Annotated in this window: 71 protein-coding genes, 1 pseudogene and 2 other annotated features (1 of these 74 only partly in view); of the genes and pseudogenes, 2 read left to right on the top strand and 70 right to left on the bottom strand. The window is 39.1% G+C overall.

Annotated elements, in window-relative coordinates:
- Window positions 1-266: 266 nt before the first annotated feature.
- Complete coding sequence (locus tag ACX5JI_RS24815; protein ID WP_459503651.1) at window positions 267-485, bottom strand: hypothetical protein; 219 nt, start codon at window positions 483-485, stop codon at window positions 267-269.
- Between the two features lie 164 nt (window positions 486-649).
- Here ACX5JI_RS24815 and pdaB point away from each other — a divergent pair, with 164 nt between their 5' ends.
- Window positions 650-1,414, top strand: a complete 765-nt coding sequence (gene pdaB / locus ACX5JI_RS24820; RefSeq protein WP_459503652.1) for a polysaccharide deacetylase family sporulation protein PdaB — start codon at window positions 650-652, stop codon at window positions 1,412-1,414.
- 118 nt (window positions 1,415-1,532) lie between these two features.
- Here the strand turns inward: pdaB and ACX5JI_RS24825 are convergent, their stop codons facing one another.
- Window positions 1,533-2,147 carry a KinB-signaling pathway activation protein gene (locus ACX5JI_RS24825; RefSeq protein WP_459503653.1) on the bottom strand — a complete coding sequence of 205 codons (615 nt, stop codon included), beginning with the start codon at window positions 2,145-2,147 and terminating at the stop codon, window positions 1,533-1,535.
- A gap of 138 nt (window positions 2,148-2,285) precedes the next feature.
- On the opposite strand from ACX5JI_RS24825, the gene gerD reads away from it, so the two are divergent.
- Window positions 2,286-2,912 (top strand): spore germination lipoprotein GerD, encoded by a 627-nt coding sequence (gerD, locus tag ACX5JI_RS24830; RefSeq protein ID WP_459503654.1) that lies wholly within the window; start codon window positions 2,286-2,288, stop codon window positions 2,910-2,912.
- A gap of 73 nt (window positions 2,913-2,985) precedes the next feature.
- On the opposite strand, the gene salA is transcribed toward gerD, so the two are convergent.
- From salA to clpC, 68 genes and pseudogenes are all read right to left on the bottom strand, one after another.
- Window positions 2,986-4,053 carry an iron-sulfur carrier protein/transcriptional regulator SalA gene (salA, locus tag ACX5JI_RS24835; protein ID WP_459503655.1) on the bottom strand — a complete coding sequence of 356 codons (1,068 nt, stop codon included), beginning with the start codon at window positions 4,051-4,053 and terminating at the stop codon, window positions 2,986-2,988.
- 141 nt (window positions 4,054-4,194) lie between these two features.
- A complete protein-coding gene (cwlD, locus tag ACX5JI_RS24840) occupies window positions 4,195-4,908 on the bottom strand; it encodes an N-acetylmuramoyl-L-alanine amidase CwlD (RefSeq protein ID WP_459503656.1) in 714 nt (237 codons plus the stop codon).
- Between the two features lie 69 nt (window positions 4,909-4,977).
- On the bottom strand, window positions 4,978-5,406 hold the full coding sequence (locus ACX5JI_RS24845; RefSeq protein WP_459503657.1) for a DUF2521 family protein: 429 nt from the start codon (window positions 5,404-5,406) through the stop codon (window positions 4,978-4,980).
- A 305-nt stretch (window positions 5,407-5,711) separates the two neighbouring features.
- A complete protein-coding gene (rpsI, locus tag ACX5JI_RS24850) occupies window positions 5,712-6,104 on the bottom strand; it encodes a 30S ribosomal protein S9 (protein WP_000079986.1) in 393 nt (130 codons plus the stop codon).
- Window positions 6,105-6,125: 21 nt separating this feature from the next.
- Entirely contained in the window at window positions 6,126-6,563 is a 438-nt protein-coding gene (gene rplM / locus ACX5JI_RS24855) for a 50S ribosomal protein L13 (RefSeq protein WP_001260793.1), read from the bottom strand.
- Window positions 6,564-6,715: 152 nt separating this feature from the next.
- Window positions 6,716-7,459, bottom strand: a complete 744-nt coding sequence (truA, locus tag ACX5JI_RS24860; RefSeq protein WP_459503658.1) for a tRNA pseudouridine(38-40) synthase TruA — start codon at window positions 7,457-7,459, stop codon at window positions 6,716-6,718.
- Between the two features lie 14 nt (window positions 7,460-7,473).
- The gene (locus ACX5JI_RS24865; protein WP_459503659.1) at window positions 7,474-8,268 is read right to left on the bottom strand and encodes an energy-coupling factor transporter transmembrane component T family protein; all 795 of its coding nucleotides are present in this window, start codon (window positions 8,266-8,268) and stop codon (window positions 7,474-7,476) included.
- On the bottom strand, window positions 8,256-9,137 hold the full coding sequence (locus ACX5JI_RS24870) for an energy-coupling factor ABC transporter ATP-binding protein (protein ID WP_459503660.1): 882 nt from the start codon (window positions 9,135-9,137) through the stop codon (window positions 8,256-8,258). Before ACX5JI_RS24870 ends, ACX5JI_RS24865 begins: the two co-directional genes overlap by 13 nt.
- A complete protein-coding gene (locus ACX5JI_RS24875) occupies window positions 9,113-9,955 on the bottom strand; it encodes an energy-coupling factor ABC transporter ATP-binding protein (RefSeq protein WP_459503661.1) in 843 nt (280 codons plus the stop codon). The genes ACX5JI_RS24870 and ACX5JI_RS24875 overlap by 25 nt, the downstream gene beginning before the upstream one ends.
- Before the next feature lie 111 nt (window positions 9,956-10,066).
- Complete coding sequence (rplQ, locus tag ACX5JI_RS24880) at window positions 10,067-10,429, bottom strand: 50S ribosomal protein L17 (protein ID WP_459503662.1); 363 nt, start codon at window positions 10,427-10,429, stop codon at window positions 10,067-10,069.
- A gap of 35 nt (window positions 10,430-10,464) precedes the next feature.
- Window positions 10,465-11,409: a DNA-directed RNA polymerase subunit alpha gene (locus ACX5JI_RS24885; protein ID WP_000569645.1), complete on the bottom strand. Its 945-nt coding sequence runs from the start codon at window positions 11,407-11,409 to the stop codon at window positions 10,465-10,467.
- Between the two features lie 181 nt (window positions 11,410-11,590).
- Window positions 11,591-11,980: a 30S ribosomal protein S11 gene (gene rpsK / locus ACX5JI_RS24890; protein ID WP_000101801.1), complete on the bottom strand. Its 390-nt coding sequence runs from the start codon at window positions 11,978-11,980 to the stop codon at window positions 11,591-11,593.
- A 24-nt stretch (window positions 11,981-12,004) separates the two neighbouring features.
- A complete protein-coding gene (gene rpsM, locus ACX5JI_RS24895; RefSeq protein ID WP_000090789.1) occupies window positions 12,005-12,370 on the bottom strand; it encodes a 30S ribosomal protein S13 in 366 nt (121 codons plus the stop codon).
- Window positions 12,371-12,391: 21 nt separating this feature from the next.
- Window positions 12,392-12,505, bottom strand: coding sequence for a 50S ribosomal protein L36 (gene rpmJ / locus ACX5JI_RS24900; protein ID WP_000868344.1), 114 nt, complete (start codon window positions 12,503-12,505; stop codon window positions 12,392-12,394).
- 35 nt (window positions 12,506-12,540) lie between these two features.
- Complete coding sequence (gene infA / locus ACX5JI_RS24905) at window positions 12,541-12,759, bottom strand: translation initiation factor IF-1 (protein WP_001029884.1); 219 nt, start codon at window positions 12,757-12,759, stop codon at window positions 12,541-12,543.
- A gap of 68 nt (window positions 12,760-12,827) precedes the next feature.
- Window positions 12,828-13,574, bottom strand: a complete 747-nt coding sequence (map, locus tag ACX5JI_RS24910) for a type I methionyl aminopeptidase (RefSeq protein ID WP_459503664.1) — start codon at window positions 13,572-13,574, stop codon at window positions 12,828-12,830.
- Entirely contained in the window at window positions 13,574-14,224 is a 651-nt protein-coding gene (locus ACX5JI_RS24915) for an adenylate kinase (protein WP_459503665.1), read from the bottom strand. Before ACX5JI_RS24915 ends, map begins: the two co-directional genes overlap by 1 nt.
- Window positions 14,225-14,276: 52 nt before the next feature.
- Entirely contained in the window at window positions 14,277-15,578 is a 1,302-nt protein-coding gene (gene secY, locus ACX5JI_RS24920) for a preprotein translocase subunit SecY (RefSeq protein WP_459503666.1), read from the bottom strand.
- Window positions 15,578-16,018, bottom strand: coding sequence for a 50S ribosomal protein L15 (gene rplO, locus ACX5JI_RS24925; RefSeq protein ID WP_459503667.1), 441 nt, complete (start codon window positions 16,016-16,018; stop codon window positions 15,578-15,580). Before rplO ends, secY begins: the two co-directional genes overlap by 1 nt.
- Before the next feature lie 33 nt (window positions 16,019-16,051).
- Window positions 16,052-16,234, bottom strand: coding sequence for a 50S ribosomal protein L30 (rpmD, locus tag ACX5JI_RS24930; RefSeq protein WP_001085234.1), 183 nt, complete (start codon window positions 16,232-16,234; stop codon window positions 16,052-16,054).
- A gap of 16 nt (window positions 16,235-16,250) precedes the next feature.
- Window positions 16,251-16,751: a 30S ribosomal protein S5 gene (gene rpsE / locus ACX5JI_RS24935; RefSeq protein WP_459503668.1), complete on the bottom strand. Its 501-nt coding sequence runs from the start codon at window positions 16,749-16,751 to the stop codon at window positions 16,251-16,253.
- Between the two features lie 21 nt (window positions 16,752-16,772).
- Window positions 16,773-17,135 (bottom strand): 50S ribosomal protein L18, encoded by a 363-nt coding sequence (gene rplR / locus ACX5JI_RS24940; protein WP_000628818.1) that lies wholly within the window; start codon window positions 17,133-17,135, stop codon window positions 16,773-16,775.
- A gap of 31 nt (window positions 17,136-17,166) precedes the next feature.
- Complete coding sequence (gene rplF, locus ACX5JI_RS24945; RefSeq protein ID WP_459503669.1) at window positions 17,167-17,706, bottom strand: 50S ribosomal protein L6; 540 nt, start codon at window positions 17,704-17,706, stop codon at window positions 17,167-17,169.
- Window positions 17,707-17,737: 31 nt separating this feature from the next.
- Entirely contained in the window at window positions 17,738-18,136 is a 399-nt protein-coding gene (rpsH, locus tag ACX5JI_RS24950; RefSeq protein WP_000245511.1) for a 30S ribosomal protein S8, read from the bottom strand.
- A 29-nt stretch (window positions 18,137-18,165) separates the two neighbouring features.
- Window positions 18,166-18,351 carry a 30S ribosomal protein S14 gene (gene rpsN, locus ACX5JI_RS24955; protein ID WP_001085700.1) on the bottom strand — a complete coding sequence of 62 codons (186 nt, stop codon included), beginning with the start codon at window positions 18,349-18,351 and terminating at the stop codon, window positions 18,166-18,168.
- Window positions 18,352-18,384: 33 nt separating this feature from the next.
- Window positions 18,385-18,924: a 50S ribosomal protein L5 gene (gene rplE / locus ACX5JI_RS24960; protein ID WP_001080829.1), complete on the bottom strand. Its 540-nt coding sequence runs from the start codon at window positions 18,922-18,924 to the stop codon at window positions 18,385-18,387.
- 26 nt (window positions 18,925-18,950) lie between these two features.
- Entirely contained in the window at window positions 18,951-19,262 is a 312-nt protein-coding gene (gene rplX, locus ACX5JI_RS24965) for a 50S ribosomal protein L24 (protein WP_033677169.1), read from the bottom strand.
- A gap of 38 nt (window positions 19,263-19,300) precedes the next feature.
- The gene (gene rplN, locus ACX5JI_RS24970; protein WP_033677171.1) at window positions 19,301-19,669 is read right to left on the bottom strand and encodes a 50S ribosomal protein L14; all 369 of its coding nucleotides are present in this window, start codon (window positions 19,667-19,669) and stop codon (window positions 19,301-19,303) included.
- A gap of 43 nt (window positions 19,670-19,712) precedes the next feature.
- Window positions 19,713-19,976, bottom strand: coding sequence for a 30S ribosomal protein S17 (gene rpsQ / locus ACX5JI_RS24975; protein WP_011983253.1), 264 nt, complete (start codon window positions 19,974-19,976; stop codon window positions 19,713-19,715).
- A gap of 20 nt (window positions 19,977-19,996) precedes the next feature.
- Window positions 19,997-20,197, bottom strand: a complete 201-nt coding sequence (gene rpmC, locus ACX5JI_RS24980; protein ID WP_000855718.1) for a 50S ribosomal protein L29 — start codon at window positions 20,195-20,197, stop codon at window positions 19,997-19,999.
- On the bottom strand, window positions 20,187-20,621 hold the full coding sequence (gene rplP, locus ACX5JI_RS24985) for a 50S ribosomal protein L16 (protein ID WP_016116953.1): 435 nt from the start codon (window positions 20,619-20,621) through the stop codon (window positions 20,187-20,189). The genes rpmC and rplP overlap by 11 nt, the downstream gene beginning before the upstream one ends.
- Before the next feature lies 1 nt (window position 20,622).
- On the bottom strand, window positions 20,623-21,282 hold the full coding sequence (rpsC, locus tag ACX5JI_RS24990; protein WP_000529958.1) for a 30S ribosomal protein S3: 660 nt from the start codon (window positions 21,280-21,282) through the stop codon (window positions 20,623-20,625).
- A 3-nt stretch (window positions 21,283-21,285) separates the two neighbouring features.
- Window positions 21,286-21,627, bottom strand: a complete 342-nt coding sequence (rplV, locus tag ACX5JI_RS24995; protein WP_003194358.1) for a 50S ribosomal protein L22 — start codon at window positions 21,625-21,627, stop codon at window positions 21,286-21,288.
- 17 nt (window positions 21,628-21,644) lie between these two features.
- The gene (gene rpsS / locus ACX5JI_RS25000; protein WP_000124454.1) at window positions 21,645-21,923 is read right to left on the bottom strand and encodes a 30S ribosomal protein S19; all 279 of its coding nucleotides are present in this window, start codon (window positions 21,921-21,923) and stop codon (window positions 21,645-21,647) included.
- A 60-nt stretch (window positions 21,924-21,983) separates the two neighbouring features.
- Window positions 21,984-22,814 carry a 50S ribosomal protein L2 gene (gene rplB / locus ACX5JI_RS25005; RefSeq protein WP_459503674.1) on the bottom strand — a complete coding sequence of 277 codons (831 nt, stop codon included), beginning with the start codon at window positions 22,812-22,814 and terminating at the stop codon, window positions 21,984-21,986.
- Between the two features lie 28 nt (window positions 22,815-22,842).
- Window positions 22,843-23,133, bottom strand: a complete 291-nt coding sequence (gene rplW, locus ACX5JI_RS25010; protein WP_459503675.1) for a 50S ribosomal protein L23 — start codon at window positions 23,131-23,133, stop codon at window positions 22,843-22,845.
- Entirely contained in the window at window positions 23,133-23,756 is a 624-nt protein-coding gene (rplD, locus tag ACX5JI_RS25015; RefSeq protein ID WP_003194351.1) for a 50S ribosomal protein L4, read from the bottom strand. The genes rplW and rplD overlap by 1 nt, the downstream gene beginning before the upstream one ends.
- Before the next feature lie 25 nt (window positions 23,757-23,781).
- Window positions 23,782-24,414, bottom strand: coding sequence for a 50S ribosomal protein L3 (gene rplC / locus ACX5JI_RS25020; protein WP_459503677.1), 633 nt, complete (start codon window positions 24,412-24,414; stop codon window positions 23,782-23,784).
- Window positions 24,415-24,448: 34 nt separating this feature from the next.
- Window positions 24,449-24,757, bottom strand: a complete 309-nt coding sequence (rpsJ, locus tag ACX5JI_RS25025) for a 30S ribosomal protein S10 (RefSeq protein ID WP_001040595.1) — start codon at window positions 24,755-24,757, stop codon at window positions 24,449-24,451.
- Between the two features lie 384 nt (window positions 24,758-25,141).
- Window positions 25,142-26,329 carry an elongation factor Tu gene (gene tuf / locus ACX5JI_RS25030; RefSeq protein ID WP_459503678.1) on the bottom strand — a complete coding sequence of 396 codons (1,188 nt, stop codon included), beginning with the start codon at window positions 26,327-26,329 and terminating at the stop codon, window positions 25,142-25,144.
- 117 nt (window positions 26,330-26,446) lie between these two features.
- Window positions 26,447-28,525, bottom strand: coding sequence for an elongation factor G (gene fusA, locus ACX5JI_RS25035; protein WP_459503679.1), 2,079 nt, complete (start codon window positions 28,523-28,525; stop codon window positions 26,447-26,449).
- A 206-nt stretch (window positions 28,526-28,731) separates the two neighbouring features.
- A complete protein-coding gene (gene rpsG / locus ACX5JI_RS25040; RefSeq protein WP_459503680.1) occupies window positions 28,732-29,202 on the bottom strand; it encodes a 30S ribosomal protein S7 in 471 nt (156 codons plus the stop codon).
- A gap of 29 nt (window positions 29,203-29,231) precedes the next feature.
- Complete coding sequence (gene rpsL, locus ACX5JI_RS25045; protein WP_459503681.1) at window positions 29,232-29,654, bottom strand: 30S ribosomal protein S12; 423 nt, start codon at window positions 29,652-29,654, stop codon at window positions 29,232-29,234.
- Between the two features lie 115 nt (window positions 29,655-29,769).
- Entirely contained in the window at window positions 29,770-30,018 is a 249-nt protein-coding gene (locus tag ACX5JI_RS25050) for a ribosomal L7Ae/L30e/S12e/Gadd45 family protein (protein WP_459503682.1), read from the bottom strand.
- A gap of 113 nt (window positions 30,019-30,131) precedes the next feature.
- A complete protein-coding gene (rpoC, locus tag ACX5JI_RS25055) occupies window positions 30,132-33,746 on the bottom strand; it encodes a DNA-directed RNA polymerase subunit beta' (RefSeq protein WP_459503683.1) in 3,615 nt (1,204 codons plus the stop codon).
- A gap of 37 nt (window positions 33,747-33,783) precedes the next feature.
- Complete coding sequence (gene rpoB, locus ACX5JI_RS25060) at window positions 33,784-37,314, bottom strand: DNA-directed RNA polymerase subunit beta (RefSeq protein ID WP_459503684.1); 3,531 nt, start codon at window positions 37,312-37,314, stop codon at window positions 33,784-33,786.
- Between the two features lie 292 nt (window positions 37,315-37,606).
- Window positions 37,607-38,206 (bottom strand): class I SAM-dependent methyltransferase, encoded by a 600-nt coding sequence (locus ACX5JI_RS25065; RefSeq protein WP_459503686.1) that lies wholly within the window; start codon window positions 38,204-38,206, stop codon window positions 37,607-37,609.
- Between the two features lie 76 nt (window positions 38,207-38,282).
- Window positions 38,283-38,642, bottom strand: a complete 360-nt coding sequence (gene rplL / locus ACX5JI_RS25070) for a 50S ribosomal protein L7/L12 (protein WP_000159736.1) — start codon at window positions 38,640-38,642, stop codon at window positions 38,283-38,285.
- Window positions 38,643-38,709: 67 nt separating this feature from the next.
- Entirely contained in the window at window positions 38,710-39,210 is a 501-nt protein-coding gene (gene rplJ / locus ACX5JI_RS25075) for a 50S ribosomal protein L10 (protein WP_459503688.1), read from the bottom strand.
- Window positions 39,211-39,249: 39 nt separating this feature from the next.
- Window positions 39,250-39,393 (bottom strand) — a sequence feature (ribosomal protein L10 leader region).
- A gap of 48 nt (window positions 39,394-39,441) precedes the next feature.
- Window positions 39,442-40,134: a 50S ribosomal protein L1 gene (rplA, locus tag ACX5JI_RS25080; RefSeq protein WP_459503689.1), complete on the bottom strand. Its 693-nt coding sequence runs from the start codon at window positions 40,132-40,134 to the stop codon at window positions 39,442-39,444.
- Window positions 40,135-40,315: 181 nt separating this feature from the next.
- Window positions 40,316-40,741, bottom strand: coding sequence for a 50S ribosomal protein L11 (rplK, locus tag ACX5JI_RS25085; protein ID WP_001085872.1), 426 nt, complete (start codon window positions 40,739-40,741; stop codon window positions 40,316-40,318).
- A 168-nt stretch (window positions 40,742-40,909) separates the two neighbouring features.
- Window positions 40,910-41,443 carry a transcription termination/antitermination protein NusG gene (nusG, locus tag ACX5JI_RS25090; RefSeq protein WP_000415795.1) on the bottom strand — a complete coding sequence of 178 codons (534 nt, stop codon included), beginning with the start codon at window positions 41,441-41,443 and terminating at the stop codon, window positions 40,910-40,912.
- 120 nt (window positions 41,444-41,563) lie between these two features.
- A complete protein-coding gene (secE, locus tag ACX5JI_RS25095) occupies window positions 41,564-41,743 on the bottom strand; it encodes a preprotein translocase subunit SecE (protein WP_026593156.1) in 180 nt (59 codons plus the stop codon).
- A gap of 32 nt (window positions 41,744-41,775) precedes the next feature.
- Entirely contained in the window at window positions 41,776-41,922 is a 147-nt protein-coding gene (rpmG, locus tag ACX5JI_RS25100; RefSeq protein WP_002055487.1) for a 50S ribosomal protein L33, read from the bottom strand.
- 128 nt (window positions 41,923-42,050) lie between these two features.
- Window positions 42,051-42,710, bottom strand: a complete 660-nt coding sequence (locus ACX5JI_RS25105; protein WP_459503691.1) for an RNA polymerase factor sigma-70 — start codon at window positions 42,708-42,710, stop codon at window positions 42,051-42,053.
- Between the two features lie 67 nt (window positions 42,711-42,777).
- Entirely contained in the window at window positions 42,778-43,290 is a 513-nt protein-coding gene (locus tag ACX5JI_RS25110) for an NYN domain-containing protein (protein ID WP_459503693.1), read from the bottom strand.
- Window positions 43,291-43,292: 2 nt separating this feature from the next.
- A complete protein-coding gene (gene rlmB / locus ACX5JI_RS25115; RefSeq protein ID WP_459503694.1) occupies window positions 43,293-44,036 on the bottom strand; it encodes a 23S rRNA (guanosine(2251)-2'-O)-methyltransferase RlmB in 744 nt (247 codons plus the stop codon).
- Window positions 44,033-44,440, bottom strand: coding sequence for a Mini-ribonuclease 3 (locus ACX5JI_RS25120; protein WP_459503695.1), 408 nt, complete (start codon window positions 44,438-44,440; stop codon window positions 44,033-44,035). The genes rlmB and ACX5JI_RS25120 overlap by 4 nt, the downstream gene beginning before the upstream one ends.
- A gap of 2 nt (window positions 44,441-44,442) precedes the next feature.
- A partial coding sequence (gene cysS / locus ACX5JI_RS25125; RefSeq protein ID WP_459503697.1) for a cysteine--tRNA ligase occupies window positions 44,443-45,450 on the bottom strand: 1,008 nt, incomplete at its 5' end.
- A gap of 1 nt (window position 45,451) precedes the next feature.
- A pseudogene (locus ACX5JI_RS25130) lies at window positions 45,452-46,058 on the bottom strand (class I tRNA ligase family protein); the annotation flags it as partial.
- Window positions 46,039-46,704 (bottom strand): serine O-acetyltransferase, encoded by a 666-nt coding sequence (gene cysE, locus ACX5JI_RS25135; protein WP_459503698.1) that lies wholly within the window; start codon window positions 46,702-46,704, stop codon window positions 46,039-46,041. The pseudogene ACX5JI_RS25130 and the gene cysE, both read right to left, overlap by 20 nt.
- A gap of 146 nt (window positions 46,705-46,850) precedes the next feature.
- Window positions 46,851-47,097, bottom strand: a binding site (T-box leader).
- Between the two features lie 48 nt (window positions 47,098-47,145).
- Window positions 47,146-48,603, bottom strand: coding sequence for a glutamate--tRNA ligase (gene gltX, locus ACX5JI_RS25140; RefSeq protein ID WP_459503699.1), 1,458 nt, complete (start codon window positions 48,601-48,603; stop codon window positions 47,146-47,148).
- Window positions 48,604-48,692: 89 nt separating this feature from the next.
- Window positions 48,693-49,169, bottom strand: a complete 477-nt coding sequence (gene ispF / locus ACX5JI_RS25145) for a 2-C-methyl-D-erythritol 2,4-cyclodiphosphate synthase (RefSeq protein WP_459503700.1) — start codon at window positions 49,167-49,169, stop codon at window positions 48,693-48,695.
- A 108-nt stretch (window positions 49,170-49,277) separates the two neighbouring features.
- Entirely contained in the window at window positions 49,278-49,961 is a 684-nt protein-coding gene (gene ispD / locus ACX5JI_RS25150; protein ID WP_459503701.1) for a 2-C-methyl-D-erythritol 4-phosphate cytidylyltransferase, read from the bottom strand.
- A 16-nt stretch (window positions 49,962-49,977) separates the two neighbouring features.
- Window positions 49,978-51,096 (bottom strand): PIN/TRAM domain-containing protein, encoded by a 1,119-nt coding sequence (locus ACX5JI_RS25155; protein WP_459503702.1) that lies wholly within the window; start codon window positions 51,094-51,096, stop codon window positions 49,978-49,980.
- 160 nt (window positions 51,097-51,256) lie between these two features.
- Entirely contained in the window at window positions 51,257-52,330 is a 1,074-nt protein-coding gene (gene disA / locus ACX5JI_RS25160) for a DNA integrity scanning diadenylate cyclase DisA (protein ID WP_459503703.1), read from the bottom strand.
- A 3-nt stretch (window positions 52,331-52,333) separates the two neighbouring features.
- Window positions 52,334-53,710 (bottom strand): DNA repair protein RadA, encoded by a 1,377-nt coding sequence (radA, locus tag ACX5JI_RS25165; RefSeq protein ID WP_459503704.1) that lies wholly within the window; start codon window positions 53,708-53,710, stop codon window positions 52,334-52,336.
- A 95-nt stretch (window positions 53,711-53,805) separates the two neighbouring features.
- A protein-coding gene (clpC, locus tag ACX5JI_RS25170) for an ATP-dependent protease ATP-binding subunit ClpC (protein WP_459503705.1) crosses the window boundary here: on the bottom strand, window positions 53,806-55,989 show its 3' portion. The gene runs 252 nt beyond the window's last position; only the last 2,184 of its 2,436 coding nucleotides appear in the window; its start codon lies off the right edge, out of view; the stop codon is at window positions 53,806-53,808.

Below are 55,989 nucleotides of genomic sequence, written 5' to 3' on the forward strand. Positions count from 1 at the left end.
GCCGCCAGCGTTCATCCTGAGCCAGGATCAAACTCTCCAATAAAGTTAGTTTGTCTAGCATCTAAAATAAAAATTGACGTTTCACGTTGTTTGTTTCGTTCAGTTTTCAAAGAACTCGTTTGTCGCTCATTTGCGACTCCCTTATGTTAACATCTTCATTTTTCAATGTCAACTAAGTTTTTAAAATTTGTTTTTTCGCTTTCTGCTAATTCGCATCAGCGACGGTTATTAATTTATCATATATTATCTACCCAGGTCAATACTTTTTAATAAAAAACTCTTTTTCTTACATAACGAATGCATTCTTCTGCATTTGCTATCCTTCGAAACAAACAAAAAAGAATTTTATATCGTTCTTCCATCGTCTTTTTTACCACATCATGTATTCGCTCATCTGCAAAATCAAATAAAAGCTCATCTAACTCCCTCTTCAATATATATTCCATTTCTTTCAGTTCTTCTTTTGTCAGCATAATCCCAAGCAAACTATCACCTCAACAATTACTTCTATATCTATATCAATACAAATTAGAATACACACTATATCATCCATTATATCCATTTCCTGCGATGTTAATCGTTCAGTTCTCTTTTCAACTTTTTTAGCATATAAGTAACTGAAAAGGATTGGACAAAGGGGCGGAGTATTATGTTTTTCTTTTTTACAACAAGTAAACGTAAATTTAAGCACATTAGTTTCATTATTGTACTTTCTTTATTTACAGCATGGCTTCTCTTTTTAAAGACATATTCTCATCAATCTGCTTTTTCAACTGCTACTGGTCCAAAAGTCATTTACAAAGGCGATATAGCAAAAAAACAAGTCGCGTTAACATTCGATATTAGTTGGGGAGATAAAAAGGCAATTCCTATTCTTGATACTTTAAAAGAAAGAGAAATTAAAAATGCGACTTTCTTCCTCTCTGCAGCGTGGGCAGAAAGACACCCCGATATTGTTGAACGAATTATACAGGACGGTCACGAAATCGGAAGTATGGGCTATAACTATAAATCTTATACTTCTTTGGAAGCGAACGAAATTCGAAAAGATCTTTTACGTTCACAAGATGTATTTACAAAGCTTGGCATAAAACAAGTCAAGCTCTTACGCCCTCCTAGCGGGGAATTCAACAAAACAGTTCTCAAAGTAACAGAGTCTCTTGGATATACTGTTGTACACTGGAGTAATAATTCAAATGATTGGAAAAATCCCGGTGTGAATACAATTGTATCCACAGTTTCTAACAATTTACGTGGTGGGGATATCATTTTATTACATGCTTCTGATTCGGCGCTTCAAACAAATAAATCTCTACCCCTGCTCCTACAAAAATTAAAAAGCGATGGTTATGGGCAAGTATCTGTATCACAACTTATTTCTAACACACACGCCAAAAGTAACGATATAAAATAAAGGTTTCTTCTTCTGCTTCCTCTCATTCACCTGAATTTCGAATTAAAGTCTTATTACTTATGCATAGCAAAGGGTACAACACCTTATATAAAAGATGTTGTACCCTTTGCTCTTTTTCTTAACTAACTGACTTACTTCCTCCCCCTATTAAACGATGTAATATAAGTAACTGATATGCATTACACAATAAAAGTGGTATAACCATCAAATATAACCAATCGGTATCATTAATCCGCAGCGCCGGCACCCATTCCAGAATTGTTACGACAACCATAAAAAACAAAGCTGGTATAAAAGCTTTTTTATTCGTTTCTTTACTCTTAATATAAGCTACAATCATCCCAAATAGAAACAATATTCCAGCTACAAGAATATTATTCCCAAACGTAACATCTCCATTTGCAACGAGTACTGATCTTAAATAAACGAAATCAAACAGTACAAATGCAATGAAAAAGAGCTGAACTGCGTTCCAAAGAGAAGAAGACCGGAACATTCCTAGCCCAAAACGATGAACTGTTAAATAAGCAAAAAAGCCCATTTGACTAATTACACTAAAAATAAAACCAACACCCAGTAACCAAAAAGAAATCATTAGAACTTCACCAACGTCGAAATTTTGAAAAAATTTAACGTACTTATCCCACCCAAGAATAAAACCAATAAGGATTGTACTAATCCCCCCAAGCAGCAATGTCGTTAAAAATAGTCGTACCCATTTTCGGCTATTCACAACCCATCCCCCATTATTGATATATTTCTACTTAAATTGTATCAATGACAATTTCAAAAAGCTAGTCATGAACATGTATAATTTCCTCTAAGATATTTATATTAAAAAAGAGAACTGTGTTGAAAGGAGCCCCAGCTAATGAAGCGGATGCTACTCGTTTTAGTTTCTTCACTCCTTTTTACTGCACTTGTCGCATGTGCACAAGAAAAAGAAGCGAAATCCGAATTAGATTACGATCAAACAAAAAAGATGATTGTCGATATTTTAAAAACTGATCAAGGAAAGAAAGCAATCCAAGATGTATTAACAGATGAAAAAATGAAACAGGCACTTATACTAGATGAAGCTGTAGTCAAAAAAACGATTGAAGATGCAATGGTATCCGAAAAGGGGCAACAGCTTTGGGAAAAATTATTTAAAGACCCTGAGTTTTCGGCAAAATTCGCTAAAGGTATTGAAAAAGAACAAACAGCTTTAATGAAAACACTCTTAAAAGACCCGGAATACCAAGCGGGCGTTATAGAAATTATGAAAAACCCTGAAGTAGAAAAAATCATGCTACAAACAATGAAAAGCAAAGAATATCGTCAATATTTACAACAAGTATTAACAGAGACTGTTGAAAGTCCACTCTTCCAAACTAAAATAATTGATATTATTAGCAAAGGTATTGAAAAAGCCGAAAAAAAAGGTGGAGCTGAGAAAAAAGAAAGTGGCAGTGGCGGCGACGGAGGATCACAAAACCAACAACAGGAACAAAAATAAAGCAAATCTCTACACATAATAAATCCCCTGCCTCTAGACGTCTAGAAGTAGGGGAACTATTTACTAGCGAAGTTTATTTTTGTTTAACTGATGTTCGATCAATCACTTGCTCAGCTATCGTTCGATAGATAACGCCTGTTTTATGAGTATCCTCATATACAGATGGTGCAAAGTCTTCTTTATTCCAATCTGGTTGCTGAAGCGGAATTCGGCCTAATACATCTGTTTGTAATTCTGCAGCTAATTTATCTCCTCCACCTTTTCCAAACACATATTCTTTCTCACCGGTTACTTTACTTTCAAAGTAAGCCATATTTTCAACAACGCCAAGAATACTATGTTCCGTGCGAAGTGCCATAGCACCTGCACGAGCTGCTACAAATGCCGCTGTCGGATGAGGCGTTGTTACAATAATTTCTTTACAAGATGGCAACATTGAATGAACATCTAAGGCTACATCTCCTGTCCCTGGTGGTAGGTCTAATACTAAATAGTCTAAATCGCCCCATTCCACCTCTGTGAAAAAGTGATTTAACATTTTACCAAGCATTGGCCCTCTCCAAATAACAGGAGCATTGTCTTCTACAAAGAATCCCATCGAAATTACTTTTACTCCTAAACGCTCTACAGGAATAATTTTATCGCCTCTTACGATTGGGCGTTTTTCAATCCCCATCATATCCGGTACACTAAATCCATATATGTCAGCGTCAATAATACCAACTTTTTTTCCTAAACGAGCTAAAGCAATCGCCAAGTTTACAGAAACAGTTGATTTACCAACTCCACCTTTTCCACTTGCAACTGCTAAAAATGTTGTTTTAGAATGCGGTGATAGTAAAGATTGACTTTCTTGTTCTTCCCTAGGCGGCGCAAACTGCGCTAGCTCGTCCTCTGTAAATTCAGCAAAACGTAAGCCAACCGTTGCTGCTCCAAGTTCTTTCACAAGCTTCACAATAGCAGCCTGTAATTGCATTTGTTCAGCTGTCCCTGCTTTTACAATTGCGATTTTCACACTGACATGCCCTTTCTCAGGCTTTACCGTCACCTCTTTAATGGCATTTGTTTCTTTTAACGTTTTATGTAGAAATGGATCAACAATCCCTTCAAGCGCCTCCACTACTTGCTCCTTCGTTACCATAATCAGCCCAGCCCCCTGTATGAAAAATAAAGTAATGCTAAATAAATTGGGTTTGTTTATTTTCAAAATAAATGCGTTTACATTTCCAGTATAACATATTTTCCGAAAACTTCGGTAACGAGAGGAATTCAAAAAACCCCCTTATTCAGGAGGGTTCCCTTTTTCCGTAAAATAACGAAGTATTCCGCGGTATATTGCTGCGGCCACCTTTTGCTGATATTTCTCCGAATTCAACATATATCGTTCATTTACATTCGATAAAAATCCAGCTTCAATTAAAGCACCCGGTGTTTTCGCATACTTAAGTAAATAAACATGAGGGATTGTTTTAGCGGAACGGTTTGTATTTTCTAGACTCGTTCGTAATTCAGCCTGTATAAACTTCGCCGCCCGTTCATTTTCAATTAAAGAACGATAGTAAAATGTTTGCGCACCTTTTGATCCGCTACTCGGCAAAGCATTTAAATGAATACTCACAAAAAAGTCCACATCAGGCTTATTAATAATTTCTACACGCTTTTTGAGATCCTCAGCTTTGCGCCTACTATATGACTTTGTATCTTTGTCTGCTAAATCATAGTCCCCTTCTCGCGTTAAAATAACTAACGCACCTTGCTCTTGTAAATAATCCTGTACCATTTTAGTAATTTCAAGTGTAATGTCCTTTTCTACAATATCTTTCCCACCAACCGCTCCTCCATCTGGTCCACCATGCCCCGCATCTAATACAATCACTTTCCCAGATAAGGGTAAGTTCCAAGCCCGCCACGACTTCGTAATTTGAAATTCTTGTTTCACCAAGAAAAACAGTACAACTGCAGCGAGCATAAAAGAGATAATTCGAATTCTCTTCATACCTTTCCTCCTCTAGCTAGTCCCTCTAATTACTTATATGGGACAAGAGGAAAGTTTATGCTTCTCTTCTTAATGAAGCTTTAAACGATATCTTCTTTCACCTTTTTCATACCCCTCACGCCACCATGAACTAATAAACTGTTCACATGATGTGTACAACAAATCCTCATCGCTCGGTTCTATCTCCCGCATGGTCATACTTGTTAAAAATTGAAACAACATTTCCGTTAATTGCTGTTCTTCTTCTAAAGCACGATATTTCACATCAAAAAAAGATTCACCATAGTATCCAAATTTACTATATCTTGCTCCTAATAAGTACGACTCAATTCCAAGTTCAATACAATAATCCTCATACTGCCTGTGCAGCTCTTTCATATCGAAAGCATCCCGAATATTAGATCGTAGCGTTTTTAATGATAATTCACGAAGCATCCTCCGTTCATATTTCAACTGCTTTTCTTTTTGTTTTTCTTGTAAGCTAACAATGACATTCATAGTACTTGAACCTCCCTAATACGTATTAGTCTAAACTTCTAAAGATGAAGCATACATAAGAAGGTAGCACTAAAATATTCCAAGACATCATACCTAAAAAAGAACATAAAACCTTTTTAGGTGGAAGCAAGTGAAAACAAAAAGAGCCTACGAATGCAAGCTCACAACAATGACTTATATGTTGAAAAAGCAAAAATAAGTTTATCCTGCAAGCTTACGGTGGATGATGAAAAACTCATTTTATATCTCCAATTAAGCATAATAAAAACCCCAGCCAAAAGACTGGGGTTTGAAGTTCACAAAAATTAACGTTTTGAGAACTGAGGTGCACGACGTGCGCCTTTAAGACCGTATTTTTTACGCTCTTTCATACGTGCGTCACGAGTTAATAGACCTGCACGTTTTAATGTTAGACGGTATTCTGGGTCAGCTTTTAATAAAGCGCGAGAAATACCGTGACGAATAGCACCAGCTTGACCAGTGTATCCACCACCATTTACGTTTACAAGTACATCGTAGTTACCTAAAGTTTCTGTTGCAACTAGAGGTTGTTTCACTACTTCACGTAATGCAGCAAATGGGATATAGTTTTCAAAATCACGACCGTTAATGATAACGCGTCCTTCGCCTGGAACTAGGCGTACGCGCGCTACTGAACTCTTACGACGTCCAGTACCATAGTATTGAACCTGTGCCAAAGTAAGCCCTCCTTTAATTGATTATCCGCGAAGTTCGTAAACTTCTGGTTTTTGTGCTTGGTGTGGATGCTCTGCTCCAGCATACACATTTAATTTTTTAGACACTTGACGTCCTAAACGTCCTTTTGGAAGCATGCCTTTAATTGCAAGCTCTAACATTTGTACAGGGTAGTTTGTACGCATTTCTAGAGCTGTTCTTTGTTTAAGACCACCTGGGTGGTTAGTGTGACGGTAGTAAATTTTATCGTTTAATTTATTACCTGTTAAATGAATTTTCTCAGCGTTAATAATAATTACATGATCACCCGTGTCAACGTGTGGTGTAAATGTTGGTTTGTTTTTACCACGTAAAATGGATGCTACTTCACTAGCAAGGCGACCTAAAGTTTGACCTTCAGCGTCAACCACATACCATTTACGCTCAACTTCGTTAGCTTTTGCCATAAAAGTCGTACGCATGTGTTTCCCTCCTCGTTATCTTTTCCATAGAAAAAATCTATTGTTTATCTTAAACACGATTTCCTTCCGGGGCTAATCGTGGTTTTAGAAACAATACCATATGTTATGATATCCTTTTGAGTTTCTAATGTCAAGCAAATGTTACACCAGGATTAGTTGTTATAGTTTACCTGCCATAAATAAAGTCCATGACCCGGAACCATCTTCCCAGCGAAACGCCGATCTTGTTTTGTTAAAATCTCTGGAATGCTGTCAGGATCCATTTTTCCTTGTCCTATGCTAAGCAGCGTTCCAACAATAATTCGAACCATATTATATAAAAATCCATTTCCTACAAAACGAAAAATTAACTCATCATCTTGTTCTGTTAAATCTATTTCATAAATTGTTCGCACTTTATCCTTTTTATCAGTTTTTGCCGAGCAAAAAGAAGTAAAATCATGCGTTCCAATAAAATGAGGAATCGCCTTTCTTATAGATTCTATCTGAATTGGATATGGATACTGGTATACATAATTTCTACGGAATACATCCGCATTTTTAGATAATAATACACGATAGCGATATTCTTTTTTCTTAACACCGTAACGCGCATGAAAATCTTCTGTTTTTTTCTCTACTTGTCTGACGACTATATCGTCCGGCAGCATTGTATTTAAAGCATTGCTCCATTGCCAGTCTTCAAGAGACAACGATGTGTCAAAATGAATCACCTGTCCTTTGGCATGAACAGTAGAATCTGTTCGTCCTGATGCTTGAACGCGAACAAGCTCTCCCTTATGCAATTTTTGCAGAGCGTTCTCTATTTCTTGTTGAACAGTACGATGCTGCGGTTGGATTTGATAACCGCAAAAATTGATACCATCATATGCAACTGTACATTTTATTCTTTCCATTTCTCTATTCTCCATTACAATCGCAACCAAGCTAGAATACACGCTAAACAAAGTAAACTTACTATTGTTAACGTATCACTTGTTTTCCAGCGTAGCTGCCTAAATTTAGAACGTCCCTCACCGCTTCGGTATCCACGTGCCTCCATTGCAATTGCTAAGTCCTCAGCACGCTTAAACGCGCTAATAAAGAGCGGTACAAGTAAAGAAATAACCGCCTTTAATCGATCTCTTATCGGACCACCAGAAAAATCAATGCCACGGGATGCCTGTGCTTTCATAATTTTACTCGTCTCATCCATTAATGTTGGGATAAAACGAAGAGAAATAGACATCATCAATGCGATTTCATGAACAGGAACCTTTATGCGCTTTAATGGCTTTAACAATGTTTCCATACCATCAGTAATCTCAATGGGTGTTGTCGTCAACGTTAATAACGTCGTCATTAAAATAATAACAAAGAAGCGTATAGAAATATATATTCCTTGCTCTAATCCTTTTTCATGTATAGAAAACCAACCAAACTGGAATAACACATCTCCTTCTTTATTTGTAAAAATATGCAGAAAAAATGTAAAAAGAAAAATCCATAAGATTGGTTTTAAGCCCGAAAGTACGTAACGAATCGGCACTTTTGCAAAAAATAAAGCAATGAGTGCATATAAAAATAAAACTCCATATGAAATCGCATTATTTGCTAAAAAGACAACAAATACATATAAAAAGACAATCAACAGCTTCGCACGTGGATCAAGTTGATGAACGAGCGACCTACCTGGAATATACCTCCCAATAATTAACTGCTGCATGATTCATGACCACCTTTTCGTAACACCTGTACAACTTCATGAGTCAGATCCTCTAAAGATAAGGTAGCCTTTGGAATCGTAATACCAAACTTCTCTTCAATTGCACGTTTATACTTTAAAGACATTGGAAGATCCACACCGATTTGTTCTAATTCATCTGCATGTAAAAATACTTCCTCTGCTGTTCCTTGCAAAAAGACCGTTCCTTTATGCATAACCACAATTTGATCTGCATATTTAGCAGCATCCTCCATATTATGAGTAACAAGGATGACTGTAAGCCCTTGTTCCTTATGAAGTTTATAAAACATCTCCATAAGCTCCTGCTGTCCCTTAGGATCAAGCCCTGCTGTAGGTTCATCTAATACAAGAACTTCCGGTTCCATCGCAAGTACGCCCGCTATTGCTACACGTCTCATTTGTCCACCACTTAACTCAAACGGAGAACGTGTTAATAATTCTGGATCTAATCCAACGAGTTCGATTGCATCTCTCGCCTTTTGTTTTGCTTTCTCTTCGGATACACCGAAATTTGAGGGGCCAAAGCAAATATCCTTTTCAACCGTTTCTTCAAATAACTGATGCTCCGGAAATTGAAATACAACCCCTACCTTTTTTCGCAGTGGCTTTAATTTCTTCACTTTCTTTTGCGAGGAAATCAAATGCTCTCCAATTTGGACTATGCCGTTTGTCGGCTGCAATAAACCATTTAAATGTTGAATCATCGTTGATTTGCCCGAACCAGTATGACCGATAATGGCATAATATCCCCCACTTGGAAACGACACGTTTACATCATAAAGCGCGCGTCTTTCAAATGGAGTTTTATATTGATAACGATGCTCTACTGTTTGGAATGTAATCTCCAAAGTTCGTTCACCAAGCTTTCCATTGTAAGATGCGTATTTTGCAGTAGGATTTCATTTCTTTTTAATAATTCTGCTATTTTTACTGAAAATGGTACATCTAGCCCGATTTCCCTGAGTGTATGAGAAGATTTAAAAATTTGTTCCGGCGTATCTTCCTCTAATATTTCTCCCTGATTCAAAATGATAACTCGGTCTGACTGTGCAGCTTCTTCCAAATCATGTGTAATTGATAACACGGTAATGCCTTTTGTATCAACAAGTTGCCTAACAGTTTCAATTACTTCACGTCTTCCTTGGGGATCTAGCATAGATGTCGCTTCATCTAATATTAAAATAGATGGTTGTAGTGCCAATATACCCGCAATCGCAACACGTTGCTTTTGTCCACCTGACAATGAATGAGGCTCTTCATCCAAATACTCTTTCATTCGAACCATCTCTAGCGCTTGATTCATCCGTTCTACCATTTGTGCCCGAGGCATTCCACTATTCTCAAGACCAAATACAACGTCGTCTTGCACTGTTGTCCCAACAAATTGATTATCTGGATTTTGAAATACCATACCAATCTGTTTGCGAATATCCCATACCGTTTCTTCAGATAAAATCATTGTATCGTTTACAATAACCGTTCCTGATTCCGGCAAAAATAAACCATTTAATAGTTTTGCAAGTGTAGATTTTCCTGAACCATTTTGTCCAATTACAGAGACCCATTCTCCCTCATACAAAGAGAACGATACGTCTTTTAATGCATAAGAAGTTGCCCCAGGATATTGAAACGATACATTTTGGGTTCGTAGTTTCTCTTTTTTCAATGTAAGGCACCCTCTCTCGTCATTACACCAAGTTAGCCTATTTTCTATATTTAAAAAAAAAGGGCCATGACCAGTTACTTGAAAAGAACTGTCCTGCCCTTTTAATTATCATTATACTAACTCGATAATTACCATTGGTGCTGCGTCTCCGCGACGTGGACCAATTTTTGCAATACGAGTGTATCCGCCTTGACGCTCAGCATAGCGTGGAGCTACATCAGCGAATAATTTTTGAAGTGCATTTTGACCAGTCTCAGCATTAGCAACTTCATTGCGGATGAAAGATGCAGCTTGACGGCGAGCATGAAGATCTCCGCGTTTACCTAAAGTGATCATTTTTTCCACTACAGAACGAAGTTCTTTTGCACGAGTTTCTGTCGTTTGGATGCGCTCGTTGATAATTAAATCAGTAGCTAAGTCACGTAACATAGCTTTACGTTGCGCACTTGTACGGCCTAATTTTCTGTATGCCATTCGTAGTTCCCTCCTTTGTTGATGAGTTTAAATCCTCAGTCGTCTTTACGTAAGCCTAAGCCTAATTCCTCAAGCTTATGTTTAACTTCTTCTAAAGATTTACGTCCTAAGTTACGAACTTTCATCATATCTTCTTCTGTTTTGTTCGCAAGCTCTTGTACAGTATTAATTCCTGCACGTTTTAAGCAATTATAAGAACGAACAGAAAGATCAAGTTCTTCAATAGTCATCTCTAGAACTTTTTCTTTTTGATCTTCTTCCTTCTCAACCATAATCTCAGCATTTTGTGCTTCATCAGTTAAACCAACAAAGATATTTAAATGCTCAGTTAAGATTTTGGCACCTAAAGAGATAGCTTCTTTTGGCCCGATGCTTCCATCCGTCCATACATCAAGCGTAAGCTTATCATAATTTGCCACTTGTCCGACACGTGTCTTTTCCACTTGGTAAGTCACACGTGATACTGGAGTATAAATAGAATCAATAGGAATAACTCCTATTGGTTGATCTTCGCTTTTATTTGCATCAGCTGGCGTATACCCACGGCCACGCTTTGCAGTTAAACGCACGCGGAAATGCGCATCCTTTGCTAACGTTGCAATGTATAAATCTGGATTTAAGATTTCAACATCACTATCGTGAGTAATATCAGCAGCTGTGACAATACCTTCGCCCTGTACATCGATTTCCAACGTCTTCTCTTCTTCAGAGTAGATTTTAAGAGCTAACTTTTTCAAGTTTAAGATGATCGTTGTAACGTCTTCTACTACGCCCTCAACTGTTGAAAATTCGTGTAATACGCCATCGATTTGGATAGCAGTTACAGCGGCACCAGGGAGTGAGGATAAAAGAATACGACGTAAGGAGTTACCCAAAGTAGTACCATATCCACGCTCAAGCGGTTCAATCACGAATTTACCATATTTAGCATCTTCGTTAAGTTCAACCGTTTCGATTTTCGGTTTTTCAATTTCAATCATTAACTAAACCCTCCTTCAAAACGTCGAAACCTCGGCCAAACAAAGGAAAAAACCTCTGTCTAGCCGAAAGTCCCCCTTAGGCAGTTCCCGATTGTGCACAACAAGCGATGTTTCTGTACGAAATTTCTCGATAATGCATCATATCCATTATAGACAAAAGGGAAAATTCTATACAGAAAAATTAAACACGACGACGTTTTGGCGGACGACATCCATTATGAGGAACTGGAGTAACATCTCTGATTGCTGTTACTTCTAGACCTGCAGCTTGAAGAGCACGAATTGCAGCTTCACGACCAGCACCAGGACCTTTTACAGTAACCTCTAAAGTTTTTAAACCGTGCTCCATTGCAACTTTAGCAGCAGTTTCAGCAGCCATTTGCGCAGCGAATGGAGTAGATTTACGAGATCCACGGAAACCAAGTGCACCAGCACTAGACCAAGAAAGCGCGTTACCGTGAGTATCTGTAAGTGTTACGATTGTGTTGTTGAAAGTAGAACGAATATGAGCTACACCAGCTTCAATATTCTTTTTCACACGTTTTTTACGAGTGTTTGTTTTACGTGCCATTGTTAGTTCAACCTCCTTTACTTATTATTTCTTTTTATTTGCTACTGTACGACGTGGACCTTTACGTGTACGAGCATTGTTTTTAGAGTTTTGACCACGAACTGGTAAACCACGACGGTGACGAAGACCACGGTAAGAACCGATCTCCATTAGACGTTTAATGTTAAGTGATACTTCACGACGAAGATCTCCCTCAACTTTAATACGATCGATGATATCACGGATACGTCCTAATTCGTCTTCCGTTAAATCACGAACTCGTGTTTCTTCAGAAACACCAGCTTCAGCAAGAATTTTTTCAGCAGTTGTGCGACCAATGCCGAATACGTAAGTTAAAGAAATAACAACGCGCTTGTCACGAGGAATATCTACACCTGCGATACGTGCCATTCTGAATGCACCTCCTTCTGATTAACCTTGTTTTTGTTTATGTTTAGGGTTTTCACAAATAACCATTACTTTTCCACGTCTACGAATAACTTTACATTTTTCGCAGATTGGTTTAACTGACGGTCTTACTTTCATGTCTCGAACCTCCTTAAAGATTACGGAGTGCTATATTATTTAAAACGGTACGTAATACGACCACGATTTAAATCGTACGGAGATAATTCTACCGTAACTTTGTCTCCTGGTAAAATACGAATGAAGTTCATACGGATTTTACCAGAAACGTGAGCCAATACGACATGCCCATTCTCTAATTCTACTTTGAACATAGCATTTGGCAACGTTTCAAGAACGGTACCTTCGACTTCAATTACATCATCTTTAGCCATTCAATAGTTCTCCCTTCTTCAAATCAGTAACATTTTACACTGTTCTGAAATACCGGAGAGCCAGCTACTTATAAAGTGGTAAGGATTTCGTATCCTGCTTCTGTAAGAGCAATCGTGTGCTCAAAATGGGCACACCATTTACCATCTACCGTTACCACTGTCCAGTCATCAGATAGTGTTTTTACATATCGTCTTCCTTGGTTCACCATCGGTTCAACACAGATGACCATTCCCGACTTTAATCTAGGACCTTTATTTGGCGGACCATAGTGCGGGATTTGTGGGTCCTCATGTAAGTCTTGCCCGATTCCGTGACCAACATACTCCCTAACGATCGAGAATCCATTGTCTTCAGCATACGTTTGAACCGCATGTGAGATATTCGATAATCTTTCGCCTGGTTTTACTTGTTCTAAACCAAGATACAACGATTTTTCTGTGACATCAAGTAGCTTTTGAACAGATTCAGAAATGTTTCCTACTGGATACGTCCATGCAGAATCTCCATGGTACCCATTGTATTTCGCACCAATATCGATACTGATGATATCGCCTTCTTGGAGCTTGCGCTTTCCTGGAATCCCATGTACAAGCTCTTCATTTACAGAAGCACAGATGCTTCCCGGAAATCCGTTGTATCCTTTAAAAGATGGCGTAGCACCATATTTTCGAATCGTCTTTTCCGCTATTTGATCGAGCTCTTTCGTTGTAATTCCTGGAGCAATATGCTTTTTCAACTCTTGATGAGTTAAAGCAACGATCCTGCCAGCTTCTCGCATGATTTCTATCTCGCGAGGAGTTTTGCAAATGATCATTACGCTAAGCCTCCGATGAGAACATCGATATCAGCAAATACTTTATTGATATCTTGCTCACCATTAATGCTTTGTAAGTAACCAAGCTCTTCATAGAAATCAAGCAAAGGTTTTGTTTGCTTAATATTTACCTCTAAACGATTCGCTACAGTTTCTTCATTGTCATCAGAACGTTGATATAATTCGCCACCACATTTATCGCACACATCAGTTTTTGCTGGTGGATTGAATTCTAAGTGGTAAGTCGCACCGCACTCTTTACAAATGCGACGGCCTGTAAGGCGTTTTAATAACAATCCTGAATCCACATTAATGTTTAAAACATAGTCGATTTTTTTGCCAAGATCTTTCATAATCTCTTCAAGAGCGGATGCTTGTGCAACTGTTCGTGGGAAGCCGTCTAATAAGAAGCCTTTTACGCAGTCCTCTTGACTTAAACGTTCACGAACGATTCCGATTGTAACTTCATCTGGAACAAGAGCACCTTTATCAATAAAGGATTTTGCTTGTAAACCAAGTTCAGTTTCAGTCTTCATAGCTGCACGGAACATATCTCCTGTTGAGATGTGAGGGATGTTATACTTGGCAACAATCTGTTCGGCTTGAGTACCTTTACCAGCACCAGGAAGCCCCATTAAAATTAAGTTCATCTTTGTTCCCCCTCATAATGAGCATGTAGGGAAGACATATCTTCCCACTTACTCACTGCTTGATAAACCCTTTGTAATGGCGTTTTACCAGTTGGCTTTCTAGCTGCTTCATTGTTTCTAAAGCAACGCCGACAACGATTAACATACTCGTTCCACCGATCTGTGCAGATGGAGGAAGATTTCCCAGCTTCGTAAAGATAACTGGTAAGATTGCAATCGCTGCTAGGAAAATAGATCCTACAAAGGTCAAACGATACAAGATTTTTGTTAGATATTGTTCTGTATTCTTACCCGGACGAATACCTGGAACATATCCACCTTGTTTGTTTAGATTCTCTGACATTTGTTCTGGATTAACCTGAACAAATGCATAGAAATATGTGAAGGCTACAATGAGCGCAACATATATAATCATTCCCACTGGGTGAGAATAGTTAAAGTTTTGGATAATCCACTGCGATATATCATGTTTCGGGAAGAACTGTGCAATAGTTGGAGGTGTAATTAAGAATGAGACAGCAAAAATTACTGGAATAACACCCGCACTATTTACCTTAAGCGGTAAATGTGTGTTTTGTGCTCCAGTATAACTGCCATTTCCTCCTGTTACACGCTTCGCATATTGAATTGGGATCTTTCTAACAGCTTGTTGAATGAAGATAACTCCAACAACAACTGCTAGCACAGCTAGTAAGATCAATGCAACTTTAACGATACTCATGAACAGTTGATCTCCGACATTTTGAAACTGTTGTTGATACACTTGAGATATTACACTTGGGATCGCCGCGGCAATACCACCAAAGATTAGGATGGAAATACCATTACCTACACCTTTAGCTGTAATTTGTTCACCTAACCACATTAAAAATGCAGTACCAGCAGTCAGTACCGTAGCAATGTATAAATAAGTGCCCCAACCTGGATTCAAAATTAACTGTCCACCTACCATACCGTTAAAACCGATCGACATACCAAACCCCTGAATAAACGCAAGAACAATTGTAAAGTAACGCGTGAATTGTGTTAATTTACGACGGCCCATTTCGCCTTGCTTCGACCATTCCGAAAATTTAGGAACAACATCCATCTGCAATAATTGCACGATGATGGATGCTGTAATATACGGCATGATTCCCATCGCGAAGATGGAGAAGTTTTTTAAAGCGCCACCGCCAAATGTATTTAGAATGCCTAATGCATTTAACTGATCTTGTGCTTTCAGTACGTCTCCATTTGTAAATGGCACTGGGATAAACGTGCCAATCCTGAATACGATTAACATCGCTAAAGTGAATAATATTTTACGTCTTATCTCAGCAACGCGCATAAAGTTGGAGATTGTACGAAACATTAGATCACCTCAACTGTTCCGCCAGCTGCTTCAATTGCTTCTTTAGCACTTGAAGAGAACTTGTGCGCTTTAACAGTTAGTTTTTTCTCAACTGCTCCGCTTGCAAGAACTTTAACACCATCGTTTAATTTGCTGATAACGCCAGTTTCCAGCAATAATTCAGGTGTTACTTCTGTACCATCTTCAAAACGGTTTAACGTTGTTAAGTTTACAATAGTAAACTCTTTACGGTTAATGTTTGTGAAGCCGCGTTTTGGTAAACGACGGAACAATGGAGTTTGACCACCTTCAAAGCCAAGACGAACACCGCCGCCAGAACGTGCGTTTTGTCCTTTATGACCTTTACCAGCAGTTTTACCGTTACCAGAACCGATACCGCGACCGACACGGTTACGTACTTTACGAGAACCTTCTGCAGGTTGTAATTCATGAAGTTTCATTCCCAGGCACCTCCTTATATTAATGAGTTATCCTTAAGCTTCTTTTACAGTTACAAGGTGAGAAACTTTGTTGATCATACCAAGAATAGCAGGAGTTTCTTCCTTAACTACAGTTGAATTCAACTTTTTAAGACCTAAAGCTTCTACCGTCGCACGTTGATCTTGTGGACGACCAATTACACTACGAGTGAGGGTAATTTCTAACTTTTTCGCCATTTGTTTTCCCTCCTTCTTAACCTAGTAGCTCTTCTACAGATTTACCGCGTAATTTTGCAACATCTTCAGCACGCTTAAGTTCGCTTAATCCGTTCACAGTAGCGCGAATCATGTTAATTGGTGTGTTAGAACCAAGAGATTTCGAAAGAATATCTTGTACACCAGCTAATTCAAGTACCGCACGAACTGGTCCACCAGCAATAACTCCAGTACCTTCTGCAGCAGGTTTTAAGAATACTTCACCAGCTCCAAAATGACCGTTGATTGTGTGTGGAATTGTTGTACCAACAAGTGGTACTGCGATTAAGTTTTTCTTAGCATCTTCGATAGCTTTGCGAATTGCATCTGGTACCTCTTGCGCTTTACCAGTACCGAATCCAACATGACCGTTTTTATCGCCAACTACAACAAGTGCAGCAAAGCGGAAACGACGACCACCCTTAACAACTTTCGCAACACGGTTTATCGTAACTACACGTTCTTCAAGTTCTAATTTACTTGGGTCAATGCGACGCATCAATTTTCCCTCCTTTGACCATTAAAATTGTAATCCAGCCTCACGAGCAGCTTCAGCTAGAGCTTTAACACGGCCATGGTATAAGTAACCACCGCGATCAAATACTACTTCTTTAACGCCTTTCTCTACAGCACGCTTAGCAACTGATTCTCCAACTTTCGTAGCAGCTTCAGTGTTGCTAGTACCGTTAAGAGCAAGGTCTTTATCAAGAGTAGATGCACTTACTAACGTTACACCATTTACATCATCAATAACTTGAGCGTAAATATGTTGATTAGAACGGAACACGTTTAAACGTGGACGTTCTGCAGTACCAGTAAGTTTAGCACGTACACGTGCATGTCTTTTCTTACGAGTCGCATTTTTATCAGCTTTAGTGATCATTCTTGTCACTCCTTTCTCTCACCTAACGGGTTTACTTAGCAGTTTTACCTTCTTTACGACGAACAACTTCGCCTTCGTAACGAATACCTTTGCCTTTATAAGGCTCTGGAGCACGGACAGCACGGATGTTAGCTGCAAATTCGCCAACACGTTGCTTGTCGATACCTTTGATTACGATTTTTGTTGGTGCAGGTACTTCAACTTCAAGGCCTGCTTCCGGAGTCATTTCTACTGGATGAGAGTAACCTACGCTTAATACAAGTTTGTTTCCTTGTTTTTGAGCACGGTAACCAACACCGACTAATTCAAGTCCGCGTGCGAAACCTGTAGTTACACCTTCAACCATGTTACCTAGTAAAGCACGAGTTGTACCGTGTAATGCACGGTGTTCCTTCTGTTCAGATGGACGCTCAACTGTTAGTGTATTTTCTTCAATTTTGATAGACATATCAGCATTGAATTTACGAGTTAATTCACCTTTAGGGCCTTTTACTGTTACAGTATTGTCTTCTGCTACTGTGATAGTCACACCTGCAGGGATTTCAAGAATCTTTTTACCAATACGAGACATGTGGTCACACCTCCGTTCGTTTAAATATATATTACCAAACGTATGCTACTACTTCTCCACCAGTTTGTAATTGACGAGCATCTTTGTCTGTCATTACTCCCTTAGATGTAGAAACAAGAGCGATACCTAATCCGTTAAGTACACGTGGTACTTCATCAGCTTTTGCGTAAACGCGTAAGCCAGGCTTACTGATACGTTTTAATCCAGTGATTACACGTTCGTTGTTTGCACCATATTTCAGGAAAATACGAAGGATACCTTGTTTGTTATCCTCGATGTATTCTACATCACGAATGAAACCTTCACGTTTTAAAAGTTCAGCAATTTCTTTTTTGATTTTAGAAGCAGGAACCTCTAATTTCTCATGACGTACCATGTTCGCATTACGGATGCGAGTAAGCATATCTGCAATTGGATCTGTCATCACCATGTGTTTTACCTCCTTCCCATTTGTGGGTTTTACCAACTAGCTTTTTTAACACCAGGAATTTGACCTTTATATGCAAGTTCACGGAAACAAATACGGCAAAGTTTAAATTTGCGGTATACAGAATGCGGACGACCGCAGCGTTCGCAACGTGTATACTCTTGCACTTTAAACTTAGGAGTACGCTTTTGTTTCGCAATCATAGATTTTTTAGCCACGTTTTCGCCTCCTCTACTTAGCGTTGGCTTCCATTATTTTTGGAATGGCATACCGAATTGTGTTAACAGTTCACGAGCTTCTTCATCAGTTTTCGCTGTAGTAACGATTACGATGTCCATACCGCGGACTTTGCTTACTTTATCATAATCAATCTCAGGGAAAATTAGCTGTTCTTTAACACCTAACGTGTAGTTACCACGACCGTCGAATGATTTCTTAGAAACACCACGGAAATCACGCACACGTGGTAAAGAAACTGATACTAATTTGTCGAAGAACTCATACATTTGCTCGCCGCGTAAAGTAACTTTCGCACCGATTGGCATACCTTCACGAAGACGGAAACCAGCGATCGATTTTTTAGCACGAGTTACAACAGGTTTTTGACCTGCGATTTGTGTTAATTCTTCTACTGCATTGTCTAAAGCTTTTGAGTTAGATACCGCGTCACCAACACCAGTGTTGATTACGATCTTTTCGATTTTCGGTACTTCCATCACAGATTTATAGTTAAACTTGCTCACTAGAGCAGGAGTAATTTCCTTTTGGAACTTCTCTTTAAGGCGATTCAATGAAGTGACCTCCTTTCATAAGAAAATTATTTATCTAATAATTCACCAGATTTTTTTGCAATACGAACTTTTTTACCATCTTCTACTTTGAAGCCTACGCGAGTAGGTTCACCTGTTTTCGGGTCTAATGCCATAACATTAGAAACGTGGATAGGTGCTTCTTTCGTAATAATTCCACCTTGTGGATTTAATTGAGATGGCTTAGAGTGCTTCTTAACGATGTTAACACCCTCAACGATAACACGGCTTTCTTTTGGAAAAGCAGCAAGGATAACGCCTTGTTTCCCTTTGTCTTTACCAGTGATTACCTGAACTTTATCACCTTTTTTTACATGCATCTTAATTCTGCACCTCCTTAGCAAGGCAATACCTTAAATTATAGAACTTCTGGAGCTAAAGAAACGATCTTCATGAAATTGCTATCGCGTAATTCACGAGCTACTGGTCCGAAGATACGAGTACCACGTGGGCTCTTATCGTCTTTAATGATAACCGCTGCGTTTTCATCAAAACGAATGTAAGAACCGTCTGTACGACGAGCACCGCTCTTTGTACGTACCACTACAGCTTTAACAACGTCACCTTTTTTAACAACGCCACCTGGTGTTGCTTGTTTTACCGTAGCAACGATAATATCACCAATGTTAGCATATTTACGACCAGAGCCGCCTAATACTTTGATTGTTAAAAGTTCACGTGCACCAGAGTTGTCAGCAACTTTCAAACGAGATTCTTGTTGGATCATGTTATGAAACCTCCCTTCGGACTAAAAATTCCGATTCGTCTATTTAGATAATAACCGCTTCTTCAACGATTTCAACTAAACGGAAACGCTTAGTAGCAGAAAGCGGGCGAGTTTCCATGATTTTTACGATATCGCCAACTTTTGCTTGGTTTTGCTCATCATGCGCTTTGTACTTCTTAGAATACTTAACGCGTTTTCCGTACAAGGAATGAGTTTTGTAAGTTTCAACTAAAACTGTAATCGTTTTGTCCATTTTGTCAGATACAACACGACCAGTATAAACTTTGCGTTGGTTACGTTCGCTCACTTTGCAAACCTCCCCTCAATTTATCGATTAATTCCGATCTCTCTTTCACGAACTACAGTTTTCATACGAGCGATCGCTTTACGCACTTCACGAATGCGAGTTGGGTTCTCTAATTGTCCTGTAGCAAGTTGGAAGCGAAGATTAAACAACTCTTCCTTTAAAGCTTTAACTTTTGTTTCGATTTCGGCAGTGGTTAATTCACGAATATCATTAGTTTTCATTAGATTCACCACCATTTTCTTCACGTTTTACGAATTTACATTTCACTGGTAACTTGTGAGCTGCAAGACGTAATGCTTCGCGTGCTACCTCTTCAGATACACCCGCGATTTCGAACATAATTTTCCCAGGTTTTACTACTGCTACCCAGCCTTCTGGTGCCCCTTTACCGGAACCCATACGTACTTCTAAAGGTTTTGCAGTGTAAGGTTTAGAAGGGAAAATTTTAATCCATACTTTACCGCCACGTTTCATATAACGAGTCATTGCACGACGAGCTGCTTCGATTTGACGGTTAGTGATCCATGAAGCTGCTTGAGCTTGTAGACCAAATTCACCAAAAGCGATTTCAGCGCCACCTTTTGCACGGCCACGCATTTTACCACGATGTTCTCTACGATATTTTACGCGTTTAGGCATTAACATATTATTTTCCTCCTTCCTCAGAAGCTTTCTTTTTTGTAGGAAGGACTTCTCCACGGTAGATCCATACTTTTACGCCTAATTTACCGTATGTTGTATCAGCTTCAACTGCTGCATAGTCAATATCAGCGCGAAGTGTATGAAGTGGAACAGTTCCTTCACTGTAAGATTCTGCACGAGCGATATCTGCTCCGCCAAGACGACCAGAAACCTGTGTTTTAATACCTTTAGCACCTGCACGCATAGCACGTTGAATTACTTGCTTTTGTGCGCGACGGAAAGATACGCGGTTTTCTAATTGACGAGCGATATTTTCGCCTACTAATTTAGCGTTAAGATCAGCTCTCTTAACTTCTAAAATATTGATGTGTACACGCTTGCCTGTTAATTGGTTAAGAGCTTTACGAAGTGCTTCAACTTCTGTACCACCTTTACCAATTACCATACCAGGTTTTGCAGTGTGAATTGTAACATTTACACGATTTGCTGCACGTTCGATTTCTACTTTAGCAACAGCAGAATCTTTTAAGCGTACAGTAATATACTCACGGATTTTGATGTCTTCATGTAATAGTGTAGCGTAATCTTTTTCAGCGAACCAACGAGATTCCCAATCACGGATAACACCGACACGAAGACCAATTGGATTAACCTTCTGACCCATCGATTATCCCTCCTTTTTTTCTGATACCACAACTGTAATGTGGCTTGTGCGTTTGTTAATTTGGCTTGCACGACCCATTGCACGTGGACGGAAACGTTTCAACGTTGGACCTTCGTCAACGAAAACTGTTTCAACAACTAAGTTGTTAATGTCCATTTCGTAATTATGCTCTGCATTTGCGATTGCAGATTTTAAAACCTTTTCTACAACTGGAGAAGCAGTTTTTGGTGTGTGGTTAAGGATAGCGATCGCTTCACCCACTTGCTTACCTCGGATTAAGTCTACAACTAAACGAACTTTACGAGGAGCAATACGAACTGTTCTCGCTACTGCTTTAGCTTGCATTGAAGTGCCTCCTCTCATTATCTTCTAGTTTTCTTATCGTCAGCAAGGTGACCTTTGTACGTACGAGTTGGTGCGAATTCACCTAACTTATGGCCAACCATGTCCTCAGTGATGTACACAGGTACGTGTTTACGACCATCATATACAGCAATCGTGTGACCGATGAACTGAGGGAAGATTGTTGAACGGCGAGACCAAGTTTTAACAACTTGTTTTTGCTCAGATGCAACTAATTTTTCCATTTTACTCATTAAGTGATCATCGACAAATGGTCCTTTTTTTAAGCTACGAGCCATTTTGGTGCCTCCCTTCGTGATTGGCGTACGGTTCTAGAAGTGAACCGTACTACAATCCCATTATTTTTTACGACGACGAACGATAAATTTATCAGACGCTTTGTTTTTCTTACGAGTCTTGAATCCAAGAGTTGGTTTACCCCATGGAGACATTGGAGACTTACGTCCGATTGGAGAGCGACCTTCACCACCACCGTGTGGGTGATCAACTGGGTTCATTACAGAACCACGAACTGTTGGGCGCTTACCTAACCAGCGAGAGCGACCTGCTTTACCGATTTTGATAAGTTCATGATGTTCGTTACCTACTTGACCGATTGTAGCACGACAAGCAGACAATACTAGGCGTACTTCACCAGAAGTTAAACGTACAAGTACGTATTTACCTTCTTTACCAAGTACTTGAGCAGATGTACCAGCAGAACGAACTAATTGTCCGCCACGACCAGGTTTAAGCTCAATATTGTGAACAACAGTACCTACTGGAATGTTGATTAATGGTAATGCATTACCGATCTTAATGTCAGCTTCTGGGCCAGACATAACTTCCATACCTACTTCTAAAGTTTTAGGAGCAAGAATGTAACGTTTTTCACCGTCAACGTAGTTAATTAATGCGATATTCGCAGAGCGGTTTGGATCGTATTCGATCGTAGCAACGCGTCCTGGAATTCCATCTTTATTACGTTTGAAGTCGATGATACGGTATTGACGCTTATGTCCGCCACCTTGGTGACGTACAGTAATTTTACCTTGGTTATTACGACCAGCCTTTTTGCTTAAAGGCGCAAGTAAAGATTTTTCCGGTCTGTCAGTAGTGATTTCAGCGAAATCATTTGTTGTCATGTTACGACGACCGTTAGTAGTTGGTTTATACTTCTTAATTGCCATCTCAATTTCCCTCCTTCTTTAGTAAGAATTAAACACCTTGGAAGATTTCGATTTCTTTGCTGTCAGCAGTTAGCTTAACGATTGCTTTACGACGACGGTTAGTAAAACCAGCGTGGCGACCAACGCGTTTTGCTTTCGGCTTGTAGTTCATGATGTTCACTTTTTCTACATTAACACCAAAGATCGCTTCTACAGCGTCTTTAACTTCTGTTTTATTAGATTTAACGTCCACATCGAACGTGTATTTTTTTTCAGCCATCATTTCCATAGTACGTTCAGTGATAACTGGGCGCTTAATGATATCACGAGGATCTCTCATTATGCAAGCACCTCCTCTACTTTTTCCACTGCCGCTTTTGTCATGATTAGCTTATCATGATGAAGCACGTCTAAAACGTTTACGCCATCAGCAGTGATTACTGTTACTCCAGGAATGTTGCGAGCAGATAACTCTACAGCTTCGTTTGCATCAGCAGTTACGATAAGAGCTTTCTTCTCAACAGTTAATCCTTTAAGTACTGCTACCATGTCTTTTGTTTTTGGTGCATTTAACACTAGGTCTTCAAGAACTACAATGTTGTTCTCAACTACTTTAGTAGCTAATGCAGATTTAATAGCTAAGCGACGAACTTTCTTAGGAAGTTTGTATGCATAGCTTCTTGGTGTAGGTCCGAATACCGTACCACCACCACGCCATTGAGGAGAACGGATAGAACCTTGACGAGCACGTCCAGTTCCTTTTTGACGCCATGGTTTACGACCACCACCGCGCACTTCAGAGCGAGTTTTTACTTTATGTGTACCTTGACGTAAAGATGCACGTTGCATCATTACAGCTTCAAATAGTACAGCTTCATTTGGTTCGATACCGAAAATAGCTTCAGCTAATTCGATTTCACCAACCTGTGAACCAGTTTGGTTATATACAGTAACTTTTGGCATTGGAATTCCTCCTTCCTATTGTGAATTATTTACTAGCCTTCACAGCGCCTTGAACAACTACAAGAGATTTCTTAGCACCTGGAACGTTACCTTTAACTAATAATAAGTTGCGTTCAACGTCAACTTGAACGATTTCTAAGTTTTGAACCGTAACTTGGTCTCCACCCATACGTCCAGCAAGTTTTTTGCCTTTGAATACGCGGTTCGGAGCAACTGGGCCCATTGAACCAGGACGACGGTGATAACGAGAACCGTGAGACATAGGTCCGCGAGATTGTCCGTGGCGTTTAATAGCACCTTGGAAACCTTTACCTTTAGAAATTCCTGTTACGTCAACGATTTCACCTGCAGTGAAAACTTCAACTTTTACCTCTTGACCAACCTCTAATCCGTCCACGTCTGCATCGCGGATTTCGCGAATGAAGCGCTTAGGAGCAGTAGTTGCTTTAGCAACGTGACCTTGTTCAGGTTTGTTAGCTAATTTTTCACGTTTGTCGTCAAATCCTAACTGGATTGCATTGTAGCCATCAGTTTCAGTTGTTTTCTTTTGAAGAACAACGTTTGGAGTTGATTCGATTACCGTTACAGGGATTAGCTCACCGTTTTCAGCAAATACTTGAGTCATACCGATCTTTCTTCCTAAGATTCCTTTGGTCATGAGTTACACCTCCTACATTTTTAAGTTATATAAATTATAGTTTGATTTCGATATCTACACCAGATGGTAAGTCTAAACGCATTAATGAGTCTACTGTTTGTGGAGTAGGGCTCACGATGTCGATAAGACGTTTGTGCGTGCGCATTTCGAATTGCTCACGAGAATCTTTGTACTTATGAACAGCACGAAGAATTGTGTAAATAGTTTTTTCAGTTGGTAATGGGATCGGACCAGAAACTGTTGCCCCAGAACGCTTAGCTGTTTCCACAATTTTCTCAGCTGACTGATCAAGAATACGGTGATCGTAAGCTTTTAAACGGATACGAATTTTTTCTTTTGCCATTATTTTCCCTCCTTCGTTCGCCTATTTCTAAAATAGACCTTCTCCATGGAAATTTCCTCACACCATGCCATGGCAAAGCGGCCGGGTGTGTCAGCAACCTTCCACTTCATCGCAGTCAAAGACCAACATTGTTTATTATACAATGTTATTCGTCCAGATGCAAGCATCTTTTTGTTTGCATCTGCTTTTCTCTACTTTTGCTATTATACATGGCACTTTAAAGAATTTCAAGTTTTCATCCATTCTAATTCGACTTGCAGTTTTTGGATATTTTTTTATTAACTATATACTATAGAAGAAACTCATTCAAAATATAAAATATCAATTTTTATAAACAAAAAACCCAAGGGAAAATCCCTTGGGTTTTTAATAATCTATTAAAGATTACTCAACGATAGTTGCAACTACGCCGTAACCTACAGTACGTCCGCCTTCACGGATAGAGAACTTAGTTCCCTCTTCGATAGCGATTGGAGCAATAAGTTCGATAGTCATTTCAACGTTATCGCCAGGCATTACCATTTCAGTACCTTCTGGTAATTGGATGATTCCAGTTACGTCAGTTGTACGGAAATAGAATTGTGGACGGTAGTTAGCGAAGAATGGAGTGTGACGTCCACCTTCTTCTTTAGATAATACGAAAACTTCAGCTTTGAATTTAGCGTGAGCTTTTACAGAGCCAGATTTAGCAAGAACTTGTCCACGTTGGATGTCTTCACGAGCAACCCCACGAAGTAAAGCACCGATGTTATCTCCAGCTTGTGCTTGGTCAAGAAGCTTACGGAACATTTCTACACCAGTTACAGTTGTAGTAGCATTCTCTTCAGCAAGACCGATGATTTCTACTACGTCACCAACTTTAACGATTCCGCGCTCTACACGACCAGTTGCAACTGTACCACGACCTGTGATAGAGAATACATCCTCGATAGGCATTAAGAATGGTTTGTCAGTTTCACGTTCTGGAGTTGGGATGTAAGCATCAACTTCAGTCATTAATTCGATGATTTTTTCTTCCCACTCAGCTTCTCCTTGAAGAGCTTTAAGAGCAGAACCTTTAACTACAGGAATATCGTCGCCTGGGAATCCGTATTCAGATAATAGGTCGCGAACTTCCATTTCTACTAATTCTAATAATTCTTCGTCGTCTACCATGTCGCATTTGTTTAAGAATACAACGATGTAAGGAACACCTACTTGACGAGAAAGAAGGATGTGCTCACGTGTTTGAGGCATTGGGCCATCAGCAGCAGATACTACTAAGATACCGCCGTCCATTTGAGCAGCACCAGTGATCATGTTTTTAACATAGTCAGCATGTCCTGGGCAGTCAACGTGTGCATAGTGACGAGTTTCAGTTTCGTACTCAACGTGTGCAGTTGAGATTGTGATACCGCGCTCTCTTTCTTCTGGAGCAGCATCGATTTGATCGTATCCGCGTGCTTCAGCACCACCAGCTTTTGCAAGAACTGTAGTGATCGCAGCAGTTAATGTAGTTTTACCATGGTCAACGTGGCCGATTGTACCGATGTTAACATGGGGTTTAGAACGTTCGAATTTAGCTTTAGCCATTCTAAATTCCTCCTTAGTTTATATAGGTTATTTTATATTTAGACTAGAAAGTGAAACATAAGCCCCACTTTCTAAGCTTACATAAGTAGTTATACTTGAACAATCGATAAAAATCAATTATTCACCTTTATTTTTTTTGATAATTTCTTCTGAAACAGACTTTGGTACTTCTTCATAATGGTCAAATACCATTGAGAATGTTCCGCGTCCTTGTGTGTTAGAACGTAATGACGTTGCATAACCGAACATTTCAGAAAGTGGAACCATAGCGCGAACAACTTGTGCGTTACCGCGAGCTTCCATACCTTCTACACGTCCACGACGAGATGTTACGTCACCCATAATGTCACCCATGTACTCTTCAGGAATTACAACTTCAACTTTCATCATTGGCTCAAGAATTACTGGGTTACATTTAGAAACCGCAGCTTTAAGTGCCATAGATGCAGCGATTTTGAACGCCATCTCAGAGGAGTCAACATCATGGTAAGATCCGTCAACTAATGCAGCTTTAACGTCTACTAGTGGGTAACCAGCTAGTACACCATTTTTAAGTGCATCTTCAAGACCTGCGCCTACAGCTGGGATGTATTCACGTGGAACTACACCACCGACGATCTTGTTTTCGAATTCGAATCCTTTACCTTCTTCATTAGGTTCAAACTCAATCCAAACGTGACCGAATTGTCCACGACCACCAGATTGACGAGCGAACTTACCTTCAACTTTCGCAGCAGCGCGGAAAGTTTCACGGTATGCTACCTGAGGAGCACCAACGTTTGCTTCAACTTTGAATTCACGGCGCATACGGTCAACGATGATATCAAGGTGAAGTTCACCCATACCAGCGATGATTGTTTGGCCAGTTTCTTGGTCAGTGTGAGCACGGAATGTTGGATCTTCTTCAGAAAGCTTAGATAATGCTGTACCCATTTTATCTTGGTCAGCTTTAGATTTTGGTTCGATAGCTACAGAGATAACTGGCTCTGGGAATTCCATAGACTCAAGGATAACAAGGCTCTTCTCGTCACAAAGAGTATCACCAGTAGTAGTATCTTTTAAACCTACAGCAGCAGCGATGTCACCAGCGTAAACTGTTGAAATCTCTTCACGGCTGTTAGCGTGCATTTGTAGGATACGACCTACACGCTCACGCTTACCTTTAGTTGAGTTTTTCACGTATGATCCAGAGTTTAACACACCAGAGTACACACGGAAGAACGTTAATTTACCAACATAAGGGTCAGTCATGATTTTGAATGCTAGAGCTGAGAATGGCTCTTCATCGCTAGACTTACGTTCTACTTCTTCATCTGTATCTGGAACGATACCTTTAATAGCAGGTACGTCTAATGGAGATGGTAAGTAGTCAATAACTGCGTCTAACAGAATTTGAACACCTTTGTTTTTGAATGCAGAACCACAGATTACTGGGAAGAATTCTACAGAAGTTGTAGCCTTACGGATACCAGCTTTAAGCTCTTCTACAGTGATTTCTTCACCTTCTAGGTACTTCATCATCATTTCTTCATCAAGCTCAGCTACCGCTTCAATAAGTTTTCCACGGTATTCTTCAGCTAATTCTTTATGCTCTTCAGGAATTTCAACACGTTGAATGTCTGTTCCTAAATCATTACCGTACATGTAAGCACACTCTTCAACAAGGTCAATAATACCATTGAACTCGTCTTCAGCACCGATTGGTAACTGAATTGGATGCGCGTTTGCTTGTAAACGATCATGGATTGTTCCTACAGAGTATAAGAAATCGGCACCGATTTTATCCATTTTGTTAACGAATACGATACGAGGTACGCCGTAAGTAGTAGCCTGACGCCAAACAGTTTCTGTTTGTGGTTCTACACCAGATTGTGCATCAAGTACTGCTACTGCGCCATCAAGTACGCGTAAAGAACGTTCTACTTCTACTGTGAAGTCTACGTGTCCTGGAGTGTCAATGATATTTACACGGTGACCTTTCCATTGTGCTGTAGTTGCAGCAGAAGTAATTGTGATACCACGCTCTTGCTCTTGCTCCATCCAGTCCATCTGAGATGCACCTTCGTGAGTTTCACCGATTTTATGAATACGTCCTGTGTAATACAAGATACGCTCAGTTGCTGTTGTTTTACCAGCATCGATGTGAGCCATGATACCAATATTACGAGTGTTTTCTAAAGAGAACTCTCTTCCCATTTGGTGTCTTGCTCCTTCCATATATGGATTGGATTTTTTATTTTAAGTAGCAAAAAAGCCACTTTATTTTGTTACATATGCCAGTATGTCCAGTACCCTCATTATGTAAAACGAGCGCCATTGAAAGGGAGAGGCATTCTCCCTCTCCATACTTCCATAAGCGACAAATAAAGCGGTCTATGCTTACATTTATTTTACGTTGAATCCTACCAACGGTAATGAGCAAATGCTTTGTTAGCTTCTGCCATTTTATGAGTGTCTTCACGTTTCTTAACAGATGCACCAGCGTTGTTAGCTGCATCTAAGATTTCGTAAGCTAGACGCTCTTCCATAGTTTTTTCACCACGAAGACGAGCATAGTTTACTAACCAGCGAAGACCTAAAGTCGTACGGCGTTCTGGACGAACCTCAACTGGAACTTGGTAGTTAGCACCACCAACACGACGAGCACGTACTTCAAGAACAGGCATAATGTTCTTAAGAGCTTGCTCGAATACTTCCATAGGTTCTTTACCAGTACGTTCGCTAACGATATCGAACGCATTATAAAGAATTGTTTGAGATTTACCTTTTTTACCGTCAACCATCATTTTGTTGATTAGGCGCGTTACTAGTTTAGAATTATACATTGGATCTGGTAACACGTCACGTTTCGTAACAGGTCCTTTACGAGGCATATTGAGTTCCTCCTTTCAGTTCAAGTTTATTATTTCTTAGCTGCTTTTGGTTTTTTCGTACCGTATTTAGAACGGCCTTGCATACGCTTGTCAACACCAGCTGTATCAAGCGCACCACGAACGATGTGGTAACGTACCCCTGGTAAGTCTTTTACACGACCACCGCGAATTAATACTACGCTGTGTTCTTGTAAGTTATGACCGATACCTGGGATGTATGCTGTTACCTCGATACCATTTGTTAAACGTACACGAGCATATTTACGTAAAGCTGAGTTCGGTTTCTTTGGAGTCATTGTACCAACACGAGTACATACACCACGTTTTTGAGGTGCAGAGATATCAGTTGCTTTTTTCTTTAAAGAGTTGAAACCTTTGTTTAACGCAGGTGATTTAGATTTCCATACTTTATCAGTACGACCTTTTCTCACTAATTGGTTAATAGTAGGCATTTGAGTTATCCTCCCTTCGCATGTTTGTATGACCACATATCCAGGTGGTTCATTATTAGTTGAAAACAAAGTTTTTGCAAGGGAGAGCAAATGCTCTCTCCTCACAAAAACAGTTTTAACTTATTATTCCTATTGCTGAAGCTCCCACTTGAATCCCCGAAGCTTTACCAAGCTTACGAACTGATTCAACTTTGGTTATGGGCACGTTATGTTGCAATGCAGCACGAGTAATAACATGGGTTAACCGCATGTCAGCATCTTCTGCAATGACAACTTCTTTAACTGTACCATTTTTGATTGCTTCCAATGTTCGTTTATGACCAACGACTACATTTTCCGCACTTGATACTTTTTGATAAGACATATACATATCCTCCAAAGCATCGTTCAGGAGCAACCTTGCTTATAGTAACATTTTGACTCATACAATGTCAACTAGGATTATCTGTTTTTATACAAAATTTACGACGGAAAATTTTACTGTTCCACGTAAACTTCATCGTTTTCTACATTCATGTCGTCTTGTATTGTTTTAACAAGGTCCACTTTGCGATAACGATTCATACCTGTTCCAGCTGGAACAAGCTTACCGATAATAACATTCTCTTTCAATCCTAGAAGTTCATCGCGTTTGCCTTTAATTGCTGCATCTGTTAGAACGCGAGTTGTTTCTTGGAACGATGCTGCAGATAAGAATGAATCTGTTTCAAGTGACGCTTTTGTAATACCAAGAAGTACTGGTCGTGCTGTAGCTGGCTGTTTGCCTTTTAACAACACTTTCGCATTCGCATCAGTAAACTGGTGAATATCCAGTAGTGTGCCTGGTAATACATCTGTTTCACCCGCATCGATAACACGGACTTTACGAAGCATTTGACGTACCATTACCTCTACGTGCTTATCACCAATTTCTACCCCTTGCATACGGTATACTTTTTGAACTTCACGTAGTAAGTATTCTTGTACTGCTGTAATGTCTGTTACTTTTAATAATTCTTTCGGATCAATAGAACCTTCTGTTAACTCTTTTCCGTGATCAATTCGTTGTCCTGGAACTACTTTTAGACGAGCACCATAAGGAATTGCATATGTGCGAGTTTCAACCTCACCTTGTACAACTACCTCTTGACGATCTTTAACATCGTTGATCGCCGCGATAACACCGTCGATTTCACTGATAACTGCCTGACCTTTCGGGTTACGAGCCTCGAAGATCTCTTGGATACGAGGTAAACCTTGTGTGATATCATCTCCGGCAACCCCACCTGTATGGAATGTACGCATCGTTAACTGTGTACCTGGCTCACCGATAGATTGAGCTGCGATAATACCTACCGCTTCTCCAACTTCTACGTCTGTACCAGTTGCTAAGTTACGACCGTAACATTTTTTACACACACCATGGCGTGTGTTACATGTGAATGCTGAACGGATGTTTACTGTTTCAACACCTGAATTTTCAACGATATGAGCGATATCTTCAGTGATTAATTCATTTTCACGAACTAATACTTCACCTGTTTCAGGATGTTTCACAGTTTTTCTTGCAAAACGTCCTACAAGACGATCATATAATGACTCGATTACTTCATTACCCTCTTTAATCGCACCAATTAATAAACCACGATCTGTTCCACAATCATCTTCACGAACGATAACATCTTGTGCAACGTCTACAAGACGACGTGTTAAGTAACCAGAATCGGCAGTCTTCAGTGCTGTATCGGCAAGACCTTTACGCGCACCATGCGTAGAGATGAAGTACTCAAGTACCGTTAAACCTTCACGGAAACTTGACTTGATTGGAAGTTCGATGATACGTCCAGATGGGTTGGCCATCAGACCACGCATACCCGCAAGCTGAGTGAAGTTCGATGCGTTACCACGGGCACCAGAGTCACTCATCATGAAGATTGGATTGCGTTTATTCAAGGATTTCATCAGTTTTCCTTGGATAACATCTTTCGCATTACTCCAAATAGAGATAACGCGATCGTAACGTTCTTCTTCCGTAATCAAACCGCGACGGAATTGTTTAATTACATTATCTACTTTTGCTTGTGCTTCGTGGAGAATTTCATCTTTTTCGCCTAATACAAGAATGTCTGCTACCCCAACTGTAATACCAGCTTTTGTAGAATATTTAAATCCTAAGTTTTTCATACGGTCAAGCATACGAGACGTTTCTGTAATTTGGAAACGTTTAAAGACTTCCGCAATGATGTTACCAAGGATTTTCTTGCTAAACGGCGCCACTTCTTCGCGACTAGCGATAATCTCTTTAATGTTCGCACCTTTTTCAACGAAATATTTCGCCGGTGTTTCTTTTTCAAGGTTTGAATTTGTCGGTTCATTAATATAAGGGAACGACTTCGGTAAGATTTCGTTAAATATTAATTTACCAACTGTTGTTAATAGAAGCTTACTCTTTTGCTCTTCAGTAAATGTTTCGTTGTTATTTACTGAATTTGCAGCAACTGCAACACGAGTGTGCAGATGTACATATCCACTTTGGTATGCAAGTAATGCCTCGTTTGCATCTTTGAACACCATACCTTCACCAATTGCACCTTCACGCTCAAGCGTTAAGTAGTAGTTACCTAGTACCATATCCTGAGATGGTGTAACAACTGGTTTTCCATCTTTCGGGTTCAAGATGTTTTGTGCTGCTAACATAAGAAGACGAGCTTCCGCTTGCGCTTCTGATGATAACGGAACGTGAACCGCCATTTGGTCACCATCAAAATCCGCGTTATATGCAGTACATACAAGTGGATGAAGACGGATTGCGCGTCCTTCTACTAATGTAGGTTCGAACGCCTGGATACCAAGACGGTGAAGCGTTGGAGCACGGTTTAGAAGTACAGGGTGTTCTTTAATCACAGATTCTAAAACATCCCAAACTTCAGGTTGTACACGCTCAATTTTACGTTTTGCACTCTTAATGTTGTGTGCTAATCCTTTTTCCACTAAATCTTTCATAACGAAAGGTTTGAACAATTCAAGTGCCATCTCTTTCGGTAATCCACATTGATACATTTTCAAGTTCGGTCCTACAACGATAACGGAACGACCAGAGTAGTCAACACGTTTACCTAATAAGTTTTGACGGAAACGTCCTTGCTTACCTTTTAACATGTGAGATAGTGATTTTAACGGACGGTTACCAGGTCCAGTAACTGGACGGCCACGACGACCATTATCGATTAATGCATCTACCGCTTCTTGCAACATACGTTTTTCGTTTTGAACGATAATGCTTGGTGCACCTAGGTCTAATAAACGTTTTAAACGGTTGTTACGGTTAATTACACGGCGATATAAATCATTTAAGTCAGAAGTTGCAAAACGTCCACCATCTAACTGTACCATTGGGCGTAGTTCTGGCGGGATAACAGGAAGAACATCTAAGATCATCCAAGATGGTTCATTACCAGAGTTACGAAATGCTTCTAATACTTCTAGACGTTTAATAGCACGAGTACGACGTTGTCCTTGTGCTGTTTTTAATTCTTCTTTTAAGAAGTCTACTTCTTTATCTAAATCGATATCTTGTAGTAACTTCTTAATCGCTTCTGCACCCATAGCAGCTTGGAATGTATTGCCATATCGATCACGATATGCACGGTATTCTTTTTCTGAAAGCAATTGCTTCTTATCAAGTGGTGTATCTCCACTTTCTGTTACAACATAAGAAGCGAAATAAATTACTTCTTCAAGCGCGCGAGGGGACATGTCTAAGACAAGTCCCATGCGGCTCGGGATACCTTTGAAATACCAAATATGAGATACAGGAGCAGCTAATTCAATATGACCCATACGTTCACGACGTACTTTAGCACGCGTTACTTCAACGCCACATCGATCACAAACTACACCTTTATAACGTACACGTTTATATTTTCCGCAATGACATTCCCAGTCCTTTTGTGGTCCGAAAATACGCTCACAGAACAAGCCATCTTTTTCTGGCTTTAACGTACGATAGTTAATTGTTTCTGGTTTCTTAACTTCACCGTATGACCAAGAACGAATCTTGTCAGGTGAAGCAAGTCCAATCTTCATATATTCAAAGTTATTTACATCTATCAAGGGGCCTACCTCCCTTTTAGTCTACAGGTTATCCCAATTATTCCTTAGTTGCCTCAACTTCGATATTCAATTTGTCTGCTGATTGATGATCATCATCTTCCGTATCACGCATTTCAATTTCTGTATCGTCGCTAGACATCATTTTAACGTCCATACCTAAACTTTGCAGTTCTTTAATCAATACTTTGAATGATTCTGGAACGCCTGGTTCTGGAACATTTTCACCTTTAACAATCGCTTCGTATGTCTTAACACGTCCGACAACATCATCAGACTTCACTGTTAAGATTTCTTGAAGAGTATAAGCAGCACCGTAAGCTTCAAGTGCCCAAACCTCCATCTCACCGAAACGCTGTCCACCGAACTGAGCTTTACCTCCAAGAGGTTGCTGCGTTACAAGTGAGTATGGTCCAGTAGAACGAGCATGAAGTTTATCGTCAACCATGTGCGCAAGTTTGATCATATACATGACACCAACAGATACGCGGTTGTCGAATGGTTCACCAGTACGTCCATCATACAAGATTGTTTTCGCATCATTTGCCATACCAGCTTCTTCGATTGTACCCCATACATCTTCCTCACGAGCACCATCGAATACTGGTGTTGCAATATGGATACCAAGGTATCTTGCTGCCATACCAAGATGAAGCTCTAATACCTGACCGATATTCATACGAGATGGTACCCCTAATGGGTTTAACATGATATCGATTGGTGTACCGTCTGGTAAGTACGGCATATCTTCTTCCGGTAAAATACGGGAGATAACACCTTTGTTACCGTGACGACCGGCCATCTTGTCACCTTCAGAAATTTTACGTTTTTGAACGATATATGCACGTACAAGTTGATTTACGCCCGGTGGCAATTCATCGCCATCTTCACGGTTAAATACTTTTACGTCTAAGATAATACCGCCACCACCGTGTGGTACACGAAGTGATGTATCACGTACTTCACGTGCTTTCTCACCGAAGATTGCATGTAATAAACGTTCTTCTGCTGTTAATTCCGTTACACCTTTTGGTGTTACTTTACCAACAAGTAGGTCTCCGTCTTTTACTTCAGCACCGATGCGAATAATACCACGTTCGTCAAGGTTGCGAAGTGCATCTTCCCCAACGTTCGGGATGTCACGTGTAATTTCTTCTGGTCCAAGCTTCGTATCACGAGCTTCTGATTCATATTCTTCAATATGAATTGAAGTGTACACATCATCTTTTACAAGGCGCTCACTCATAATGATCGCATCCTCGTAGTTATAACCGTCCCATGTCATGAAGCCAACAAGCACATTACGTCCAAGTGCTAGTTCACCTTTTTCCATAGAAGGACCATCCGCAAGGATTTCACCCTTCACAACTTGGTCGCCAACACTTACGATTGGACGTTGGTTGTAACAAGTTCCTTGGTTAGAACGAATGAATTTCAACATTTTGTAGCGATCTAAATCGCCTTTTACTTTTTGACCGTCAACTTCTACATAACGGCGTACCCAAACTTCACGTGCCTCTACGCGTTCAACAACACCTGGGTGTTTACAGATTACTGCAGCACCTGAGTCTTTTGCTGATACGTACTCCATACCTGTACCTACAATTGGAGATTCCGGATTCATTAACGGAACCGCCTGACGTTGCATGTTCGCACCCATAAGTGCACGGTTGGAGTCATCGTTTTCTAAGAACGGAATACAAGCTGTCGCTGCCGACACTACTTGTTTTGGAGATACATCCATGTAGTCGATACGTTCTTTATTTGTGACAATGTTTTCACCACGGAAACGAGCTACGATATCCTCATCAAGGAATTCTCCTTCTTCAGATAATCTCATATTCGCTTGGGCTACAACATAATTATCTTCTTCATCTGCAGTTAAATAATCAACGTGTCCTGTTACACGACCAGTTTCTGGGTCAACACGACGGTATGGTGTTTCAATGAAACCAAACTCATTTACTTTCGCAAACGAAGATAATGAGTTGATCAAACCGATGTTTGGTCCCTCCGGCGTTTCGATTGGACACATACGACCATAGTGAGAGTAGTGAACGTCACGTACTTCAAAGCCTGCACGCTCACGTGTTAAACCACCGGGTCCTAATGCAGATAGTCTTCGTTTGTGTGTTAACTCTGCTAATGGGTTTGTTTGATCCATGAACTGAGATAACTGAGAACTTCCGAAGAACTCTTTAATAGATGCAATAACCGGACGAATGTTAATTAATGCTTGCGGCGTGATTGCATTTGTATCTTGAATCGACATTCTCTCACGAACGACACGTTCCATACGAGAAAGACCGATGCGGAATTGGTTTTGTAATAACTCTCCTACAGAACGCAGACGACGGTTTCCTAAATGGTCAATATCATCTGTATCTCCTACTTTGTATAGTAAGTTAAAGAAGTAGCTAATAGAAGCAAGAATATCACCTGGTGTGATGTGTTTTACGTCACGAGTGATATTTGCATTCCCAATTACATTGATAACGCGTTCGCCATCTGACTCTGGAGCATAAATCTTAATCGATTGCAGCTCAACATCGCCTTCTACCACCCCACCCATTGGTTTCGCTGTTTTGAATCCAATGTTTTTCTCTAAGTAAGGTAAAATGCGATCTAGTGTACGACGATCTAAGATTGTGCCTTCTGCCGCTAAAATTTCACCAGTTTCTGGATCCACTAATGTTTCAGCTAAGCGCTGGTTAAACAATCTGTTTTTAATGTGTAGCTTTTTGTTGATCTTGTAGCGACCTACGTTTGCTAAGTCATAGCGCTTCGGATCAAAGAAGCGAGAAACAAGCAAGCTTTTTGCGTTTTCTACTGTAGGTGGCTCACCCGGACGTAGACGCTCATAAATTTCAAGCAATGCTTTTTCTGTGCTATCTGTGTTGTCTTTTTCTAGCGTATTGCTTAAGTATTCGTTATCACCTAAAAGCTCGGTGATTTCTTGATCAGAGCCAAACCCTAATGCGCGTAACAAAACAGTTACAGGAAGTTTACGCGTACGGTCGATACGCACATATACAACATCCTTAGCATCTGTCTCATACTCTAACCAAGCTCCGCGGTTTGGAATTACAGTAGCAGTAAAACCACGTTTTCCGTTTTTATCCACTTTGCCACTATAGTATACGCTTGGAGAGCGAACTAACTGGGAAACGATAACACGTTCTGCACCGTTAATTACGAATGTTCCTGTCTCTGTCATGAGTGGGAAATCTCCCATGAACACATCTTGTTCTTTTACTTCACCAGTTTCCTTATTGATTAGACGAACTTTCACACGAAGTGGTGCTGCATACGTCACATCACGCTCTTTACATTCTTCTACAGAGTATTTAGGTTCACCTAAGCTGTAGTCGATAAATTCAAGCGATAGATTTCCCGTAAAGTCTTCAATCGGAGAAATGTCTTGGAACATTTCTCGCAAACCCTCATCAAGAAACCACTGATAAGAAGAGGTTTGAATTTCGATAAGATTTGGTAACTCTAATACTTCACTAATACGGGCATAACTTCTTCGTTGGCGGTGGCGTCCGTATTGAACTAGTTGACCTGTCAACTGCTTCACCCCTCAAATCATGAGTATTATAAATGCACAAAAAAATTTGTGCAAAATCACAAATAAATACAGCTAACGCCTTTAGCGTAGCTTTTTTCTCTCAAAGATAGATACGTTGAGTCTTTCTACCTGCTCAAAAAAGAAAAATGGCTTCTATAAGAAAACCATCATTCTGTTTCATAATCTGCTGATTTTACTATCTTTTCCAAGAGAAACAAAAATATACATCTTTTCTCAACGCAGAAAATCATATATTGGCATTGTATAATGTTAACATAGCCAAAAATAACCGTCAACGTTTTTTTGATTTTATGATATAATATCCTTTTTTCTTTTCTACAACTTCAACTTCGGAAAATGTTTCTTCTAGTTTCTTCAATGCAGATGGTGCACCTTGTTTCTTCTGAATAACGATCCAAAGCTCTCCATCTGAAACTAGATGATGAGCAGCATTTTCCAAAATTTCATGCACGATATGTTTACCAGCACGGATCGGAGGATTAGATAGAATGGCGGCGTACTTGCCATTCACATTTTCATAGACACTACTTTGATAAATACGAACATTTTCAACCTTGTTATTAGCGGCATTTTCTTTCGCAAGTTCAAGTGCCCTTTCATTCACATCCACCATGTGAACAGCACGGTCTTTAAACTCTTTCGCTAACGACAAGCCGATCGGACCGTACCCACAACCAACATCTAATACATCACCTTTAATATCCGGCATTTGAAACGCTTCAATTAAAAGACGAGAACCAAAGTCCACCTCGTTTTTCGAAAACACCCCATGGTCAGATAAAAAAACAAATTGCGATCCTCGCAATGTATATTCCCATCGTTTACGATCACTTTTACTAGAAGGGTCGTTAGAAAAATAATGGTCTGCCATATGGCCACCTCTTTTCTTTACAGTTAAAAAAAAAGCTCGCATGAGAGCGAGCTTTTTTTAAAGCATCAAAAGTTAATTACTTAACTTCTACAGCAGCGCCAACTTCTTCAAGTTTAGCTTTGATTTCTTCAGCTTCTTCTTTAGCAGCAGCTTCTTTGATTACTTTTGGAGTGTTGTCAACTAATTCTTTAGCTTCTTTTAAGCCAAGACCAGTGATTTCACGAACAACTTTGATAACTTTGATTTTTTGTGCACCAGCGCTAGTTAGTTCCACATCAAATTCAGTTTTCTCAGCAGCAGCTTCACCAGCGCCACCAGCTACAGCTACAGGAGCAGCAGCAGTTACGCCGAATTCTTCCTCGATAGCTTTTACTAAGTCGTTAAGTTCTAATACAGTCATAGATTTAACTGCTTCAATGATTTGTTCTTTAGTCATTGTAAATATCCTCCCTTAAATAGGTTTGTATTGTTTTATCGATAACACATAATTATCTTTTAAAAAATTAAGCGCCTTGCTCTTCCTTTTGATCTGCAACTGCTTTAGTAGCAAGTGCAAGGTTACGGATTGGAGCTTGAAGAACGCTAAGAAGCATAGAAAGTAAGCCTTCACGTGATGGAAGAGTAGCGATAGCTTTAACCTCATCAAGTGTTACAAGTTTACCTTCGATTACGCCAGCTTTAATTTCTAAAGCTTCATGATCTTTAGCGAAGTCGTTTAATACTTTCGCAGGAGCAACTACATCCTCGTTACTGAACGCGATTGCGTTTGGTCCTGTTAAGAATTCGTTTAACTCAGCCATTTCAGCAGCCTCTGCAGCACGACGAGTTAAAGAGTTTTTGTAAACTTTGAACTCAACGCCAGCTTCACGTAAGTTTTTACGTAATTCTGTTGCTTCAGAAACTGTTAAACCACGATAGTCAACAACGATTGTAGATTTACTTTCGCGAAGTTTTTCAGCGATTTCAGTTACAACTTGTTGTTTAGTTTCGATTACTTTGCTCATGTTATTACACCTCCTGTAGATTATATAGAAGATGTACCGAAAGTGCACTAAAAACCTCCATGCCCAACTTGTAGACATGGAGGCATATAGTCACAGAAAAAATTCCGCTTCGTATATTAACACCTAGGTAGGAAATTAAGTCAAGTTGACACCTACTGTCTACGGTACACTATTTAAATTACAACATAAATGATTATATTAAAACTTCTTTATGAAGTCAACTTCCAATTTTTACGCGATTGTAGAAATCTCTACACGTACGCCAGGACCCATTGTAGAAGCAACAGTTGCGTTCTTCATGTAAGTTCCTTTTGCAGCAGCTGGTTTAGCTTTTAATAGCGTGTCAGCAATTGTTTTGAAGTTTTCTACTAGTTTTGCATCTTCGAAAGATACTTTACCGATTGGAACGTGGATGTTACCAGCTTTATCAACGCGGTATTCAACTTTACCAGCTTTGATTTCGTTAACAGCTTTAGTTACATCGAAAGTAACTGTTCCAGTTTTAGGGTTTGGCATTAAACCTTTAGGTCCTAATACACGACCAAGTTTACCAACTTCACCCATCATGTCAGGAGTTGCTACTACTACATCAAAATCAAACCAACCTTGTTGGATTTTACCGATGTAATCAGCATCGCCTACGAAGTCAGCGCCAGCAGCTTCAGCTTCTTTTGCTTTTTCGCCTTTAGCGAATACTAATACACGTTGTACTTTACCAGTACCGTGTGGAAGAACAACTGCACCACGAATTTGTTGGTCAGCTTTCTTAGGATCAACACCTAAACGGAATGCAGCTTCTACAGTTGCATCAAATTTAGCTGTATTTGTTTTCTTTACTAATTCTACTGCTTCTGTTGCAGAGTAAGCAGCTGCACGATCAACAAGCTTCGCAGCTTCTACGTACTTTTTACCTCTTTTAGCCATGTTTATTTCCTCCTTGAATGTGGTTTTAGCGGAATAACCTCCCACGTTTACGCCTTCATTCCGGGAACCCCCGAGGATGTGCGCCCATCCTTTTATTTAAAAACGATACTCATTTACGATAATAAAGGTTGCGAATTGGAATTCCAGACCCGCAACCTTTTTTACAAAAAAACAAATCGAATTAGTCTTCGATAACGATGCCCATACTGCGTGCAGTACCTTCAACCATACGCATTGCAGCTTCTACGCTAGCAGCGTTTAGGTCAGGCATTTTAGTTTCAGCGATTTCGCGAACTTTATCACGCTTAACAGTTGCCACTTTATTACGGTTTGGTTCACCAGAACCAGACTCAATACCAGCTACTTTCTTAAGAAGAACAGCAGCAGGAGGAGTTTTAGTAATAAAAGTGAATGAACGGTCTTCGAATACCGTAATTTCAACAGGAATGATAAGACCAGCTTGATCTGCTGTACGAGCGTTGAACTCTTTACAGAAGCCCATGATGTTAACACCCGCTTGTCCTAATGCTGGACCAACTGGTGGAGCTGGGTTAGCTTTACCTGCAGGAATTTGAAGTTTTACCATTTTAATTACCTTTTTAGCCACGAGACACACCTCCTTAAGTCCGTGATGTGGTCAATTGGGCAGTGATTTGCCCTCCCACTTCTATTTTATCTGTAACGATAAAATCTTTTTCAAAAAACGTCTCCGTTTCCGAAGACGTACTGACTTAAAAGATATTATCACTTTTTACAGTTCATTTCAAGTTTCATTTTATAATTTTTCAATTTGATGGAAATCGAGCTCGACCGGCGTTTCACGACCAAACATATCTACAAGCACTCTCACTTTTTGTTTTTCCATATCAATTTCTTCGATTGCACCTGTATAGTTCGCGAATGGTCCTTCATTTACACGTACTGTTTCATGAAGTTCAAAGTCGAAATCAACCACTTCATTGTCCATGCCCATATGTTTCATAATGGTAACAACTTCCTCTTCCAATAAAGGAGATGGTTTTGAACCCGATCCAGAAGATCCAACAAAACCTGTTACACCTGGCGTATTACGAACAACATACCAAGAATCATCAGTCATAATTAGTTCAACTAATACATAACCTGGGAACACTTTTCTCTTTGTTAATTTTTCTTTTCCGTTTTTCATTTCTACTTCTACTTCTTCCGGAACAACAACACGGAAAATTTTATCTTGCATCCCCATTGATTCTACACGCTTCTCTAGGTTTGCTTTTACTTTATTTTCATATCCAGAATAAGTATGGACAACATACCAACTTTTTTCCATTCATTTAGGACGAGCGTCCTTCCCTCCCTGACGTACATTTTTTTGTGCAAATGAAAAAACCCGTTCATCGGGCTTTTACACAGTTCGTATAAATAACATTATATCATGGATAAGTGCTTCTTATTCAAGAATTAACCGAATTAAAGAAGAAATACCCATATCAACTACTGCAAAGAAAACTGCAAAAAATACAACTGTCGCAATAACAGTAGCTGTTGAACGAAGTAATTCATCTTTCTTGGGCCAACTTACTTTTTTCATTTCGCGACCTACATCGCCAAAAAAGTTCGTCAAACGCATTTACGGGACCTCCAGTGTATTGTTTCAATTATTTATTTTGTTTCCTTATGAACTGTATGCATATTGCATGTTTTACAAAATTTCTTTATCTCAAGTCGCTCTACTGAGCTCGTATCTTTCATTGTAGAGTAGTTTCGGTTCTTACACTCTTCACATGAGAGTACAACTTTTTTCCTCATTTGTTACACCAGCCTTGCAACATTATGTCCATAAAAATGTATCATACAATAAAAGACAATGTCAATGACGTGCCGCCTGCTCACAGTAAAAAGAAAGCAGGAGAATTATTTTCCCCCTGCGACATACTCTATGAGTTTAAAGTTGTATTCTCTCTCATCTCCATATACCGTTCAAGCTTTCTTTTCACGCGTTGCAAGGCATTATCAATGGACTTTACATGCCTATTTAACTGCTCTGAGATTTCTTGATAAGAGCGACCATCTAAATATAAAGAAAGAACTTTCCTTTCTAAATCGCTTAATAATTCAGATATTTTAAGTTCTATGTCGCTATATTCTTCTTGACTAATAATCATTTCTTCAGGATCAGTCACCTTTGCTTCTGAAATAACATCTAATAGCGTCCGATCAGATTCCTCGTCATATATCGGTTTATCCAAAGAAACATACGAGTTTAAAGGAATGTGTTTTTGTCTCGTTGCTGTCTTAATAGCAGTAATAATTTGACGAGTAATACATAATTCAGCAAATGCTTTAAAAGAAGATAACTTGTCCTCTTTATAATCACGAATGGCTTTAAATAAACCAATCATACCTTCTTGAACGATATCTTCTCGATCAGCACCTACTAAAAAATACGATCTTGATTTTGCGCGAACAAAGTTCTTATACTTGTGAATTAAATACTCAAGAGCATCAATATTACCTTTTCGAACTAACTCAACTATTGCCTCATCCTCTAAATCACGGAATGTAACGTCGTCCACACTTACGAAGCCTGTTTCCACTCTGATCCCCCCGACCGCTATTTATTTAGCAATATTATACAGTAATTACGTAAAGAGCGTCAATGATTCAACGCTCTCCCCGTCTTAATTTTTCTAATTTTTCTGTGATATCTTTACTAAATATAGTTCGCATAGCCGGTCGCTTCTCTTTTATCTCTTGCGTTCGATGACGAACTTGCTGTTCCATCGCCTGTACTTCTATTTCTAATTCACGCGCCGATTTCCTAAGCGCTCCTTGGGCAAAAATCACCCACTGCTCCGTATAATCAGAAGTCGCAACATAAATTTGCGTATTAATGTTGCGAAGTTCAATCGCGAGTTGTTCAATTTTTTCATCAGCAGTTTGATTTTTCCTTGTGAAAATTACTTCAACACGCGATTGCTTCATCTTCTTCTCAATACCTTGAACCGTATAAGCATCAAACACAATCATTACCCGTGTTCCTGTATACCCTTGATAATCCGCCATCTTGTCAATAAGCGCATCTCTTGATGCCTGTAAATCTACATCCCTCAATGTTTTCAAGTCTTTCCAAGCCCCAATAATGTTGTAACCATCAACGATTAAAAGATCGTTCATTTCTACTTGCCAATCTGATAACGTTTGCGATATACCTCATACATTAACAAACTAGCTGCTACTGAAGCATTTAAGGATGTCACTTTACCAACCATCGGTAAAGTAATTAGGAAATCACATTTTTCACCAATAATACGGCTCATACCTTTTCCTTCACTACCAATTACTAGCCCGATTGGCATACTTCCATCTAGATTACGGTAATCTGTTTTCCCTTTTGCATCTGTACCCGCGATCCAAAGGCCACGCTCCTTCAATTCATCAATTGTACGAGATAAGTTTGTTACACGTGCAACAGGAATATATTCAATTGCTCCTGTTGACGCTTTTGCAACAGATGCCGTCAGTCCAACAGCTCTTCTTTTCGGAATAATGATTCCATGAGCTCCAGTCGCATCTGCCGTACGCATAATAGATCCTAAGTTATGCGGATCTTCAATTTCATCCAAAATTAAGAAGAACGGCTCTTCGTTACGCTTTGCAGCAACCTCGAATAGGTCCTCTAATTCTGCATATTGATATGCCGCTACTTGTGCAATTACCCCCTGATGGTTTCCTTCAACAAGTTGATCTAATTTTTTCTTTGGTGCATGCTGCAAAATAATTTTATTCTCTTTCGCTAACGCTAATACAATTTGGACCTGTCCTTTCGCAGCACCTTCTGCAATCCAAATTTTATTAATATCTCGTCCTGATCGTAACGCTTCAATTACAGGGTTACGTCCGATAATGTATTCACTACTCATGATGTTGTGCCCCCTTCCTGTACTTCTAAAACATCAATTGCCTTATATATAATTTCTTCTAATCTCTGGTGATTGTTCAATAAATAATGATAACCAAGCAGTGCCTCAAAAGCTGTGCTATATCGATATGTTTGCACATCCGTGTTTTTAGGAACAGAACCCGAATTTGCGTTACGCCCTCTTCTTAAGACCGCTTCTTCTTCTTCTGACAAAAACTCTATTTCCAATAAATGATAAACAACTTTCGCCTGTGCTTTCGCCGAAACAAAGCTTGTCCCTAAATGATGTAATTTGTTGGGACGAACCGTTCCCTTTTGAAGGAGGTGATAGCGGATATACTGTTCGTATACCGCATCACCCATATATGCTAACGCTAAGCTGTTTAATTGCTTTGCATCAATCATGCTTACCCTCTTTTCCATCTTGTACCTTGAGCGGTATCTTCTAAAATAATATTACGCTCCTTTAAATCATCACGAATTTGATCAGACAATGCAAAGTCACGGTTTTTACGAGCTTCAATACGTTTTTGAATTAATGCCTCAATCTCTTCATCAAGTAATTCTTCTTTCGTTAATTCTAAACCTAAAATACTAAATAGTGTTTCAAACTGTTCTACATAAGCCTTAATTACAACTGTTGATGTATGTTCTTCCAATAAGTATTGATTTGCATGGTTTGCTAAGTTATATAACTCAGTTATCGCATTCGCTGTATTGAAGTCATCGTTCATCGCTTCTTCAAATGCCAGCTGGAATTTTTCTATTTCAGCTAACCATTTTTCATTATGGTCTGTTAAATCTGTACTACTTTCTATACGATGTTTTAAGTTGCCGTAAGCTGTTTTAATTCGCTCTAATCCATTATTTGTACTCTGTAGTAATTCTTCACTAAAGTTAATTGGATGACGGTAATGTACAGATAGCATAAAGAAACGGATTAGCTGCGGGTTATATTGTTTAATAATGTCATGAACTAAAATGAAGTTCCCTAATGATTTAGACATTTTTTCATTATTAATATTAATATATCCATTATGCATCCAGTAACGTGCAAATGTTTTCCCTGTCAACGCCTCTGATTGAGCAATCTCATTTTCATGATGAGGGAACGCGAGATCTTGACCACCGGCATGAATATCAATTGTATCACCTAAATATTTACGCGCCATTGCAGAGCATTCAATATGCCATCCTGGACGACCTTTCCCCCAAGGGCTCTCCCAGAAAATTTCTCCTTCTTTCGCCGCTTTCCATAAAGCGAAATCAAGTGGGTCTTGTTTCTTTTCTCCAACTTCAATACGTGCACCATGACGTAAGTCTGCAATCGGTTGATGAGATAATTTTCCGTACCCTTCGAATTCCTTTGTTTTGTAATAAACATCACCTTCAGATTCATATGCATATCCTTTTTTNGACGACCTTTCCCCCAAGGGCTCTCCCAGAAAATTTCTCCTTCTTTCGCCGCTTTCCATAAAGCGAAATCAAGTGGGTCTTGTTTCTTTTCTCCAACTTCAATACGTGCACCATGACGTAAGTCTGCAATCGGTTGATGAGATAATTTTCCGTACCCTTCGAATTCCTTTGTTTTGTAATAAACATCACCTTCAGATTCATATGCATATCCTTTTTTCACAAGTTCCTCAATAAACTCAATAATGATATCCATATTTTCTGTTACACGGGGATGAACTGTTGCATGTTTGCAACCTAATGCAGTTACATCTTCAAAGTACGCTGCAACAAAACGGTCTGCAATTGTTGGAACGTCCTCTCCTAACTCATTTGCTGCCTTGATTAACTTATCATCTACATCTGTAAAATTAGAAACATATTGTACATCATACCCTTTATATTCTAAGTATCTGCGCACCGTATCAAATACCATAGGTGGTCTTGCATTTCCAATATGAATATAGTTGTACACTGTCGGTCCGCATACATACATCTTCACCTTATTTTCTTCTAAAGGAACAAATTCCTCTTTTTGACGCGTTAATGTATTATAAATGTGAATAGTCATTTTTATCCTTCCTTTCCACTTTTACTTCAAGTTGCTTTTTTAACTTCTCTATCTCGACTTCCATCACTTTCAATTTATCAAAAATCGGATCTGGAAGATCTGAATGATTCAATTCCTGACCTATCTTTACTCCATTTTGAATTACGACGCGACCAGGTATACCTACAACTGTTGAATGTGCCGGAACCTCTTTCAACACAACAGATCCTGCACCAATTTTAGAATTCTCCCCAACTGTAATGGATCCGAGTACTTTTGCACCAGTTGCAATCAGTACATTATCTTGAATTGTGGGATGCCTCTTTCCTTTTTCTTTCCCTGTACCACCTAATGTAACACCTTGATAAATTGTTACGTTGTCGCCAATTTCACACGTCTCCCCAATGACAACTCCCATACCGTGGTCAATAAAAAAACGACGACCAATTGTAGCACCCGGATGGATTTCAATCCCAGTAAAAAAACGACCAACTTGTGAAATCCAACGTGCAAAAAAGAAAAAATTCCGTTTATAAAAGGCATGTGCAATTCGATGTGCCCAAACTGCATGTAATCCAGAGTAAGTTAAAATGACTTCGAAATAACTTCGTGCCGCTGGATCTTGTTCAAAAACGACTTCAATATCTTCTCGAAGCCTCTTAAACATCGATGTCCCCTCCCCTTTATGGGCTACTTTTCCGAGTAAACCGATTTATCACTAACTCCATTACTTGTTACCTGATCTTTATCAATCTGTACAAAAACTTATATTATACCTTTTCCATGGTATAAAAAAGACGCCTCTGTCAAATTGACAGAGACGCCTTATAAGCGCGGTTCCACTCTGTTTAGGCTTAAATAAAACCTCAAACTCATCCATGATAACGGTTTATACCGCCCCTGCTTACTTTGCGTCTTAGACATTTCCCGAAACTCTTCGTTGTTCAGCAGAAGACTCGAAGGGGCATTTCAACAACCCGCTTATAAACCACTTCCAGCCCAAAGGTGGTTCTCTCTGTAAAAAGCCTGATTGTCTACTTCTCCTTCTCGTCGCTTTTCCTTATTAGGTTTTTAAGTATTTTTATTATATGGCTAAATTCAGCAAATGTTAACCGATTACTTTACAAATACGATTTAAAACTTTTTCTTTCCCAAGAAGTGCAATTGCATTTGGAAGTTCTGGACCATGTGTTTGTCCAGTAGTTGCAACACGAATTGGCATAAATAAGTTTTTACCTTTATGTCCCGTTTCCTTTTGAACCGCCTTAATAGCCTTCTTAACTGCCGCTGGCTCCATTTCCTCTAAAGCTTCTAATTCTGCTGCAAATGCACGAAGCACTTCAGGTACTTGTTCACCTTTTAGTACTTCTTGTCCTTCTTCTTCATAATCTACATGATCTTTGAAGAACATTTCGGAAAGCTCTACAATTTCAGCTCCAAAGCTCATTTGCTCATGGTATAAAGCAATTACATCACGAACCCAAGCTTGCTCTTGTTCACTTAAGTTTTCACCTACGCGACCAGCTTTCACTAAATGCGGTAAGCTCAATGCAACAACAGCATCTAAATCTTGCTTTTTCATATATTGATTGTTCATCCACTTTAGTTTTTGAGAATCGAATAATGCAGGTGATTTTGATAAACGAGCTGCATCAAACATTTCAATAAATTCATCTTTAGAGAAGACTTCTTCTTCTCCTACTGGCGACCAACCTAGTAATGCGATAAAGTTAAAGATTGCTTCTGGAAGATAACCAAGCTCTTTATATTGCTCAATAAATTGAATAATAGATTCATCGCGTTTACTTAACTTTTTACGGCTTTCATTTACAATTAAAGTCATATGACCAAACTGCGGGATATCCCATCCAAACGCTTCATAAATCATCATTTGTTTCGGCGTGTTAGAGATATGGTCATCACCACGAAGTACATGTGTAATTTCCATTAAATGATCATCTACTGCTACCGCAAAATTATACGTTGGAATACCATCTTTTTTCACAATAACGAAATCACCAAAATCATTTGAGTGGAAAGCAACTTCATCTTTTACGATATCTTTAAATGTGTAGTCGCGATCAGTCGGTACACGGAAGCGAATGCTTGGAATACGGCCTTCCGCTTCAAATTGCTTGATTTGTTCTTCTGTTAAATCACGGTGGTTACCTGCATAACGAGGTGTTTCACCACGAGCAATTTGCCCTTCACGCTCTGCTTCTAATTCTTCTTCTGTCATGTAGCATTTGTAAGCTAAACCACGCTCTAGTAAATCTTCATATAACTTTTTATAAATATCTAAACGTTCTGTTTGACGATATGGTCCATATTCACCACCAACATCAACACCTTCATCCCAGTCCATACCGAGCCATTTCAAGTATTTTAATTGGCTTTCTTCACCACCAGCAACGTTACGTTTTACATCAGTATCTTCAATACGAATAATAAACTTGCCATCTTGATGACGAGCGAATAAATAATTAAATAATGCCGTACGCGCATTTCCGATATGTAAGTGTCCTGTTGGACTTGGCGCATAGCGTACTCTCACTTGCTTTTCCATAATTGGTACACCTTCCATTCTTAATGTCAACACATTCTATAATTGTACACCAAAAAAATATGATTATCCATCTTACGAATTAAAAACAACTATTTTTTCTGCAATAATACAACAGCTTGAGAAGCAATCCCTTCTTCTCTTCCTGTAAATCCTAATTTTTCAGTTGTTGTTGCTTTCACATTAATATTGTCTATAGAAGTTTCTAATAACTCACTAATACGCTTACGCATACTTTCAATATGTGGTGCCATCTTAGGCTTCTGTGCAATAATTGTACAATCTAAATTCCCTAACTCATACCCTTTATTACGCACAAATTCCCAAACTTTCTGCAATAACACAGCTGAATCTGCATCTTTAAAGGCAGGATCTGTATCTGGAAAATGTTTTCCGATGTCACCTGCTGCAATTGCTCCTAAACATGCATCAGCAATTGTATGTAAAAGTACATCTGCGTCTGAGTGACCTAATAACCCTTTTTCATGTGGAATCGTAATTCCACCAATAATTAACGGTCTATCTTCTGCAAATTCGTGTACATCAAAACCTTGTCCGATTCGAAACATTTTATATCCTCCTCAAGCTAAACTACTGAAACCCATGACCTGCTCTGTCGATGAATCTATTAAGAAAAGCCCGGTAGTTACCGAGCTTTTCTTAATATTATACCATCACTATCGTTCCTTCTGAACACGCAAGAAACTTTCAGCAATTAATAAATCTTCTGGAGTTGTTACTTTAATATTGTAATAACTCCCTTCTACTACGCCTACTTCTTTCCCTATGCGCTCTACAAGACTTGCATCATCCGTACCGAGGAAACATCCTTGTTTTGCACTTCGATGTGCCTCTAATAAAAGCGGAACAGAAAATCCTTGTGGTGTTTGAACTGCTCTAAGCTGAGAACGTTCAACCGTTTCAACAACGCTATCTCGTTCTACTCTTTTTACTGTATCCTTAACAGGTACTACACAAATAGAAGCACCTTTCTCTTTTGCCGCAGTCAATACGCCCTGAATCATTTGATTCGTTACAAATGGACGTGCTCCATCATGAACGAGAACGTATTCCGCTTCTTCCACATGTCTAAGTGCATTATACACACTATCTTGTCTTTCAGTCCCGCCTTGAATAAAGTGTACACGTTTCTGAATCGGATATTTCTGCATTAACTCTTCAAAGTACGGACGATCTTCTTTATTAATTGCCATAATAATATTTTTACATGCTTCATCTTTTTCAAAAGCACGTAATGTATGCACGATAATAGGAACTTCATTAATAAGTAAAAATAATTTATTTTTGCCAGCACCCATTCGCTTTCCTTGGCCTGCAGCCGGAATAATTAATGTATACATGCTAATAACCCTCTACTTATAATGCTTTTTCTAATAATTTACGCTTTGCAAAAATCATTCGACCTGCAGATGTTTGTAATACACTCGTAACGAGCACATTCAATTGTGAACCAACATATTCTCGTCCATCTTCTACCACAATCATCGTACCATCATCTAAATAAGCAACACCTTGATTTTGCTCTTTTCCATCTTTGACAACATAAACGCTTAATTCTTCACCTGGAAGTACAACAGGTTTAATTGCATTTGCTAAATCATTAATGTTCAGAACTGTTACTCCTTGTAATTCAGAAACTTTATTTAAATTAAAATCATTTGTGACAACAGTACCACCAGTGATCTTCGCTAACTTCACAAGCTTGCTATCCACTTCTTGAATATCTTCAAAATCGCCTTCATAAATCTCTACCGGAATTGGCATCTCTTTTTGAATACGATTTAAGATATCTAGCCCTCTCCGTCCTCTATTGCGCTTTAATGCATCAGAAGAATCGGCAATGTGTTGCAACTCTTCTAGTACAAATTGAGGAATCACAATTGTTCCTTCTAGAAACTTCGTTTGGCAAATATCAGCAATACGCCCATCAATAATTACACTTGTATCAAGAATTTTCCAGTGAGCAGAAGATTCTTCTCCTCCCGTTCCTGATCCAACCTCTTCATTCTCATTATTATTATTTTTCTTTTTACCACCGCGCTGTGGTAGTGTGAATAACCCTAACAGTTCATTTCTCTTTTTAAATCCTACTTGGAATCCTAAGTAACCAAGTAAAAGTGTAAAGAAAATTTGTAATACAGTACTAATGACTGGGATTGTAAATTCACGAATTGGTATCAATATTAAATATGCAACAATTAGACCTGAAATTAACCCGAGTGTACCAAATAAAACATCTGTTACAGGCGCCTTTACAAGGGCTTCTTCAATATGTTTAATAAGCTGAACAATATAATCTACAAGCCAAAATGTTGTTAAAAATAAAATAATTGCACCAATAATCGCACGAACATATGAGCCTTCAAGTAAAGGAACTGCACCCATATCCAATACATTAATAACTTTAGGGATTAAATAAATCCCTAGAGCCCCTCCAATTACTAAAAAGAAGAGCTGTACGATCCGTTTTAACATCCAACCACCTCCTACTCATTATTAACCATTGTTTTGCTAATCAAAACGCCGAATGCAAAAGCGGACGTGTCTTTTCATAAATTGTTTTATTTACCAATATACCATATCATATACCAAAAATGTGTTAGTGTCGTTATATTATGAAATCAATGTAATATTCTTAATTGTGTCTACTCATATATAAATGCTCTTGAATTCGTTTTAAACCTTCTCGTATTTTTTTCGCCCGAACTTCTCCAATTCCTTCCACGTCATCTAATTCACTAATCGTAGCTCGACAAACCCCTTGCAAAGTTTTAAATCTGTTTATTAAGTTTTCAATAATAAGAGGTGGTACCCGAGATATTTTACTTGCGATCCGATAGCCTCTCGGTGTAATGCTTTCCTCTAAACTTGTTTGTCCCGAGTACCCGAGTAACTTCACCAAATCACTATCTTCTAAAAGCTGCGCATTTGCAAGGTCCTGTAATTTTTTTAAAATTTGATAGTGGTCTTGCGTCTTTTCTTGATAGTAGTCTTTAATTAATAACGCTGCCTCTGCTTCCAAATCTGCCAAAAGTTCAGTAAGCTGTAAACGAATCAGTCTACCTTCTGTCCCTAATTCATGAATATAACTTAGAATTTCATTTTTAATACGGAGTACCATTTCAACGCTATGTAAGACATGAACCACTTCAGACATCGTAACAACTTCCTCAAATTCTAGAATACCCAAATTTGTAATACCATCATTCCATACTGCCTTATATTTTTCTAAAGTTTGAATCGCTTGATTTGCCTTTGTTAAAATAACACCTATATCTTTTAATGTATAACGTAAACTACCTTGATATAGTGTAATTACATTACGTCTCTGCGAAATGGCCACTACAAGGCTTCCTGTTTGCTTCGCAACACGCTCTGCCGTACGATGACGCATCCCTGTTTCAATGGAATCAATAGACGACTCAGGAACTAATTGTGCATTTGCAATTAAAATTTTACTTCCTGTCTCATTTAAAATAAGTGCTCCATCCATCTTTGCTAATTCGTATAAACTAGCTGGAGAAAATGCACAATTAATGTGAAATCCTCCATCAACAATGCTTTTAATCTGATCATTGTATCCAAGGACGATCAAACCTCCCGTTTGTGCGCGAAGTACATTATCAATTCCTTCCCGCAGAGGCGTCCCTGGTGCAACAAGCTGCAAAATATTAATCATACTTTTGACACGTTGCTTGTTTTCTTCCATAGCCTATCCTCCTAATGTCAAACGAAGCGCCTCTCCTAAATTAGAAACACCAACTACTTCAATCCCGTCCGGTATTGTCCAGCCACCTAAATTTTTTCGTGGAATGATGGCACGTTGAAATCCTAATTTAGCCGCTTCTTGTACTCGTTGTTCAATTCTCGATACCCTTCTTACTTCTCCAGTTAATCCAACTTCTCCTATTACTGCATCAGTTGGCATAGTTGGCTTATCTCGAAAACTCGATGCAATACTTAAAGCAACCGCCAAATCAATTGCTGGTTCATCCAATCGCAACCCTCCAGCAACCTTTAGATATGCATCTTGGTTTTGCAATAATAATCCAGCTCTTTTTTCTAGTACAGCCATAATAAGCGATACTCGGTTATGATCAATACCTGTAGCCATTCTTCTTGGATTTCCAAAACTAGTAGGAGAAATTAATGCCTGTATTTCTACTAAGACTGGTCTTGTTCCTTCCATAGAAGCAACAACCGTCGAGCCAGCAACTCCAACCGGCCTTTCTTCTAGAAAAATCTCTGAAGGATTTAGTACCTCCGCAAGACCTAATTCTTTCATTTCAAATATACCCATTTCATTTGTAGAACCAAAACGATTTTTTACCGCTCGCAATATACGATATGTATGATGACGATCTCCTTCAAAATAAAGAACCGCATCCACCATATGCTCTAACATACGTGGTCCTGCAATTGCACCTTCTTTCGTTACATGTCCTACGATAAAAATTGGGATTCCTTTCGTTTTTGCAAGCTTCATTAGTTCCGCTGTACATTCACGTACTTGCGAAACACTTCCTGGTGCCGAGGTTACTTCTGGTAAATAAATCGTTTGAATAGAATCAATAACAACAAAGGAAGGGTTCATTTCATCGATATGTGCTGCAATTCTCTGTAAATCTGTTTCCGAAACAACAAATAAATTATTTCCATTTACATGTAGACGATCTGCGCGAAGTTTAATTTGTTTTGCCGATTCTTCACCAGATATATACAATACATCATACGAAGAATCTGCTAATTGCGATGATATTTGTAGTAATAAAGTTGATTTTCCGATTCCAGGGTCTCCTCCAATAAGTACGAGAGAACCATCAACAATTCCTCCGCCGAGTACACGATTAAATTCTTGAAATTTCGTTTCAATTCGTGCCTCTGACTTTGTTTCCACTTCTGTAAGACGTCTTGGCTTCGTTACTTCCGTTTGAATTGCGTTTGCATAGTTGATACGACGCGAAGATACCACTTGTTCCATCTCTTCAACAAGCGTATTCCATTGTCCACATCCAGGGCATTTTCCCATATATTTTGGTGACTGATAACCACATTCTTGACATATAAATTTCGTTTTCTTTTTAGCCATCTTGTTTTTTATTTCACTTCACTTTCATATGTAAACATATATCCTTCTTGTACAAGAAAGAGGGCTATTATTTAGCCCTCTTCGTTTGTCTACACTTATTTTACCTTTTCTGCACTGCGAATGACAAATGATTCTCCCTCAACATCAAAGACAACTTTTTGCCCTTTCTCAATTACTCCTTTTAGAAGTTCTTCTGATAATCGATCTTCCACATGTTTTTGAATTGCTCGGCGAAGTGGACGAGCGCCATACTCACGATCAAATCCTTTATCAGCAATCGCTTCAATTGCTGCACCTGTTAGTTCTAATTCAATCTCTTGTTCTTTTAAACGTTTTACTAATTGATTCACCATAAGCATTACAATTTCTTGAATATGTTTTTTCTCAAGCATATGGAACACAATGATTTCATCAATACGGTTTAAGAATTCTGGACGGAATGATTTTTTCAACTCCTCCATTACTTTACCCTTCATATCCGAATAATCACGGCTCTCATCTTGTACATTAAAGCCAAGGTGTTTATTACGTTTTAATGCCTCTGCACCAACGTTAGAAGTCATAATAACAATTGTATTACGGAAATCAACTGTACGTCCTTTAGAATCTGTTAAGCGACCATCTTCTAACACTTGCAGTAAAATATTAAATACATCTGGATGTGCCTTCTCTACTTCATCTAATAAAACAACAGAATATGGTTTACGACGAACTTTTTCCGTCAATTGACCGCCTTCTTCGTATCCAACATATCCTGGAGGAGATCCAACTAAACGAGAAGTAGAATGTTTTTCCATGTACTCAGACATATCAATCCGGATCATCGCATCTTCATCACCGAACATAGATTCTGCAAGCGCTCTTGCTAATTCAGTTTTACCTACCCCAGTAGGACCTAGGAAAATAAATGAACCAATTGGACGTTTCGGATCTTTTAAACCTGCTCGTGCACGACGAACCGCTTTCGCTACCGCAACAACAGCCTCATCTTGGCCAATTACACGATCGTGTAAAATAGATTCTAGATTCAATAATTTATTTGTTTCTGTCTGTGCGAGTTTAGCAACTGGAATACGTGTCCACGTAGAAACAACACTTGCAATATCTTCTACTGTTACTTCAGAGTTTTCTTTTCCTTGCTGCTCTTTCCACTGACGTTTTGTATCTTCTAATTTTTCGCGTAAACGTTGTTCCATATCTCGTAAAGAAGCTGCCTTTTCAAATTCTTGGCTTTGTACTGATGCATCCTTTTCTTTTCGAATTTCTTCGAGCTTTACTTCAAGTTCTTTTAAATTTGGTGGTGTTGTATAAGAACGTAAGCGTACTTTTGACGCTGCTTCATCGATTAAGTCAATTGCTTTATCCGGTAAAAAACGATCTGTAATATAACGATCTGAAAGCTTTACAGAAGCATCAATTGCATCATCTGTAATAGAAACACGGTGGTGCGCTTCGTAACGGTCACGTAATCCTTTTAAAATTTGAATCGATTCGTCTAAGCTTGGTTCGTCAACGTGAATTGGTTGGAATCGTCTTTCTAGCGCTGCATCTTTTTCAATATATTTACGATACTCATCTAACGTTGTCGCCCCAATACACTGTAATTCACCTCGTGCTAATGATGGTTTTAAAATATTAGATGCATCAATCGCGCCTTCTGCACCGCCTGCACCAATTAAGGTATGAAGTTCGTCAATAAACAAGATAATATTACCCGCTTGTCGAATTTCATCCATCACCTTCTTTAAACGGTCTTCAAATTCACCTCGATATTTTGTACCAGCAACAACTGTACCCATATCTAAAGTCATAACACGCTTATCACGTAACGTTTCTGGAACCTCATTATTTACAATTTGCTGGGCTAATCCTTCAGCAATTGCTGTTTTACCTACCCCAGGTTCCCCAATTAATACTGGGTTATTCTTCGTTCTGCGGCTCAGTACTTCAATAACACGCTGAATCTCTTTGCTACGTCCAATAACAGGATCTAAACGCCCTTCGCGTGCAACAACCGTTAAATCACGCGCTAAACTATCTAGTGTTGGTGTATTCGCATTTGTTGAAGCACCACCTTGATGACCCGATGTAGCTTCATTACTTCCAAGAAGCTGTAATACTTGTTGTCTCGCTTTATTTAAACTTACACCTAAATTATTTAAAACACGTGCTGCAACACCTTCACCTTCACGAATCAGCCCTAATAAAATGTGTTCTGTTCCAACATAAGAATGACCAAGCTTACGTGCTTCATCCATTGATAATTCAATGACTTTTTT

Source organism: Bacillus sp. C1, from assembly GCF_054570475.1.

What these genes read in the sequence shown, in the direction of transcription:
- pdaB (WP_459503652.1), top strand. Translation starts at nt 650, where the DNA reads ATGTTTTTCTTTTTTACAACAAGTAAACGTAAATTTAAGCACATTAGT.
- gerD (WP_459503654.1), top strand. Translation starts at nt 2,286, where the DNA reads ATGAAGCGGATGCTACTCGTTTTAGTTTCTTCACTCCTTTTTACTGCA.
- salA (WP_459503655.1), bottom strand. Translation starts at nt 4,053, where the DNA reads ATGGTAACGAAGGAGCAAGTAGTGGAGGCGCTTGAAGGGATTGTTGAT.
- cwlD (WP_459503656.1), bottom strand. Translation starts at nt 4,908, where the DNA reads ATGAAGAGAATTCGAATTATCTCTTTTATGCTCGCTGCAGTTGTACTG.
- ACX5JI_RS24845 (WP_459503657.1), bottom strand. Translation starts at nt 5,406, where the DNA reads ATGAATGTCATTGTTAGCTTACAAGAAAAACAAAAAGAAAAGCAGTTG.
- rplM (WP_001260793.1), bottom strand. Translation starts at nt 6,563, where the DNA reads ATGCGTACGACTTTTATGGCAAAAGCTAACGAAGTTGAGCGTAAATGG.
- truA (WP_459503658.1), bottom strand. Translation starts at nt 7,459, where the DNA reads ATGGAAAGAATAAAATGTACAGTTGCATATGATGGTATCAATTTTTGC.
- ACX5JI_RS24865 (WP_459503659.1), bottom strand. Translation starts at nt 8,268, where the DNA reads ATGCAGCAGTTAATTATTGGGAGGTATATTCCAGGTAGGTCGCTCGTT.
- rplQ (WP_459503662.1), bottom strand. Translation starts at nt 10,429, where the DNA reads ATGGCATACAGAAAATTAGGCCGTACAAGTGCGCAACGTAAAGCTATG.
- ACX5JI_RS24885 (WP_000569645.1), bottom strand. Translation starts at nt 11,409, where the DNA reads ATGATTGAAATTGAAAAACCGAAAATCGAAACGGTTGAACTTAACGAA.
- rpsK (WP_000101801.1), bottom strand. Translation starts at nt 11,980, where the DNA reads ATGGCACGTAAAACAAACACTCGTAAAAAACGTGTGAAAAAGAATATT.
- rpsM (WP_000090789.1), bottom strand. Translation starts at nt 12,370, where the DNA reads ATGGCACGTATCGCAGGTGTAGATATTCCTCGTGACAAGCGCGTTGTT.
- rpmJ (WP_000868344.1), bottom strand. Translation starts at nt 12,505, where the DNA reads ATGAAAGTAAGACCGTCAGTTAAACCAATCTGCGAAAAATGTAAAGTT.
- infA (WP_001029884.1), bottom strand. Translation starts at nt 12,759, where the DNA reads ATGGCTAAAGATGATGTAATTGAAGTCGAAGGTACCGTTCTTGAAACG.
- map (WP_459503664.1), bottom strand. Translation starts at nt 13,574, where the DNA reads ATGATCATTTGCAAAACTCCTCGCGAGATAGAAATCATGCGAGAAGCT.
- ACX5JI_RS24915 (WP_459503665.1), bottom strand. Translation starts at nt 14,224, where the DNA reads ATGAACTTAATTTTAATGGGGCTTCCTGGTGCTGGTAAAGGTACTCAA.
- secY (WP_459503666.1), bottom strand. Translation starts at nt 15,578, where the DNA reads ATGTTTCGTACAATCTCCAACTTTATGCGCGTTGCTGAGATAAGACGT.
- rplO (WP_459503667.1), bottom strand. Translation starts at nt 16,018, where the DNA reads ATGAAACTTCATGAATTACAACCTGCAGAAGGTTCTCGTAAAGTACGT.
- rpmD (WP_001085234.1), bottom strand. Translation starts at nt 16,234, where the DNA reads ATGGCGAAAAAGTTAGAAATTACCCTCACTCGTAGTGTAATTGGTCGT.
- rpsE (WP_459503668.1), bottom strand. Translation starts at nt 16,751, where the DNA reads ATGCGTCGCATTGACCCAAGTAAATTAGAACTTGAAGAACGTGTAGTT.
- rplR (WP_000628818.1), bottom strand. Translation starts at nt 17,135, where the DNA reads ATGATCACTAAAGCTGATAAAAATGCGACTCGTAAGAAAAGACATGCA.
- rplF (WP_459503669.1), bottom strand. Translation starts at nt 17,706, where the DNA reads ATGTCTCGTATTGGTAAAAAGATTCTTGAAATCCCTGCAGGTGTGACT.
- rpsH (WP_000245511.1), bottom strand. Translation starts at nt 18,136, where the DNA reads ATGGTGATGACAGATCCAATTGCAGATATGCTTACTCGCATCCGTAAT.
- rplX (WP_033677169.1), bottom strand. Translation starts at nt 19,262, where the DNA reads ATGCATGTAAAAAAAGGTGATAAAGTTCAGGTAATCACTGGTAAAGAC.
- rplN (WP_033677171.1), bottom strand. Translation starts at nt 19,669, where the DNA reads ATGATCCAACAAGAATCTCGTTTGAAAGTTGCTGACAACTCTGGTGCA.
- rpmC (WP_000855718.1), bottom strand. Translation starts at nt 20,197, where the DNA reads ATGAAAACTAATGATATTCGTGAATTAACCACTGCCGAAATCGAAACA.
- rplP (WP_016116953.1), bottom strand. Translation starts at nt 20,621, where the DNA reads ATGTTAATGCCTAAACGCGTAAAATATCGTAGAGAACATCGTGGTAAA.
- rpsC (WP_000529958.1), bottom strand. Translation starts at nt 21,282, where the DNA reads ATGGGTCAGAAGGTTAATCCAATTGGTCTTCGTGTCGGTGTTATCCGT.
- rplV (WP_003194358.1), bottom strand. Translation starts at nt 21,627, where the DNA reads ATGCAAGCTAAAGCAGTAGCGAGAACAGTTCGTATTGCTCCTCGTAAA.
- rpsS (WP_000124454.1), bottom strand. Translation starts at nt 21,923, where the DNA reads ATGGCTCGTAGCTTAAAAAAAGGACCATTTGTCGATGATCACTTAATG.
- rplB (WP_459503674.1), bottom strand. Translation starts at nt 22,814, where the DNA reads ATGGCAATTAAGAAGTATAAACCAACTACTAACGGTCGTCGTAACATG.
- rplW (WP_459503675.1), bottom strand. Translation starts at nt 23,133, where the DNA reads ATGAGAGATCCTCGTGATATCATTAAGCGCCCAGTTATCACTGAACGT.
- rplD (WP_003194351.1), bottom strand. Translation starts at nt 23,756, where the DNA reads ATGCCAAAAGTTACTGTATATAACCAAACTGGTTCACAGGTTGGTGAA.
- rplC (WP_459503677.1), bottom strand. Translation starts at nt 24,414, where the DNA reads ATGACCAAAGGAATCTTAGGAAGAAAGATCGGTATGACTCAAGTATTT.
- rpsJ (WP_001040595.1), bottom strand. Translation starts at nt 24,757, where the DNA reads ATGGCAAAAGAAAAAATTCGTATCCGTTTAAAAGCTTACGATCACCGT.
- tuf (WP_459503678.1), bottom strand. Translation starts at nt 26,329, where the DNA reads ATGGCTAAAGCTAAATTCGAACGTTCTAAACCCCATGTTAACATCGGT.
- fusA (WP_459503679.1), bottom strand. Translation starts at nt 28,525, where the DNA reads ATGGGAAGAGAGTTCTCTTTAGAAAACACTCGTAATATTGGTATCATG.
- rpsG (WP_459503680.1), bottom strand. Translation starts at nt 29,202, where the DNA reads ATGCCTCGTAAAGGACCTGTTACGAAACGTGACGTGTTACCAGATCCA.
- rpsL (WP_459503681.1), bottom strand. Translation starts at nt 29,654, where the DNA reads ATGCCTACTATTAACCAATTAGTGAGAAAAGGTCGTACTGATAAAGTA.
- ACX5JI_RS25050 (WP_459503682.1), bottom strand. Translation starts at nt 30,018, where the DNA reads ATGTCTTATCAAAAAGTATCAAGTGCGGAAAATGTAGTCGTTGGTCAT.
- ACX5JI_RS25065 (WP_459503686.1), bottom strand. Translation starts at nt 38,206, where the DNA reads ATGGCAGACCATTATTTTTCTAACGACCCTTCTAGTAAAAGTGATCGT.
- rplL (WP_000159736.1), bottom strand. Translation starts at nt 38,642, where the DNA reads ATGACTAAAGAACAAATCATTGAAGCAGTTAAATCTATGACTGTATTA.
- rplJ (WP_459503688.1), bottom strand. Translation starts at nt 39,210, where the DNA reads ATGAGCAAAGTAATCGAAACTAAACAACAAGTTGTAACTGAAATCGCT.
- rplA (WP_459503689.1), bottom strand. Translation starts at nt 40,134, where the DNA reads ATGGCTAAAAGAGGTAAAAAGTACGTAGAAGCTGCGAAGCTTGTTGAT.
- nusG (WP_000415795.1), bottom strand. Translation starts at nt 41,443, where the DNA reads ATGGAAAAAAGTTGGTATGTTGTCCATACTTATTCTGGATATGAAAAT.
- secE (WP_026593156.1), bottom strand. Translation starts at nt 41,743, where the DNA reads ATGCGTTTGACGAACTTTTTTGGCGATGTAGGTCGCGAAATGAAAAAA.
- rpmG (WP_002055487.1), bottom strand. Translation starts at nt 41,922, where the DNA reads ATGAGGAAAAAAGTTGTACTCTCATGTGAAGAGTGTAAGAACCGAAAC.
- ACX5JI_RS25110 (WP_459503693.1), bottom strand. Translation starts at nt 43,290, where the DNA reads ATGAACGATCTTTTAATCGTTGATGGTTACAACATTATTGGGGCTTGG.
- rlmB (WP_459503694.1), bottom strand. Translation starts at nt 44,036, where the DNA reads ATGAGTAGTGAATACATTATCGGACGTAACCCTGTAATTGAAGCGTTA.
- ACX5JI_RS25120 (WP_459503695.1), bottom strand. Translation starts at nt 44,440, where the DNA reads ATGATTGATGCAAAGCAATTAAACAGCTTAGCGTTAGCATATATGGGT.
- cysE (WP_459503698.1), bottom strand. Translation starts at nt 46,704, where the DNA reads ATGTTTAAGAGGCTTCGAGAAGATATTGAAGTCGTTTTTGAACAAGAT.
- gltX (WP_459503699.1), bottom strand. Translation starts at nt 48,603, where the DNA reads ATGGAAAAGCAAGTGAGAGTACGCTATGCGCCAAGTCCAACAGGACAC.
- ispF (WP_459503700.1), bottom strand. Translation starts at nt 49,169, where the DNA reads ATGTTTCGAATCGGACAAGGTTTTGATGTACACGAATTTGCAGAAGAT.
- ispD (WP_459503701.1), bottom strand. Translation starts at nt 49,961, where the DNA reads ATGTATACATTAATTATTCCGGCTGCAGGCCAAGGAAAGCGAATGGGT.
- ACX5JI_RS25155 (WP_459503702.1), bottom strand. Translation starts at nt 51,096, where the DNA reads ATGTTAAAACGGATCGTACAGCTCTTCTTTTTAGTAATTGGAGGGGCT.
- disA (WP_459503703.1), bottom strand. Translation starts at nt 52,330, where the DNA reads ATGGAAGAAAACAAGCAACGTGTCAAAAGTATGATTAATATTTTGCAG.
- radA (WP_459503704.1), bottom strand. Translation starts at nt 53,710, where the DNA reads ATGGCTAAAAAGAAAACGAAATTTATATGTCAAGAATGTGGTTATCAG.